Annotated in this window: 38 protein-coding genes, 1 pseudogene and 1 riboswitch; of the genes and pseudogenes, 34 read left to right on the top strand and 5 right to left on the bottom strand. The window is 38.3% G+C overall.

Annotated elements, in window-relative coordinates; translation table 11 throughout:
- Window positions 1–174, top strand: a 174-nt coding sequence (locus BMZ99_RS19530) for a transposase (RefSeq protein WP_139214803.1), incomplete at its 5' end; no start/stop codon positions are given.
- Window positions 175–453: 279 nt separating this feature from the next.
- A riboswitch (cyclic di-GMP riboswitch) is annotated at window positions 454–539 on the top strand.
- Window positions 540–641: 102 nt separating this feature from the next.
- Window positions 642–2,330, top strand: coding sequence for a methyl-accepting chemotaxis protein (locus tag BMZ99_RS19525; protein WP_090941451.1), 1,689 nt, complete (start codon window positions 642–644; stop codon window positions 2,328–2,330).
- A gap of 59 nt (window positions 2,331–2,389) precedes the next feature.
- On the opposite strand, the gene BMZ99_RS19520 is transcribed toward BMZ99_RS19525, so the two are convergent.
- Window positions 2,390–3,217 carry an AraC family transcriptional regulator gene (locus BMZ99_RS19520; RefSeq protein WP_090941448.1) on the bottom strand — a complete coding sequence of 276 codons (828 nt, stop codon included), beginning with the start codon at window positions 3,215–3,217 and terminating at the stop codon, window positions 2,390–2,392.
- A 333-nt stretch (window positions 3,218–3,550) separates the two neighbouring features.
- Here BMZ99_RS19520 and BMZ99_RS19515 point away from each other — a divergent pair, with 333 nt between their 5' ends.
- The 5 genes from BMZ99_RS19515 to BMZ99_RS25995 all read left to right on the top strand — a co-directional run bounded on the left by BMZ99_RS19515 (window position 3,551) and on the right by BMZ99_RS25995 (window position 9,867).
- Window positions 3,551–5,803, top strand: a complete 2,253-nt coding sequence (locus tag BMZ99_RS19515) for a TonB-dependent receptor (protein ID WP_090941445.1) — start codon at window positions 3,551–3,553, stop codon at window positions 5,801–5,803.
- Window positions 5,804–5,817: 14 nt separating this feature from the next.
- Window positions 5,818–6,144 carry a hypothetical protein gene (locus BMZ99_RS19510; RefSeq protein ID WP_090941440.1) on the top strand — a complete coding sequence of 109 codons (327 nt, stop codon included), beginning with the start codon at window positions 5,818–5,820 and terminating at the stop codon, window positions 6,142–6,144.
- A gap of 10 nt (window positions 6,145–6,154) precedes the next feature.
- On the top strand, window positions 6,155–7,708 hold the full coding sequence (locus BMZ99_RS19505; protein ID WP_090941438.1) for a PepSY-associated TM helix domain-containing protein: 1,554 nt from the start codon (window positions 6,155–6,157) through the stop codon (window positions 7,706–7,708).
- A gap of 199 nt (window positions 7,709–7,907) precedes the next feature.
- The gene (locus BMZ99_RS19500; protein WP_090941435.1) at window positions 7,908–9,479 is read left to right on the top strand and encodes a nitrite/sulfite reductase; all 1,572 of its coding nucleotides are present in this window, start codon (window positions 7,908–7,910) and stop codon (window positions 9,477–9,479) included.
- Window positions 9,480–9,744: 265 nt separating this feature from the next.
- The gene (locus BMZ99_RS25995) at window positions 9,745–9,867 is read left to right on the top strand and encodes a hypothetical protein (protein WP_139214802.1); all 123 of its coding nucleotides are present in this window, start codon (window positions 9,745–9,747) and stop codon (window positions 9,865–9,867) included.
- Window positions 9,868–9,921: 54 nt separating this feature from the next.
- Here the strand turns inward: BMZ99_RS25995 and BMZ99_RS19490 are convergent, their stop codons facing one another.
- A complete protein-coding gene (locus BMZ99_RS19490) occupies window positions 9,922–10,617 on the bottom strand; it encodes an LrgB family protein (protein ID WP_090941429.1) in 696 nt (231 codons plus the stop codon).
- Window position 10,618: 1 nt separating this feature from the next.
- Complete coding sequence (locus BMZ99_RS19485; protein WP_090941426.1) at window positions 10,619–10,996, bottom strand: CidA/LrgA family protein; 378 nt, start codon at window positions 10,994–10,996, stop codon at window positions 10,619–10,621.
- A gap of 167 nt (window positions 10,997–11,163) precedes the next feature.
- Between BMZ99_RS19485 and BMZ99_RS19480 the strand changes: the two genes are divergently transcribed.
- The 25 genes from BMZ99_RS19480 (at window position 11,164) to pfkA (BMZ99_RS19360) (ending at window position 39,545) form a co-directional block, all read left to right on the top strand.
- Window positions 11,164–11,739, top strand: a complete 576-nt coding sequence (locus BMZ99_RS19480) for a YqaA family protein (RefSeq protein ID WP_090941423.1) — start codon at window positions 11,164–11,166, stop codon at window positions 11,737–11,739.
- Window positions 11,740–11,895: 156 nt separating this feature from the next.
- A complete protein-coding gene (locus BMZ99_RS19475) occupies window positions 11,896–13,767 on the top strand; it encodes a hypothetical protein (RefSeq protein WP_090941420.1) in 1,872 nt (623 codons plus the stop codon).
- A gap of 404 nt (window positions 13,768–14,171) precedes the next feature.
- Window positions 14,172–14,960, top strand: a complete 789-nt coding sequence (locus tag BMZ99_RS19470) for an electron transfer flavoprotein subunit beta/FixA family protein (RefSeq protein WP_090941417.1) — start codon at window positions 14,172–14,174, stop codon at window positions 14,958–14,960.
- Between the two features lie 18 nt (window positions 14,961–14,978).
- Window positions 14,979–16,022 carry an electron transfer flavoprotein subunit alpha/FixB family protein gene (locus BMZ99_RS19465; RefSeq protein ID WP_090941414.1) on the top strand — a complete coding sequence of 348 codons (1,044 nt, stop codon included), beginning with the start codon at window positions 14,979–14,981 and terminating at the stop codon, window positions 16,020–16,022.
- A 16-nt stretch (window positions 16,023–16,038) separates the two neighbouring features.
- On the top strand, window positions 16,039–17,466 hold the full coding sequence (locus BMZ99_RS19460; RefSeq protein ID WP_090941410.1) for an FAD-binding oxidoreductase: 1,428 nt from the start codon (window positions 16,039–16,041) through the stop codon (window positions 17,464–17,466).
- Window positions 17,467–17,659: 193 nt separating this feature from the next.
- Complete coding sequence (locus BMZ99_RS19455; RefSeq protein ID WP_245755059.1) at window positions 17,660–18,709, top strand: nucleoid-associated protein; 1,050 nt, start codon at window positions 17,660–17,662, stop codon at window positions 18,707–18,709.
- Between the two features lie 26 nt (window positions 18,710–18,735).
- Complete coding sequence (locus BMZ99_RS19450) at window positions 18,736–19,017, top strand: hypothetical protein (protein WP_090941404.1); 282 nt, start codon at window positions 18,736–18,738, stop codon at window positions 19,015–19,017.
- A 336-nt stretch (window positions 19,018–19,353) separates the two neighbouring features.
- Window positions 19,354–19,770 (top strand): PTS sugar transporter subunit IIA, encoded by a 417-nt coding sequence (locus BMZ99_RS19445; RefSeq protein WP_090941401.1) that lies wholly within the window; start codon window positions 19,354–19,356, stop codon window positions 19,768–19,770.
- Window positions 19,771–20,247 carry a PTS system mannose/fructose/N-acetylgalactosamine-transporter subunit IIB gene (locus BMZ99_RS19440; RefSeq protein ID WP_090941398.1) on the top strand — a complete coding sequence of 159 codons (477 nt, stop codon included), beginning with the start codon at window positions 19,771–19,773 and terminating at the stop codon, window positions 20,245–20,247. It begins immediately after the preceding gene.
- Between the two features lie 63 nt (window positions 20,248–20,310).
- Complete coding sequence (locus tag BMZ99_RS19435; protein ID WP_090941396.1) at window positions 20,311–20,574, top strand: HPr family phosphocarrier protein; 264 nt, start codon at window positions 20,311–20,313, stop codon at window positions 20,572–20,574.
- Between the two features lie 4 nt (window positions 20,575–20,578).
- Window positions 20,579–22,291, top strand: a complete 1,713-nt coding sequence (ptsP, locus tag BMZ99_RS19430) for a phosphoenolpyruvate--protein phosphotransferase (protein ID WP_090941393.1) — start codon at window positions 20,579–20,581, stop codon at window positions 22,289–22,291.
- Between the two features lie 88 nt (window positions 22,292–22,379).
- Entirely contained in the window at window positions 22,380–23,342 is a 963-nt protein-coding gene (gene pfkA, locus BMZ99_RS19425; protein ID WP_090941390.1) for a 6-phosphofructokinase, read from the top strand.
- A gap of 442 nt (window positions 23,343–23,784) precedes the next feature.
- Window positions 23,785–26,730 (top strand): sigma 54-interacting transcriptional regulator, encoded by a 2,946-nt coding sequence (locus BMZ99_RS19420; RefSeq protein ID WP_090941387.1) that lies wholly within the window; start codon window positions 23,785–23,787, stop codon window positions 26,728–26,730.
- A gap of 362 nt (window positions 26,731–27,092) precedes the next feature.
- Entirely contained in the window at window positions 27,093–30,029 is a 2,937-nt protein-coding gene (locus tag BMZ99_RS19415; protein ID WP_090941384.1) for a sigma 54-interacting transcriptional regulator, read from the top strand.
- Complete coding sequence (locus tag BMZ99_RS19410) at window positions 30,016–30,501, top strand: PTS sugar transporter subunit IIA (protein WP_090941381.1); 486 nt, start codon at window positions 30,016–30,018, stop codon at window positions 30,499–30,501. The genes BMZ99_RS19415 and BMZ99_RS19410 overlap by 14 nt, the downstream gene beginning before the upstream one ends.
- Before the next feature lie 2 nt (window positions 30,502–30,503).
- A complete protein-coding gene (locus tag BMZ99_RS19405; RefSeq protein WP_090941378.1) occupies window positions 30,504–30,803 on the top strand; it encodes a PTS sugar transporter subunit IIB in 300 nt (99 codons plus the stop codon).
- 23 nt (window positions 30,804–30,826) lie between these two features.
- On the top strand, window positions 30,827–32,083 hold the full coding sequence (locus tag BMZ99_RS19400; RefSeq protein WP_090941375.1) for a PTS galactitol transporter subunit IIC: 1,257 nt from the start codon (window positions 30,827–30,829) through the stop codon (window positions 32,081–32,083).
- A gap of 116 nt (window positions 32,084–32,199) precedes the next feature.
- Entirely contained in the window at window positions 32,200–33,228 is a 1,029-nt protein-coding gene (locus tag BMZ99_RS19395) for a zinc-binding dehydrogenase (RefSeq protein WP_090941373.1), read from the top strand.
- Window positions 33,229–33,454: 226 nt separating this feature from the next.
- A complete protein-coding gene (gene deoC / locus BMZ99_RS19390) occupies window positions 33,455–34,126 on the top strand; it encodes a deoxyribose-phosphate aldolase (protein WP_090941371.1) in 672 nt (223 codons plus the stop codon).
- Window positions 34,127–34,181: 55 nt separating this feature from the next.
- On the top strand, window positions 34,182–34,850 hold the full coding sequence (rpe, locus tag BMZ99_RS19385; protein ID WP_090941368.1) for a ribulose-phosphate 3-epimerase: 669 nt from the start codon (window positions 34,182–34,184) through the stop codon (window positions 34,848–34,850).
- A complete protein-coding gene (locus tag BMZ99_RS19380; protein ID WP_090941365.1) occupies window positions 34,847–35,905 on the top strand; it encodes a galactitol-1-phosphate 5-dehydrogenase in 1,059 nt (352 codons plus the stop codon). The genes rpe and BMZ99_RS19380 overlap by 4 nt, the downstream gene beginning before the upstream one ends.
- Window positions 35,906–35,951: 46 nt before the next feature.
- On the top strand, window positions 35,952–36,410 hold the full coding sequence (gene rpiB / locus BMZ99_RS19375) for a ribose 5-phosphate isomerase B (protein ID WP_090941362.1): 459 nt from the start codon (window positions 35,952–35,954) through the stop codon (window positions 36,408–36,410).
- 156 nt (window positions 36,411–36,566) lie between these two features.
- On the top strand, window positions 36,567–37,379 hold the full coding sequence (locus tag BMZ99_RS19370) for a transketolase (RefSeq protein ID WP_090941359.1): 813 nt from the start codon (window positions 36,567–36,569) through the stop codon (window positions 37,377–37,379).
- Between the two features lie 57 nt (window positions 37,380–37,436).
- Entirely contained in the window at window positions 37,437–38,366 is a 930-nt protein-coding gene (locus BMZ99_RS19365) for a transketolase family protein (protein ID WP_090941356.1), read from the top strand.
- 219 nt (window positions 38,367–38,585) lie between these two features.
- A complete protein-coding gene (pfkA, locus tag BMZ99_RS19360; protein ID WP_090941353.1) occupies window positions 38,586–39,545 on the top strand; it encodes a 6-phosphofructokinase in 960 nt (319 codons plus the stop codon).
- 358 nt (window positions 39,546–39,903) lie between these two features.
- On the opposite strand, the gene BMZ99_RS19355 is transcribed toward pfkA (BMZ99_RS19360), so the two are convergent.
- Entirely contained in the window at window positions 39,904–40,674 is a 771-nt protein-coding gene (locus tag BMZ99_RS19355; RefSeq protein ID WP_090941350.1) for an IclR family transcriptional regulator, read from the bottom strand.
- Window positions 40,675–40,904: 230 nt separating this feature from the next.
- Here BMZ99_RS19355 and BMZ99_RS19350 point away from each other — a divergent pair, with 230 nt between their 5' ends.
- Together BMZ99_RS19350 and BMZ99_RS19345 are read left to right on the top strand one after the other, a co-directional pair.
- Window positions 40,905–42,149, top strand: a complete 1,245-nt coding sequence (locus tag BMZ99_RS19350; RefSeq protein WP_217645116.1) for a CaiB/BaiF CoA transferase family protein — start codon at window positions 40,905–40,907, stop codon at window positions 42,147–42,149.
- 2 nt (window positions 42,150–42,151) lie between these two features.
- Window positions 42,152–43,081, top strand: coding sequence for a hydroxymethylglutaryl-CoA lyase (locus tag BMZ99_RS19345; protein WP_090941454.1), 930 nt, complete (start codon window positions 42,152–42,154; stop codon window positions 43,079–43,081).
- Window positions 43,082–43,254: 173 nt separating this feature from the next.
- On the opposite strand, the pseudogene BMZ99_RS19340 reads toward BMZ99_RS19345, so the two are convergent.
- Window positions 43,255–43,485 (bottom strand): annotated as a pseudogene (locus BMZ99_RS19340) (IS110 family transposase); the annotation flags it as partial.

The following is a 43,485-nucleotide window of genomic DNA, read 5'->3' as shown; positions in this document are numbered from 1 at the left end:
GCTTTTGGGGTTCTTAAAGAGGACATGGGCTTTCGGCGATTTTTGATGCGTAGTCAAGTTAAAGTGCATACTGAATTTCTATTGCTGTGCATGGCATACAACCTAAAGAAACTCCACAACAAAATCCAAAACGGTCGTTGTGGAAGTTATTTGCATATTCCCAAAGCGTCCTGATAACGGTATATAATTTTTTTGAAGGGAAGTCGATTCCTCTGTTTTGTTATGCCCATAATCTAGCTACGACTTCTTTTTTTCTTCCGATCAACAAGAGATTTCTGCTTTTTTATTAAAAAAGAGGCGTACCGCAAAACGATTTCAATAAACGTTTTGCGACACGCCCTTCTTTATTTAAAAGATCAGATGTAAAGAATCGACTGTTCGTCGGTTTATTTGTCTTAGTTTAGAGGATTTTAGAGCTTTGAGGAGAATTACTAATATATAAATCCAATAATGTTTAATAGTCGGCAAACTTAGCGAAAGTTAAGGACGCAAAGCTATGGGACTAATGATTGTAGATCTATGTCTGCCAGGTTGCTATATGAATTATTGTTCATGTAACAATCTGGCTTTTCTTCTGAAAGGAGATGCAATAACGAGTTATTATAGTCGTCTCAATAATTAAAATGTAAAGGAGTTATTTTATGCGTAGAATACCTATTGTTGCACAATTAGGAGGCATGTTCCTCACTTCTATTTCCTTTCTGCTTATATTACTTGGATATACAGCATATCAGTATTCGACAGCAAGCGATACATATGAAAATTTAATTACACATACCTCTGCTAATATGCTCTTACTGACCAAGGCACAGGATGGTATGCATAGTGGAATTGCTGAGCTGCGAGGATTTATGGCTTACTCAATCAGCAGCTATGAACAAAATTCCAGAAAAAAATTCGATGATAGCGCAAAAGACTTAAAAGTATTTGTATCGGGTGTGAAGAATCCAGAAGTGAAAATAGAAGCTGTTAAACTAGAAAAGATGATGGATGATTATAGTCTTAAAATGGGACAGCTTATGGATGCTAAAAAGGCAAATAGCCCTTCTTTTGATACGTTGCTTACGGAAGGTAGAAATTTATCACAACAGATTGATCTGCAATTTAATACAACCTTTCAGTTAGAAGAAAAATATTTAAAACAATCAACGGATAAGCTCTTGCAGGAACAAAAGGATACTAAGAATTTGGTTGAAATTTTAAGCGTGCTTATTATACTATTTGTTTGTAGTTTAGCATACTGGTATAGCAAATATATGGCGAAACGTTTGCATCGAGTTCGTAATGAAATGGATGCAATCAGTAATTTTGATTTGACAACTACTGAACAGCATGTTGCTGTTAATGATGAGATCGGTGACATGATTATTTCAATGTCCCAAATGAAAACTGCATTACGTTCACTAGTAGGGCAAATACGCCAAAACTCTGAATCTCTGGCAGCATCAAGCCAGGAATTAAGTGCAACCGTAGAAGAGCAATTGCGTGCAGCAGAAATTGTTTCTAATACGATAGCGGAAGTTGCGAGTGGATCGTCCCAGAATACAACGAATATAACTGAAATGTCAGCTACGATTCAGGAACTTTCTGCAAGTACAGAGGAAATGAATTCTAATGCCTATGAAGTGAATACGAATACTCAAAATGCTGTTGAAGAAGCAAGTCAAGGGATGAATTTACTGGAGCAGATCGTTACACAGAATGATACGGTTGCAAAATCAATGGTTAGCATTACAGAAGCGGCAAATTCCTTAGCGAAGGGATCTGAAAATATTCGTGAAATTGTTACAGTTATACAAAGTATTGCAGGTCAAACGAATCTATTAGCGTTGAATGCTGCTATTGAAGCTGCTCGTGCTGGTGAAGCTGGAAGAGGTTTTGCAGTAGTAGCAGAAGAGGTCCGAAAATTGGCAGAACAAAGTGCTGAAGCAACACGCCATATCGGTGAAATTATACAAAAAATGACGCAAGACATTGATTATGCTGTTTTACATGTTAGTGAAGGTAACCATGAAGTAGAAGCTGGAAAACAAGTAACATTCAACACTCAAAAAGGGTTTAAAGTTATTATTGATAAGCTCGATAAAGTGAAAATAGTAGTTACGCAAATAACTCATGCGATTGAAGAAACAGCAAAGGGAACACAGACAATGGTAGGAAATGTTCAAAATATTAGTGGTGTTGCTGAAGAAACGGCAGCAAGTGCACAAACGGTAGCCGCTGCATCCGAAGAACAAAGTGCTAGCATGCATGAGATCAATAATAATGCGGAATCTTTAGCTAAAATGGCAGAAGAACTCAATGAAATCATCAGCAAGTTTAAGTTATAGGTAATAAAATAGGTAATGGCATCACGAGACAAACTTGTCTCGTGATGCCATTTTTTTTATCAGCCTGTGTTTTCTTTTAAGCAACTTTGCATCATACTTGGGCAGAAGCCTGTACGCTTCTTAAAAAGTTTACTGAAATAGTAAGGATCCGTATAGCCTACGCAAACTGAAATCTCTGCTATTGAGCAAGATGTAGTACATAAGAGCTCTTTGGCGCGGCGTATTCGGTATTCGATCAAATATTCATTAGGTCCCATGCCTGTATGTTTTTGAAATAAATAAGCAAATTGTTTGCTCTTTAAATTATACTGTCCGGCTATCATTGGCACAGTAAGGGATTCCATGTAATGGCTGTGAATGAATTCGATAGCCTGTTCTACGATTTCCTGCCCGCCTTCGTTGCGCCGGTTGCTAGCACTAGTTAGAATTTCATCCATAATACCAAAAAATAATGATTTAGCTCGCAGTTCTGGCAGCTTGCCTGAAGTTGTACAACTATTATACAAGCGATGCAATAGATCATTGATGCGTGTATTATAGCCAGATTCTAATTGGAAATGGGCTAAAGCATAAGGAAAGGAATCAGCTACTCTAGCATCAGTCTGATAATGTATCACCATAAAATCCCACTCGGAACGGCCTTGCACCTCTTTATCTAATGACATATTCGGACCGGCATGAAAAATTTTTCCGTATTCCATTTCATAGGGGACACCATTAAAGAACATCCGCGCCCGCCCGCGCAATGGAAAAACAATTCCTGAAAATGGAGGGGTATACCGACCGAAACATCTTCCGCCAGGGGGCACGATAGCTCTGGCAACATCAATAATACTAATATCTATTGTAGCATAATAGTGGGCCAGTTCATTGATATCTACGTTCATTTAAGGGTTGCCTCCCTTTTTCCTAGAAAGATAATTTGCTTTATGTTATAATTGATATCGATTATCAATTATAACTTTTTAAACCAACGATTGTCAATGGCTATTTAACTCTATTTATTGATAGAATTTTTATTAATATAATAAGGGTGTATTTATTTTATTAGGAAAAAATCCAGGATTTCTTGGGAATATATCCATTTACTCCTGCATTTGTACTTGCTATTCTATTAAATAAGCATTGAGATTAATCCTCATTTAGACTAAATGCTTAGCAATTATAACTAAAAGTATCATATCCACCTAGAGTAAAGTGCACGTAAAGGAGTCGAGAATATGAAAAAAATGTCCCGTACCAGAAAAAGATTGCTGTATGCCTTAATTGGCAGTAGTCTATTCTGGCATGCCCCTATAGTTTCACATGCAGCAGAAGAGACACAGGATCCTGCCCCTGCCACCGGACAAACTGTTGAGAAAGAGACTGCTTCCAGTAGTCAAATTACCGGACAGCGTGAATTTGTGTTGGAAGGAGTTGAAGTTACCGCCAATCGCAGTCAGGCTCTTCCTCCCGCCTACGCTGGCGGTCAGGTTGCCCGTGGAGCCAATCTTGGAGTTTTGGGCAATAAGGACTTTATGGACACACCCTTTAACGTTACCAGTTATACTGCCCAGACGATGGAAGATAAGCAGGCTGACACACTATACGATGTACTTATTAATGATCCGTCCGTTCGTTTCACTACCTCCACCGGTCATAACAATGAAAATTACATGATCCGCGGATTAGAAGTAAACTATCAGCATCTCTATTTTAATGGCATGCAGGGGCTGGCACCCCAATACCATGTTCCAGTTGAGTTTCTCGAACGAGTAGAAGTACTTAAAGGTCCCAGTTCCTTCCTTTACGGCGGCGTAAGCACCTCGGTGGGGGGGGCTATCAATCTAGTTCCTAAACGGGCCGGTGAGGAGGACGTGACTAATTTTACAACCAGCTATACCTCTTCGTCTCATTTGGGCGGTCATATTGATATTGGACGTCGGTTTGGCGAAAATAAAGAATGGGGCATTCGTTTCAATGGCCTCTATGCAGACGGTGATACAGAAGTCGATGGACAATCCAAAGAACGGCTGCTGGGATCTCTGGGAGTAGACTACCAAAAAGACAAATGGCGTCTGTCCATGGATGCATACGGCTCCCAGGAAAACTATGATAATGGAGCTACCTCTATGTATTACCTAGCCAATGGTTACGTCCAATCAGCTCCAGATGGATCAACCAATGCATATAAGGGGACATCAGGGACGACACGGAATAATGCTGTACTGTTCAAGGGTGAATATGACATTACGAATAATTTAACGGCTTATGCCGGTATCGGTAAATTATCAGCCAGCGCAACCGGCTTGATTAACGGCAATCATGTTTTGAATCTAAAGTCCGATGGAAGTGCAACGGCCCGAAATGTCTTTAAGCAATACTTTTGGACTGATACCACTTCATCGGATTTGGGACTGCGCGGTACTTACCAGACTGGTTCAGTAAAGCATCAGCTTGTTTTAGGTGCAAGCTTCCAGGATACAGATTATTCTAATGCTTATAACCAAGGAAGCGGTAATTATCCAACCAATATTTATAATCCTATCTCACTCGCTGACTACTTTAATAGCGTGACGTCACCAGGTAAGGGGAATAAGACACTCGTTACTGAACTTTCTAGTTATCTTCTGTCTGATACACTTTCCTTTAACGAAGATAAAGTTCAGTTAACTTTGGGGGCACGAAGGCAAAATATTAAACAGACAAGCTATAAATACTCAAATACTGCCGCTACTGGAACACCGACCTCAACCACCACTTATGATGCCGATGCCACTACACCAATGGTCGGCCTCATAGTTAAACCGTGGGGAGAATCAGTTTCACTCTATGCAAATTATATTGAAGCGCTTTCCCCTGGAACTGTGGTTGCTACAACATATGACAATGCAAATGAAGTACTGGCGCCGTATAAAACCAAACAACAAGAAGTCGGCGTCAAGTGGGACAAAGGAAATTTCGCCAATACACTGGCTTTTTTTCAAATCAAAATGCCAAGCTATATGACTACTGATAATATTTATTCCTATGACGGCGAACAGAAAAATCGCGGCATTGAATGGAATACCTTCGGCAGCATAGCGAAAAATCTTCGCATTTTAGGCGGAATTGCCTATACACATGGTGAATTGGTTCGTTCACGCACAACGGCAAATAACGGAAACATCCCATTTGGCGTACCCAAATGGACTATGAATGCTGGCGTTGAGTGGGATACACCGTGGAATAAAGATTTAACACTTTCTCTTCTAGGGGTATATACCAGTTCTCAATATATTAATAATGCGAATACCATAAAAATACCAAGCTGGGTCCGCTATGATGTGGGTGTGCGGTATAAAACCACAGTCAATAATGTTCCGGTTACGTATCGTGCCAGCGTTGAAAATGTATTTGATAAAAATTATTGGGCAGGTTGTTTTAGTAACGAAAATTATGTCACTTTGGGTGGACCTCGTACCTTTAAATTGTCGGCAACCTTCCAGATATAAATGGGTATATAATCATGAACACCGTCATACAGAAGCCTTTTAAACAGCTAAGAGAACTTCTAGCTGGTACAGATAAAACAACTCAAACCATATTGCGCATTCTAGCCGCCGTTTTCGGCGGCTATGCGCTTACCTCCAGTATAATGGCAGTTTTGGTAGTGCTGCTGCCTTGGGAAAAAGCCGATGTCTTGTTTTTTAGCGTGCTGTTTCCTCCAATCATTTATACAGCAGCATTGATCTGGGCCTTTGCTGCTCCTACTGCCCAGCGCGCTTGGCGAAATTTACTGGTTATTACGCTTTTTTGCGGGATATTGGCGCTAGCTGCTGTCTGGGTAAGATAAGGAGAGATATATGAATCAACTTAAAGAAAAGAAAAGCTTTACCCTAGGCATGAGTGAATTACATACTTGGGGTGGATTAGTATTTGGCTGGCTATTATTTGTCATCTTTTTTACGGGTACATTAGCGGTATTTGAACAAGAGTTGACTCACTGGATGCAGCCACATGTGAGAATCAATGAAGTGGAGCCGATACAAGCGTTAGCATCAGCTGAAAAACAACTACGAAAGCTTTCACCCAAGGCGGATACCTGGATGATCGCATTACCGCAACAACGCCATCAAGATTTAGAAATTACCTGGATAAAAGGCAAAAAATCAGTAGAGAAGCATGTGAATCCTCAAAGTGGGGCAATCATTAAACTACCGGAAACCGGAGGTGGCCATTTCTTTGCACATTTCCATTTTGAGCTGCACAGTGGTAAGGTCGGTTTATGGTTAGTTAGTTTAGCTTCTATGATGATGCTTGCTGCGCTTGTATCCGGTATTGCTATTCGCCGAAAGGTCTTCAAAGAGTTTTTTTGTCTGCACTGGCGAAAAAACTGGCTGAATGTTCATACTATGACAGGCGTTTTTACCCTTCCTTTTATTCTTTTGATTACCTATACGGGGCTGACTGTCACTTTTTTAATGCTGCTTCCAATAGCTCCTCAGATATTATATGGAGATTCATGGAAAGGACCGCAGTCCGTTGCTGCTAAGACTTTTGAACGCCCCCGATCCAATATGCCGGGAGAACTAGTGCCGCTCACTCGCCTTTTGCCGCTGGCTGAGGCAGAGCTGGGAGAAGGAAAAATCTCTTTTATTCGGATTCGTAATCCTGGTGATCAGAAGGCTGTAGTTACTTTCTTTAGAACTGTTGATGATACTATTGTTGCAATCAGCAATAGGGTTGTTTATGATGGAGTTACTGGTGAATTACTTGGAAGCCAGACAGCCTGGAGTAAATATGTTCATATTTTTCGTTCTCTCGTCGGTTTACATATTGCTAGATTTGGTGGATATCCGGTGTCCTGGCTGTATTTTGCATTTGGTTTGATCAGTTGTGTCATGATTGCTGCTGGGTTGATATTTTTTACTATTAAACGTCGAAGCCGTTATGCACGTGATAGTCAGATGGCTCAATGGATGTATCGTGCAATTGAGGCATTTAATACTACCGCCATAACGGGTCTTATCATTGCATGTATCGCTTATTTATGGGCTAATCGGTTACTGCCCTTTGGTATCAAGGAACGGGCTGACGCTGAAATAACAGCATTTTTCAGTATATGGCTGATCATGCTGCTCCACTCATTCTTGCGCCCTCCGTTACGTGCCTGGATCGAGCAGCTGCGTATCGCTGCAGGATTTTGTATCGGATTACCAGTGCTGAATGCACTCACAACGAATGTCGGTCTATTGCAATCAATTCCCCGAAATGACTGGATGACTGCTAGTGTCGATCTAACAGCTGCTTCACTAGGAATCATATTGGCATTGGTATCCTGGCGTGTTTCGTTACATCAAAGGAATAGTGAAAAAGAGCATGTAAAACTGGGTGAAGCAGAGCAGAGAATTAAGTAAAATTAAAATAGCGAGGTCACTGGATGAAAAAATCCAATGGCCTCGCTATTTTATATTTAAAGCTTGGTAAAGGCCATAGCTTAAATTAACTTGAATTGTCAATATGATGTTGTTATAATCATCTCATGCGATAATACGTATAGAAGAATCAAGAAGTCATTGCGGAATGAAATTATACTTAGGAAAGAGGTAACTAGATATGATAACAATCACGGAAGATATGTTAAGAAGTGTTGAATTTTTTAAAGAGAAATTGCAGCAATATCATGAAGGAAAATTAGAAAATTTGAAAGCCTTTAGTTCTATTATGGGAATTTATAAAGAAGGACCTAAGGATACATATATGGTAAGACCCAGAATTGCTGGTGGAGTAACAACTGCAAATCAATTGCAGGGATTGAGTAAGGTCGCTGAAAAATATGGTGTTACTATGCGTTTTACAACAAGGCAGGATATTCAGCTGCATTCCGTAAAAGTTGGGGATTTAGGCAATGTGTTAGATGATCTGCTAAAATGTGGACTCATTACGCGAGGAGCGGGTGGTGATGGTGTAAGAAATGTTGCCTGTTCACCACTTTCTGGAGTCGCACAAGATGAGATTTTTGATGTGACTCCGTATGTTAAAGCTGTTACGAATTTTATGATGACAGATCCTGTTAATCTTAATTTGCCCAGGAAATTTAAAATTGCATTTTCAAATAGTTTAGAAGACACTGCGAATGCAACCTTAGCTGATATTGGCTTTATTGCTAAAATAGTTGGCGGCAAAAGAGGATTTGAAGTATACGGGGCCGGTGGGCTTGGTGGAAATTCTAAAATTGCTTTAAAACTCGAAGATTTTGTAGCGGACGCAGAAGCTTTATATTATGTAGAAGCAATGAAAAAAGTTTTTGCTAGAGAAGGCGATAGAAAAAATAGGCATAAAGCTAGATTGCGATATGTTCTTCAGAGATTAGGAGAAGAAGAATTTGTTAAAATGTTTAGAAATGAATTGGATGAACTAAGAAAATCCGAGCAGGACTTAGCACTTCATATTGAGTCTTTTGAAAAAAATTCACAGACCACCCCAGAGAAGCTGTTTCCATGGGATCAGCAATATCAAAATCTAATATATCCACAACAACAAGCAGGATACTATTCTGTATATATTCACCCTAAAAAAGCAACAATCACTACCCATGATCTAAATGAACTTTTGACTTTCTTAGCAGACTTAGATTATGAGACCTCAATACGTATAACGTTAACACAAGGTCTTTTTGTAAGAGATGTGAAGGAAAAAGATGTGAAAAACTTGCTGATGATAGCATCTAACTATTCATCTAAATTTAACATAGAAAATTCGGTTGCATGCGTAGGGCCAACGATTTGTAATTTTGGACTTAATGATTCTCAAGAGTTGCTAGAAAGTATTTTGAAAACTTTTAAGGATGTATCAGAGGATGTTAAGGATGCCTTGCCAAGGGTGCTTATTTCGGGCTGTCATAATTCCTGTGGACAGCATCAAAAAGGATTAATTGGATTCACAGGAAAAAGAGGACGTACAGAAAATGGAGTAATTCCAACCTATGCGATTTCTTTTAATGGAAAGGTCGGTCCGGGTGTAGCAAGATTTGGTGATGTATATGGCGATATCCCTGCTGAAAAAATAGCAAATCTTTTAGTGGATTTGGCCAAGTTAAAAGTAAGTTCAAAATATATAGATTTTGATGAATTTATGAAAGAGAAACAAGCAGAAATAAAAACATTAGTTGCTAATTACTCTTTATAAGGATTGGTAGTAGAAGTCTGGAAATAAACAATCATAAATGACATAAGTCAGCCCTCATTCTAAAAGGAAGATTCCTTTGAATGAGGGCTTTTCTGTATTATTAAGAAATAAATATTTCTTTTATCAGTATCCTTTTTATGAAAATGTTGACTAAATAAATATAATGTATTTGCATAATGATTTTGTAAATGTTATTTTAATCATTATGACCAATCTGCTTAATAGATTGGCCAATGATATAAAAAGAATAGAGGAGGTTTTATTCATGGCGCAATTAGGTGAAGTATTTGTTTGTCCACTCTGTGGAAATGAAGTTACTGTAACTAAGGCTGGTGGTAATCCAGAAGTACACTGCTGTGGGCAGGCAATGAAGAAAAAAGAGCAGTAAGTAAAAGTAGGCAGCTAGAAGAAGCATAATGCTCACTAGCTGCTTCCTTTACTTTTATAAGTTAACTAACCAAGGAATATATAAAGGGGCAATAAAAGAAATGAAAATAGCAGCTACAGCCATGGCTATTCCTGCCATAGCACCTTGAAGTGCCCCTTCTTGGAGAATTGTAGCCGTACCTTGCCCATGAGAAGTAACTCCCATGGCTAGTCCTCTTGCAATGGGAGTTGTTATTTTACAGAAGGAAAGGAGACTAGGTCCGATGATAGAACCGAAGGTACCTGTAAAGACTACGAAGGCAACAGCAATAGCTGGATCGCCGCCAGTTAGGCGGGAAATCTCAATAGCAATAGGAGCTGTTATGGATTTAGGAGCTATGGATGTAACGATAAGAGCATCAAGTCCACTTAATTTTGCTAGCAGAATAGCTGTTGTCAGGGTTGCCAGAGCACCGAAACATATGCCAAATATGATTGGAAACAAGGCTTGTAGCAGTACCGTGCGATTTAAATAAAGAGGTAAAGCCAAGGCTACGGTAGCAGGCCCTAATAAAAAAGTCATAATATCTTTACCTGGTTTGTATTGTTCAAAGGTAATGCCTGTATAATGAAAAATAATTATAATGATTGTCGTACTTAATAATACTGGATTGAATATTGGGTTTTTAGTGCGTAAAAATATTTTACGGCTAATGAGATATAATAGAACAGTAAGAAAAATCGTAAGAAATATAAACATTGTAGTAGGCAAACTAGTTCGATCCTCCTTCTTGTTTACGAGATTTAATCAGAGATTGAACAACGATTCCAGTTGCGATCAAAGCGACTAAAGCACTAATGACTAAAGGCAGGAAGAGAAGATGTCCTTTTTCGGTAAATAACTTTCCCCATTCCATAAGACCCACGGCGATAGGAATGAAGAAAAAGGATAGATGTTTAAGTAATGGATTTGCGCCAAGAGCAAGCCATTCTTCTTTGATAATGCCCCCAGAGAGCAGTAAAAACAATAGCAGCATGCCCAGTACACTGCCCGGTATTGGCAGGTGAAAGAACTCTACGATCCACGTACTGATAAAATAAATCAGCCATAATAAGAATATTTGTCCGACTGTTTTTAGTAGATTGTGCAATCAGGATCACCTCTCCATGTATGATGTACAAGTAGTTTAAGTCTATAGTATAACGTAAATCTGAATAATGAGTAATAGAATTTAGGAAAATAATGCTCATTATATACATTTTAATTGAATTTAGTATATAATACTTTTATAACGTATATTTTTATTGAGGTGTAGTAGTGGAACAATTAATAGTATTCTTTCAAAATTTTGGGGTATTGGGACTCTTTATCATATCTTTTATCGAATCGATTTTTTCACCGATTTTACCTGACTTGCTATTGGTTCCTATGGCTTTGTCCGTTCCTGAAAAGGCCATTTATTATTCGGTTATCGCGACCGTCGGTTCAGTATTAGGTGGGATTGTTGGATACTTTATTGGCAATAAATATGGAATTATTGCCGTAAAAAAATATGTTCCAAATAAATACGTGGAGAAAATTAACGGTTGGCTGGAACAATATGGAGGATGGGCTATCTTTCTTGCTGCCCTTGCACCAATTCCATATAAATTTGTCAGCATTAGTTCCGGTGTCTTTCGCATTAATATGGTAGTCTTTTTAATTGCTTCAGTTTTTGGAAGAGGGAAACGATTTCTCTTGGAAGGAATCTTGATCTTTTATTACGGGCCGCAGGCGATTGAGCTAATTAAAACTTACTCCAATGTCTTTATGATTGGCATAACCATCTTTATCGTTCTTCTTATCGTGGGAATTGCAGTGATGAGGAAAGCTCCTCAAAGAAAACTAAGCTAAACATAGCGTGTATTAATTCTAGTTTAATGCCAGTCTGTATTCACATGCAGACTGGTTTTTTCTTGAATGCGAAGTATTTTCTTAATTTTAGACTAGGATTCTATAATCGTTTACCGTATACTGGTAGTATAATGGACGCTAAATAGAGGTGGATATATGGAAATTGGGAAGGCTCCTCAGATGCCTGGAAAAGTTACAGAAACTGCTCAAATAGGGAGCACTCAACAATCTCAAGAAGTAAGTGAAGTATCAAGCAGTAATCAATTGTTGCAAAAAGATTTTCAAGTTAACTTAGAAAATAGTATCCAAGCAAAGCTGGCGGACTTAGCAAAGTCACTGCAAAATCGGGAACAATTACTGCAATCATTGCCAGAAGATATAAAGAAGATTGTCCAGCAGCTTTTGCAGCAAATGTCGTCAACCAAGGATGTTTCTCAGGGGATGGATTACTTATTAAAAGCCCAGAAAAATATCGCAGAGCAGCTTCATAATTTAGGGAACATCTTAGAATTAGCTTTAACCTTGAAGCAGGATACGTATCAAGATGTAAAACTTTTTTTAAATAAAGTGGCAGAATTTTTAAAAGGGCAAGATGGAATCTCCCCTGAGCAATTGGCTAATCAGTTACTGTTATTAGCTAAAGAAGGGACAGTTTTAGTGCAAAGCAATCTTAAGCAGGCTGTAGAACAATTTTTACAGCAGCTCTCTTCAGAGAACTTGCAGCAATTTGACAGTGATAGCCACGAAACTATAATACTGCAGCTCGCCAAACAGCTTGCTGGTGGCAGCAGTTTATCCCAAGGTGATGTAAAACAGATCGCAAAACAATTATTGCAGCAAATTATGCCAGAGAATATGAGTCAGCTTACGGAAAATGACCAGAAAGCTGTTACCCAATTGATGAAGATATTGGAAAGTAAGATGCCGCTGACACCGCAGCAAGCAGCGGAAAGTGGCTTGCCCGATTTACCTGAAATCTGGTCAATTGCAAAAACGGTAGAGGCCCAGCAATTTAAAGATATTGCACCTAAGGTTCTCCAACAGGCTGCAGATGCATTAGATCATCTTCTACAGGAAATGAAAGCATCAACTGACAAAAGTGCGGTGGCTGCAAAGCTGGAAGCTTTTGGGCAAAGTCTTCCGCAGGAGATTGGTAAAACAGTGCAGCAGCTTATTAAGCAAGGCATAACAGAACAAAATCTAGTGAACTTAGGAAAAACGCTTGAAAATGCAGCACTATTAAATGGAAAACTATCGGAACAAGTCAAAAATCTTGTATCAAAACTGAGCGAGAATATGAATGCGAAATCTTTGGCAGCACCAGCATCGGATTTACTAGCTTTAGTTGCAAAGCAATTAGTAGGAACCACCACAACAATTGAGCAGTTAACAGCACTTATGAGAAAGGTTAATCAACAACTGTCTTTGCAGCAAGCCAAATTGTTGGAGAATGCCCAGTCTGGATTAGAACAGCTGACAAAGGCCGTGGAGCAGAATATACCCCAGGCATTACAGGAGATGGCAGCCAAAAGTAAATTGCCGGAACTATCGAAAATGTGGGTGCTGCTAAAAGCTGCAGGAGCACAGCCATGGCAAAATGCAGATTCGCAGAATTTGCAAAGGTCGGCAAATACTATAAAAGAATTAGCTCATTCGATGTATAAATCAATTGCCGGTGATACGGAAAGGCAAGTCGATCATAAAACGCTGTCCTTTTCGGTACCACTCTATTTCGCCGATGGAACATCTTATCCTACCCATATTCATATATATCACCAAGAAAAAGAAAACAGTAATCAGAGTGCAAAACGGCAATTTGAAACATGGATGAGAGTAAGTGTGGATACGAAAAATATTGGTATTGTGGATAGTGTATTTCGGCTATATGAAGAAAATAAATTAGATTTGCGAGTCTTTTTTCCTGATACAGAAGCAATCAGTGAATTTAAACAAAACTTGCCGGGCATTCGAAAAAGTATTGAGGATACGACTCTTGCACTTACAAATATTATGATAAATAAAATTTAATTTTCACATAATACGTTAAAAAATGGTTGTTTTCTGTTATTCAGAAAACAACCATTTTTAGATTGTGAAATGACCAACAAAGTTGATTTTTCTGAAAAGTAAGCAGCGATCAGCCTTCAGCAGTAGTAAAAAATCAAGATTAAGTAAGTTAAAAAAGTAACATTCTATACGAGAATTACTTCACAATTATGTATAGCTAAAACGCATGAGTGCGATTACTATAAAAGATTTTACCTCTTGTATATTCTGTTGTAAAATAAAAAACAAGAATTGTCCGATAAAATACTAAATTCGCTAAATACAGTTTATTTAGGCTTTTTGCAATATTTAGAAAATATTGTGAAAATATATATTAAGTTCTAAAGTCCCGTAATTTTGCAGAGTAAAATAGGAGGTGTATTTATTTGAAAATTATAGTTCTTGTAAAGCAGGTTCCCGGAACTGATTCGGTAAAATTAGATCCTGTAACCGGTGTCATGGTGCGTACTGGTAAAGATACGATTATTAATCCCTTAGATGAAAATGCATTGGCTGAGGCAATTCGAATTAAGAATACCTATCCTGATGTCAAAATCACTGCTGTTAGCATGGGTCCAATTTCAGCGATGAAAGCAATCAAAGAAGCAATTGCGATGGGGGCTGATGATGGAGTTTTAGTATCAGGCAGAGAGTTTGCTGGGTCTGATACGATTGCAACAGCGAAAGTGATTGCTGCAGCTATCAAGAAAACAGGCGATTTTGATATGATTCTCTGTGGAGAGCGGGCTACTGATGGCGAAACTGGTCAGACCGCAGCCATGATTGCTCACTATCTTGGAGTCCCTGCACAAACCTATGTTTCTGCCTTAGAAGTATTAGAAGACGGTGTTATTGTTAAACGTACAGTTGAAAGTGGTTTTGAAAGAGTTCAAGTTACTTTCCCAGTACTCGTTTCTGTAAATAAAGATATTAGTGATACAGGATTCCCTACGTTAGATGGCAAGTTAAAAGCAAAAAAAGTCGATGTTCCAATGCTTGGAAATGCAGAACTTGGCTTTGACAAAAGCGAACTTGGTTTAACTGGATCACCAACTCGTGTGGTTAAAATTTTTAGCCCTAAACTTTCTCGGGATACGATTATGGTTAAGGCCAATGCGACAATGCAGCCAATTGATGAATTGTTGTCGTTCTTAGTTCAAAAGGATGTTTTATAAAGGGAGGTAACAATAAAGATGTCAATGTATGTAAATTGCAGCATAGCGGAAGCTAAGAATCTTTCCGAGTTTAAAGGTGTATTTATACTAGGTGAACAACGGGATGGAAAAATTCAAGCCGTTACTTTTGAACTCTTAACTTGGGGACGTGGAATTGCCGATGACCTTGGCTGTGAACTTGCCTGTGTACTGTTAGGTGACGAAATTGAGAATTTGGACGAAGTCATTCTGCGTGGTGCAGATAAAGTCTTCTTTATCCAAGATCCTATATTTAAAAATTTCTTAACCCAGCCTTATAGCAATGCAATTACTCGCTTGGTAAATGAAGAAAAGCCAGAAGTTATCATCGCTGGTGCAACAACTACGGGTCGTACAGTAATGCCTTTAGTTGCAGCTAAAACCAATACTGGATTAACAGCTGATTGTACAGAACTTACTATCGATCCTGATACAAAGCTCTTACTGCAAACGCGTCCAGCAATTGGCGGCAATATTATGGCTACCATTAAGACGCCTGATACACGTCCACAGATGGCAACCGTACGTCCAAGATCCGCAAAACAATCTCCTGTAGATACCTCTAGAACGGGTCAAATCATTGTTAAGAATTATGCAGGCGCAACAACAATGACAGTTGAAAAGTTCTTAGAATTCATTATAGATACTACACAAGCAGTAAGCATTGAAGAAGCAGATGTAATTATTGCTGGTGGTAAAGGAATGAAAAATGCCGCAGGATTTAAATTAGTAGAAGAATTAGCCGACCTAATGGGGGCTGCTGTAGGCGCTACCCGTGATGCTGTTGAACTTGGCTGGTCCACGTATCCTCACCAAATCGGACTTTCTGGTAAAACCGTCTCTCCTAAATTAATTATTGCGATGGGGATTGCAGGTAAAATTCAATTTTTAGCAGGTATGCAGACCTCGGACGTTATTGTGGCAATCAATAAAGACCCTGAAGCACAAATCTTCAAAGTGGCCGACTTCGGTATTGTAGGCGATGTGTTTGAAGTGGTGCCTATGCTGATTGAAACAGTTAAAAAAATGAAAGCTAAAGCATAAGGAGGTAGGGGTAGTAATGCAATTTAACAAAGTAACAGAGAACATCATTAAACAATTAGAAGCAATTCTAGGTAAAGCCAACGTAGTTGTGGATGAAGAAAAAATGGAAATGTACTCTCGTGACGAAACATCTGATAAACTTTGGGAAAAAATGCCTGAAGTTGTTATAAAACCGGAAAATGCTCAGCAGATTGCGGAAGTTGTGAAGCTGGCAAATCGTGAATTGATTCCCATTACGCCTAGAGGCGGCGGTTCTGGACTTGCAGCAGGTGCTGTTCCACTTCATGGTGGTATGGTACTTTCGTTAGAAAAAATGAATAAAATTCTAGAAATCGACAAAGAAAATTTATTCATGGTCTTAGAGCCTGGCGTTACGACAGGAGATGTGCAAAAAGAAGCGAAAGAGTTAAATCTTTTTTATGCAGGTGATCCTTGTTCAGCAGAATCTTCCTTCATTGGGGGTAATGTTGCAACAAATGCTGGTGGCAACAAAGCCATTAAATACGGTGTAACAGGACGTCATGTATATGGCTTAGAAGTGGTTATGCCTGATGGAGAAATTGTTGTTTATGGTGGTAAGAACGTAAAAGATGTTACTTTCTATGACATGGTACATCTAATGGTTGGTTCAGAAGGTACATTGGGAATCATTACTAAAATTTGGTTGAAATTAATGCCATTGCCTCAATATGTCGCTGATTTGTTAGTTCCTTTTCCAGACATGCAATCTGCTATTAAAGTAGTACCTAAGATAATGACTGCTGGTATTATCCCGACTGCTGTTGAATTTATGGATAGTTTGTCAATTAAAGCAGCAGAATTGTATTTGAATAAAAAGCTGCCATTTAGTGATGCAGGCGCATACATTATCTGTGAAGTGGATGGCAATACGGAACTGCAAATACAAGAAGATTATGAAACCATCGGAAAGTTATGTAAAGAAAATGGTGCTCTTGAAGTATTCGTAGCAGATAATATTTCTACACAAGATCGCATCTGGAAATCGCGTAAAGCCTATGCGGAAGCACTTCGTATGCTGAGTCCAGTGTATTGTATGGAAGATATTGTAGTGCCAATCGCAAATATTCCCGCAGCTTTAGATGCGATTGAAAAAATTGCAGCAAAATTTGATTGCAAAATTCCTAGTGCTGGTCATGCGGGTGATGGAAATATTCATGCGACCATTTTACGCGAAGATCGCGATGAACACGCTTGGCATGATTTGAAAGATGTTGTGTTAGCTGAAATCTATGACGCTGTATATGCCCTTGACGGTAACTTATCTGGCGAGCATGGCATTGGCGCAAAAAGAATATCAGCTATGTATAAGCACATGACTGAAGGACAAAAGAAAGTGTTACGTACAGTGAAGGAAGCCTTTGATCCAAATAATATTATGAATCCTGGAAAAGTCGTTCTACTTGGTACAATTGCCGAATCATAAGCAAAAGCAGTCTAAGTCTCTTATCCCGAGATTTAGGCTGTTTTCTTACTTAATAGCATATAGCCACACAACAAGTCTTCTTTTCTTTATCAGTCATAAGGTAGATTGAAAATGTATAAAAATGTGATACAATAATAAAATACTAAGTTTGTCAGTAGTAGGAAGGATGAAATAGGTGTTTGATTTTTCAAGTATGAGTTTAGAACAGTTAGTAATACATAAAGTTGGAAATAAGCTGCGGGATGAAGGTGTTTTTCTTTCTCCAAGTTCTTATGATATGAAAGATGGCAATGTAGAAGAACTGTTGCTAAAATATTTTTTATCATCCTTTAAAGAAAAAGTATTGTATAAATTTTTTCATGAAACCGATATTCATTTAAACGAATTATATATGTATGTAAGTAGCATATTTATAGAACCTGAAACTTTTTATGAACAATCAATTAGCATTTTAAAACATTTATATGAAAAATCTTCTCATCCGCAAATTAAGGGTGGGGAATTTTATATGGCATATTTTAAAGATTGTATAATCAATGATCAAAAAGCTGATGGAATTGGTATTTTTAAGACAGAAAAAAAAGAAACGTACTTAAAAGTAACCAAATATGCAGATGAGTTTATGATTGGCAGTGATAAAGGGATTAACGTTAAAAAGTTGGATAAGGGATGTATTATTTTTAACGTAAACTCCGAAGATGGTTATCGAGTTGCGATTGTTGATGCAGTAAATAAGGGAGATAATCAAGCCTTATATTGGAAGGATGAATTCTTGCGCCTGACGAATGTACAGGATGAGTATTTTCATACAGAAAATTGTTTGCAGGTGTGCAGAGATTTTGCGGAAAATATTTATGGAGAAATATATCAAGCGGATAAAAAAGATCAGGTAGTATTTGTCAATGAGGCAGTTGCATATTTTGATAAGCATAATCAATTCCATTTGGATGATTTTGTACAATCTGTTGTGAAAGAACCGGAATTAATCGAGCAATTTATAGAGCATAAACAAAATTATGAAGTGAATCAAGGATTTGTACCTGCAGAAGGGTTTACGATTTCCACTCCTGCAGTAAAGAGTATCAAAAAGAAATTTAAAAATATGATTAAACTAGATACTGAAATCGAAATTAAAGTAAAAAGCCCTACAACGGAAACTGGTAATATGCAGTTTATTGAAAGAGGCTTTGACGACGAAAGAGGTATGCACTTTTATAAAGTCTATTTTAATGAAGAAGAATAAGCTAAGAGAAATGAGGAGAATATAAAATGAATTCGAAAACCGAGTTAGTTGAACTTATTCAGCAATTACCTGAAGAGAAGGTCGCTGCTGCCATTACTCTAATTAAAGGACTGCAGGAAAAGACAGATGGTAGTGAAACAAATACAGATCCTTTATTCGATTTAATGAAAGCAGTTATATATGCTATGAATAATAGTTTATATGATTTATCCATAGAAGCTGGGCGTAGGGAAGAAAAGGTACTGTCCAATCGTTTGGAATCGTATCGCAAGAGAGTTTCAGAAGCGTGGGAAGTTTATAAAAAATAGCATACCTAATTGTAAAAGGCTTTATCTTCAAGATAAGGCTTTTTATTAAATAAAGTATAAAATGTTATCCAATAAAACGATTATACTGTGCAATAGCATGAATTATTACACAAATCAAAATAAACACATAATTCCAACACGTTTAAAACACAAATAAAACAAGTTTGATTGTATTGTTTAGAATAAGAACAGCAGTAGCTCATTTTATAGGAATTAGCTAGGAATTGCTTATCTAATAACCGTGTTAGAACTTTTGTTTTGAATAATACAGGTTCTGGCATGATTATTGCAAGAATATTAAAAAGATAATATTAAAAAGATAAGTGAGGACACAAGATGGTTGGTGTGGTAATTGTTGCACATGGATGTTTCGCGAGTGCCTTACTTACTACTGCAGAACAGATTGCAGGCAAACAGGAGCAAGTTATATCTCTTGATTTTGCAATAGGAGAAAATACAGCTGATTTGCAGTTACGCATTAAAGAAGCTATAAGAGGAGTAGATACAGGTCAAGGTGCTATAATTCTTGTGGATTTACTAGGAGGAAGCCCTTATCATGCAGCAGCTATAGTAACTATGCAGCAGCCAGGGATTGAAATGATTTCTGGTGTTAATGTGTCCATGCTGCTAGAAATTTTACCTGTCAGAAATGATAAATTGATGAATGTAGCAAGTGCTGCTTTAAAAGGCGGTCATGATGGTATTCGTGATTTGGTGTTTAATGAAGTAACGATAGTAGAAGGAAGAGATTAGGTGGGAATTGAATTAGTAAGAATTGATGATCGCCTTATTCATGGACAGATTGTTATGGCATGGTGCAAGGCGATAACAATCGAACGAATTGTTGTGATTGATGACGAGGTTGCGCTAGACTCCATTCGCAAGATGCTCTTTGAAGCTGTAGCACCTCCTGGTATCGCTGTTTCAATCTTAAATGTACTGCAAGGGATCGAAAGTTTGAGAACAGATGCATTTGCAAAAGAAAAGTTGCTTATATTAGTTACCAGCCCTGCTGCTATATTGACATTAGTAGAAAATGGCTTAGTGATTAATAAGGTCAATATTGGTGGGATGAGTTTCAGCAAAGGAAAGACCGTAGTGACAAAAGCTGTATCGATATCAGCTACAGACAAACAAGCTTTCAAAGAACTTCATGAACAGGGCCTTAAGTTGCAAATCCAACAATTGCCTCATGATGTTCCATTAGATCTTATGGGAAAGATCAATTAAGGGGTATCCACTGCTATTGTAGTGTAATAATATACTTAACAAAAAGAAAGGTTGTGTAAAAACATGGAATTAAATTTACAAATTAAAAATCAGGCAGGGCTTCATGCTAGACCAGCAGCTATGTTCGCACAAAAAGCTTCCTCATTTAAATCTAATATTTTAATATTTAAAGAGGGAAAAAACGGTAATGCAAAAAGTATCATTAGTATCATGGGCTTAGGGGTAAAGAAAGGTGATACTTTACTTGTCAAAATTGATGGTCCAGATGCTGCTGAGGCAGGTGCAGCCTTGAAAAAATTAGTGGATGACAAATTTGGAGAAGAGTGATACTATGTGGAAAATTAAAGGAATTGCAGCTTCAGCAGGAATTGCTATTGGAGAAATTATGCATATGCAAGAGGCGGTACATGATTTCTGTCGCCAGGTAGATGCATCACAGACCCCAGCTGAAAAAGAACGTTTTTATTCAGCGCAGCAGGCTGCTGAAAAAGAATTAGAGATCTTACAAGAACGTACAGCAGCAACGATGGGAGAGCAGCAAGCAGAAGTTTTTGCTGCTCATAAGTTAATGGTTACAGATCCTTCTTTTGTCGAAGTTGTCTTAAATCATCTTGATAATCAGGCTAGTGCGGAAGCAGCAGTAGAAGATGCAGCAAATGAAATTGCTGCGATGTTTGCTGGTCTTGATAGTGAATATATGCAGGAGAGAGCAGCTGATATTAAGGATATTGGCAAACGCTTAGTGAGAATATTACAGGGGGGAACAGCGGAAGTCAACTATACAGGTATTCTGGCAGCTCAGGATTTACTGCCTTCTGATACCGCTGCTCTTGATTTAAATTGTGTATCAGGTTTCATTACTGCTTTAGGAGGAAAGACTTCTCACAGCTCCATTTTGGCTAGAGCAGCAGGAATTCCTGCTGTTGTAGGGGTTGGCAGCGCATTAGAGAAGCTGAAAAATGGAGATACAGTGGTTGTTGATGGGCACGTGGGAGAGGTCTTGGTGAATCCTGAGGAGGATGTATTAAGTGACTATCGCTTGCGTATTAAGAATGAGCAGGAAAGAGCTGCACTTTTAGCATCTGTAGGCCATTTACCCAGTGAAACAACAGATGGTCATCACATTGAGTTGGCTTGTAATATTGGAACACCTGGGGATATGGAAAAAGTAATTGCTGCGGGTGCAGAAGGCGTAGGTCTATTCCGTACTGAGTTTTTGTTTTTAGATAAAACCAGTGTACCAACAGAAGAAGAGCAAGTTGAATCTTATAAAGCCGTTCTTGCGGCAATGCCTGATAAGAAGATTGTAATTCGTACTCTGGATGCTGGCGGAGATAAACAGCTGCCTTTTATTGGCGGATTGCCAGAAGCAAATCCGGCTCTTGGATTACGAGCTATTCGCTTATGTATGGTGTACCAGGATGTATTTAAAACGCAATTACGTGCTTTGTTGCGCGCAAGTGTAGCAGGAAACTTGCATATAATGTTCCCAATGATTGCTACTGTAGATGAATTGTTAAATGCAAAAGCCTTATTAAAAGAAGCGGCTGAAGAATTAACACAAGAAGGAGTTCCCTTTAAAAGTGATGTGGCAGTAGGGATTATGGTTGAGGTTCCGGCAGCAGCTGCGATTGCAGATATTTTGGCAGAAGAAGTAGACTTTTTTAGCATTGGTACTAATGATCTTGTTCAATACACAATGGCAGCAGATCGTATGAATGAACATGTGGCATATCTGAGTGATTATTTTCAGCCGCCAGTAGTTCGCTTAATTGGCAATGTAGCTAAAGCGGCAAAAAAAGCTGGCAAATGGGTAGGCATGTGCGGTGAAATGGCGGGGGATCCTCTAGCGACTCCGTTATTAGTGGGACTTGGTTTAACTGAATTATCTATGAATGGCCGGGCGGTTCCAGTAGTCAAACATCGCATACGTCAACTTGACATTAAACAGACGGAAAAATGGGCTGATGATATATTAGGTCTGCGCACTGCGGCTGATATTAAGAAAAGGCTAGAGGAAATAGCCTCAGCATATGAAATCTAAGATTTCGTAGAATATCTTAATGAAAGTAGGGCGAAAGAGCATTCTTCGCCCTTTCTGGAGAAGTAGCAAGAAAAAGGTGGAATGTATGATGTTAAAGCGTATTGCTGTCATGACTAGTGGTGGCGATTCTCCTGGTATGAATGCAGCCATTCGTGCTGTTGTTCGTGTGGCTATCCATGAAGGGGTAGAAGTATGGGGAATTTACAATGGCTATGCAGGCATGTATGAAGATAACATGATAAAATTGGAATCTCGTTCAGTAGGAGATATTCTGCATCGTGGAGGAACATTTTTAGGAACTGCACGTTGTGAAGTCTTTAAAACATTGGAAGGCCGTCAAAAAGCTGCTGAAAATCTGAAACGCCGAGGAATTGAAGGTGTAATTATTATTGGTGGCGATGGATCTCTTACAGGTGCGCAGTTGTTATCAGAGCTAGGGATTGCTGTCGTTGGTTTGCCTGGTACGATTGACAATGATATTTGGGGAACTGATTATACTATCGGCTTTGATACTGCTATCAATACAGTCGTAGAAGCGATTAATAAGCTGCGGGATACAGCCTCTTCACATGGAAGGGTAATGGTTCTTGAAGTAATGGGACGAAACTCAGGATGGATTGCTATGACAGCCGGACTTGCTGGTGGTGCAGAGCAGATTTTGATTCCAGAAATGACTGTAAATTTAGATGAATTGTGCTCCAAGCTAAGCAAGTCTCGGGATACAGGGAAAAAATACAGCATTGTAGTTGTAGCAGAAGGTGTAGGCAGCGCCGTAACAATTGGTGACAAGATTGCTAAGGATACTGGTCTTGATACTCGAGTATCAGTATTAGGGCATATACAACGAGGAGGATCCCCGAGTGTTTTTGATCGCATTTTAGCTAGTACACTAGCAGAGCATGCTGTGATGGCACTGATTTCGGGCATCTCCAATGTATTATTTGGTTCGAAAAATGGTGCAGTCGTTGCAATCGATTTAGCCGATGCCATTGGACATAAACGGACTATTGATACCTCTACCTTTCGGCTGGCAACGTTATTGTCCAAGTAATATGAAATTACAGGTTAGAGTTTAGGCCTAATAACATAAAGCGACCTTCTGATAAGCGGTAAAAGCATTGGTATATAAAAAACCATGCTTTTATTTTTTTCGCATTTCTCTGCCGCGCCTTTGTACCTTTAAGAGTAAAAGTCCTTCATCAGTTCGTTCTATTTATAGGAAAAATATGGATAAATATCCGTAAATCTATAAAAAAATTGTATTACGGATTGTAACGTTTTATAATGTATTAGAAATGACTAGTAGTCCACCAAGCCTAAATCCATGGTGCTCTTGTCGCGAGATTTCCCGCCCAGCTTCGTTGTCGTCACCTTACATATGTCCGATATGCGCGGCTCCTCCGCCTTGCTGGACGAAAAATCTCGCGCCATTCATCCCATAGCTTTAGTCTTGGCGAACTACTAGCTTATGCTGTCTTAAAGGAGAGCGAAAAATGAAACGTCAATTAAAAATTTTAGAAATTTTAGATGAATTGTGCATGAAAAAGCTAGATAAGAATATGATGCAGCAGCATAAACCATTAGGTTTTACTGCAGAAGAAATGGCGGTTTTGGCGGGATTTTCTCGAAGTAATATTAGCAGCGATTTAAATGCTTTACATCGGGAGAAATTGGTAACAAAAATAGTAAGTCGATCTACCTATTATGTCACAGTGAAATGGGTAGAAGGCATCTATCCTGTCTTGAAAGGAAAGGTTCCCGAAATGGTACGGCACCAGCGGCAAATTGAAGAGTTAGCTGCGAATGAAAGTTCCCAATCAGAAAAGGGAAGAGAGATAACGGATGCCTCTCACTTTAAAAATGATAATGTCCTCTATAATAACGCTGAGAATTATGACTCTTTTGATGGTTTAATTGGTGCTCAAGATAGTTTAAAAGTCGCAGTTGAGCAAGCAAAGGCTTCAGTTCTTTACCCTCCAAAAGGCTTAGATACACTATTAGTTGGTTCTACTGGTGTCGGAAAAACCTTATTTGCTGAATATATGTATCGATTTGCTTGCAGTCAGGGAAAAATTGTCCATGGAAGACAGTTTATCGTATTTAACTGTGCAGACTATGCAAACAATCCTCAACTTTTAATGTCTCAGCTTTTTGGACATGTACGTGGCGCTTTTACTGGGGCGGATAAAGATAAAGCCGGCTTAGTAGAAAAAGCTGATGGCGGTATGTTATTCTTAGATGAAGTACATCGTTTGCCGCCAGAAGGGCAGGAAATGCTATTTTATCTACTGGATCGTGGAGATTTTCGTCGTATGGGGGATACTGATAAGATTCGTCATGTTACCATAAGAGTAGTAGCAGCTACTACCGAAAATCCAGATTCGGCTTTATTAAAAACCTTTTTGCGCCGTATACCTGTGGTCATTTCACTGCCTGATTTAGCCAGCAGACCATTACATGAACGATTTGAATTAATAAAATTTTTATTAGCACGGGAAGCCGTACATATTCAAGCCAAGTTAATTGTAAGCCAAGAAGCTTTGTGGGCATTGCTGTTATACCGCTGTCAAGGCAATATTGGGCAGCTGCGCAATGATTTGCAGCTAATATGTGCGAAAGCTTTTTTACATCGAGGAGATAAGAACGCGCCAGTTCGTCTGGCTTATGAAGAGTTGCCGCCTAAGATTAAACAAGCAATTGTATATGATCCTCAAGCTCGTTTGGAGACTAGTAAAATTTTATGTACATTAGGCAGTGAGTTGTTTATTCAGCCGAATGGAGTAGCGGCGGATGAAGAAGCAGATCGAAGTTTGCCAAAGAATTTCTATCAGACCATTAGCGAGCGCATGCAGTTTCTTAAGTCCCAAGGAATTGGACAGGCAGAGATTATTCAATGCATTGAGATGGATTTTGAAAACTATTTCCAGCGCCTAGGTCCTGAACAGCTGGAAATATCCCAGGAATATTTACAAAGTGTATTGCCACAAGAATTTCTCAGTGTTTTTGACCTAGCCTGCAGCCTAGCCGAAAAAATGGGAAAAGCACTGAGCCGTAGATTATATTATGCCTTAGCCATTCATATTGCTGCTACCGTAGAGCGCATTCGCAGCGGGCTGCCTATTGTAAATCCTAATGTCAGATCTGTAGCGGAACAGCACCCTAAGGAATATCTTGTTGCAGAAAAAATGGCACAATGCATTGGTGACCAGATGGGGATTTTAATTCCTTTGGACGAAATCGGTTTTATTGCTTTAATGCTGGCAACCTTTGACGACCGCCAAGGCAGAGAAGAGCGAAAAGTCGGAGTTTTAGTAATTACACATGGTAAATCCACTGCTACCAGTATGGTGGATTTTTCTAATAAGCTGCTAGGAGTTACTCATGCCAAGGCAATTGATATGCCGTTAGAGGCCAATGTAGATTGGGTGATTGAAAAAGCTGTCCAGGTGGCGAAAGAAATTGATCAGGGAAAAGGCATAGTTTTATTGGTTGATATGGGCTCTTTATCGGGTGTAGCGAAAGCTCTTACAAATCGCACGGGCATCATGGTAAAAAGTGTAGAAATGGTAAGTACTTTAATGGTACTGGATGTATTACATAAAGCAATATTACCGAAAAATGATATTACTATTGTGTATCGGTCTGCCTGGACAGCACGCAGTATGGTTCAAAGAGAAGTACAGGCAAATAATCCGACTGACTTTATGAATGGTAAGGATAAGGCTATTTTGACTACTTGTCTTACAGGCCAGGGAGCAGCCGCCAAAATTAAGGGCCTATTGGAAAAATTATTGAACCAGTGGCAGCTATTTAATATACGTGTAATTGCGGTAGAAGCTGGTAATTTGGAAACATTGCAAACTCGCCTGATATCTTTGCAGCATTCTTATAATATCGTAGCTAGCGTCGGCAGTATTGATCCTCAAATGGAGGATAGACCGCATATTGCCATCGAAGAGCTCATACAAGGAGGGGCTGGAAGTGAACTGCGCCGTTTACTTACGGAAGGGTTAAAAGCCTCCGATATTGCAGATCGCTATACAGACAGGGGGATGGATTGGGAGGTGATGCGTGGTATGGTTGCAGGAATGTTAGATGAATTTTTAACATTTGTTAATCCGCGTAAAGTGATGGATACGCTTATGATCTGCATTAGAAAACTAGAAGATGAACTGCAAGTGGAATTTTCTTCTTCTGGACTAGTACGTATGTTAGTACATTCTGCCTGCATGGTGGAACGCTTGCTTACACATGCTGAAATCAGTTATCCAGAAACCACTGCATTTATTGCTGAGCATCCTCTTGAATATTCAGTGTTAAAAAAAGTAAGCAATGCCTTAGAAGAACAATTTTCAGTGAATGTAAACGATGAAGAAATATGTCATCTGATTGAGATTATCAAAATGGAGCGACGAAAGAATAATGTAGAAGAAGAGTAAGACTGATACAGAGGACCATTCGAGAGGCTTTTAATACAAAAGCCTCTTTCCTTGTTACAGCAGTAACTAGTTTGCAGTTCGATTACGTTTTAGGACGTAAGCGTTTTTATTTTAATAGAAAGGAAATAATTATTAAAGTAAGTCATTTTTACGTATTTTTAAAAATAGTAAAAGTGTAAGCAACATGATGAAAAAACGTAAGTAAATTTTAAAAAAAGTAAAAAAAACATAAAAAGTGTGATTCGATTCAATTTTCAAAAATTTATTTAGTTCAATAATATCCAAGCATTTCTCTCATTAGTAACATAATTAGCCACTTGTTGGCACGGGTTTTGCAATAATAAGAGACAGGAGGGTTAGATGTGAAAAATAAACTCCGCAGTATCCTTTCAAAAGAAAATAAGAAAGAACCGCTAACGGATCTGCAATTAGGTGAAAGTTTATTAGTAAGCAGAGAATACATGACGTTGCTGCGTAAGGAATTAAAGATTGCAGATTCTCGAGAACGAAAGAAGATCTATATTTGTGAAGAAATATCCCAAATATTACAGGAAAACGAGAATATTTCCTATCGCGAACTGACTAAGATGCTGCAAAATAGCGGATATAAATTATCGCGTTACTTGGTAGTCAAATATTTAGAAGAAATTAAAGGAGCCCAAGGTAATAAACAGATCATAGATGAGGCTCCTCTGTTGAAAAATGGTGTAAAAAAGCAAGAAGAGATTCAAGAAATTCAAGCTTTTCAAAATTTAATCGGCGGGAATGGAAGTTTAGAAATACAGATACAGCAAGCGAAGGCTGCAGTATTATATCCTCCTAATGGTTTACATTGCTTGATTTTAGGAGAAACAGGTGTAGGAAAAAGTGAGTTAGCAGAGTCGATGTACAAGTTTTCTATCGAAAGCGGTAGATTAGCTAAAGAATCTCCGTTTATTGTTTTCAACTGTGCGGATTATGCTGAGAACTCACAATTATTGATATCACATCTGTTTGGAAGCGTAAAAGGTGCTTATACAGGAGCTACGCAGGATAAAAGAGGATTAATTGAGCAGGCAGACGGTGGAATCTTATTTTTGGATGAAGTGCATCGTCTTACATCTGAAGGACAGGAAATGCTGTTTCAACTCATTGACAAGGGATGTTTTCGCAGGCTAGGTGAGTCTGATTTTACTAGAAAAGCAACGGTACAGCTCATTGCCGCCACTACTGAAAATATTGAGACAACCTTATTAGCGACTTTTAAAAGACGAATCCCAATGATTATTGAAGTTCCGCCGTTAAGTAAACGTCCCTTAAATGAAAGATTGAAATTAATTAAGAATTTCTTTGGTTATGAATCAACGAGAATGAATGCACCAATTCATGTAGCCTTAGATGTCATGAAATCCTACTTGATGTATGAATGTTATGGAAATATTGGACAGCTAAAAAGTGATATACAAGTAGCTTGTGCCAAGAGCTTTCTAACTTATGTTATGGATAAAGAAGATTGTGTAAAAATTGATGTAAGAGATTTAAATCTTCATGTTAAAAAAGGTCTTCTGAAAATAAAGAGCATGCGAGATGAAATTGAAAACCTCGTCTGGCAAGATTTTAGATTCAGTCCTAAAAAATATAAAAAAATCGCTGAACTTGAAAACGATATTTATAGCTTTCCAAAAGATTTTTATAGCGATATTGAAAAAACTTATACGGAATATGTAAAACAAGGACTAAATACAGAAGAAATTAATCGAATTATCGGGATAGAGATTGAACGAAAATTACAAAATGTTATCAAACATGTTAAAGATAATTTGCATCCCTTATCTCCTGATGAGATTGCTAAAGTCGTGGGAGTTGAAATTATTTCCCTAGTAGAGGAGCTTCTTAAAATTGCTGAAATGACATTAGGGAAAATGGATCACTCTATATTTTACTGCTTAGCCATTCATTTGAATGCAACCTTTCAGCGTATTAAGCAAGGAAGGGAAATTATTAATCCCAACTTAGAAGACATCAAAAGAAAATACAGTCTTGAATATGCTGTAGCCCAAGAAATGATTGCGCATATTGAAAAATACTATAGAATTCATTTGCCGGAGGATGAGGTTGGTTTTATTGCACTCTATCTTAGAGGTAATAAACAAGAAAAGGAAGGCAAAGTTGGTATTCTGGTTGTTACTCATGGCAATGTAAGTGTTGGAATGCTGGAAATTGCAAATAAGCTTTTAAATATGAATCATGGAAAAGCGGTAGTTATGACCTTAGATGAGAGTCCTAGTGAAGTGTTAGAACGTTTGACTACGATCATACAGGCAACTGATGAAGGTAAAGGTGTTTTAATGCTGGTTGATATGGGGTCGTTGCTGACCTTTGGAGAGCTTATTTCAGAAAGGACAGGTATCCAGATCGAGACGATTGACCGAGTAGATACCGTAATGGTAATTGAAGCAATTCGCAGAAGTATATTACCTGGATCCCATATTAAAGATGTGGTGTATGCAGTAGAAAATTTAAATTACACCTTTAAGAAAACGCGAGTCGATCATAAAGTTTTGAAACGAAAGAAAGCAATTATTACAGTTTGCTTGACTGGAGAAGGTGTAGCACTTCAATGCGGAAGTCATTTAAAGAAAATATTTGGTGAAAAGCTAAATGACATTGAGTTAATTCATATGGGGGTCATTGGAAAACGTGATCTTCATAAGCAAATACAAGATACGATTAATACTTATGAGATCATTGCGATAATCGGCAGTATTGATCCTAAATATCACGGTATTCCTTTCTTACCCTTAGAGACTTTGTTTAACGAAACAGGAAAAAATCAAATCATGAATTTAATTGAGTGTAACAATCATTATCGTATGAAAAGTTACAGCAGCCTCATCCCTCACGTTGTGAGAGAGGCCAAATTTATCATGCTGCCGGAAGTGGGCGGGAAGGAAGAAGTACTGCAGCGTATTTGTAGTAGCTTGTTAGAAGAAGGCTATGTAAAAGAAGGATATTATGAAGCTGTTATGGAGCGAGAAAATATGGGAAGCTATGTGATTAATCAAGAGGTTGCTCTGCCCCATGCTGACAGCAGTTATGTAAATCATCCCGTAATTGTAATTGCCAAAGCTGCAGCGCCAATTTATTGGGATCATGAGAATACTGTATCATTAATTTGTTTGCTGGCCTTAGACATCGATGGTAAAGATGGGGTACGGTTTTTATATAACAAATTTAAAAGTGAAAAATTTATTGCGCAAATGCAGCAAGCTAAAACAGAAGATGAAATTAGGGAGGCTCTATTACATGAATCATGTTAATTTTGATGAAACATTAGTGATAAGAAATATAGAAGGTGAAACTAGTTCAGAGATTTTGAAGCATATGGCAGCTAACTTATATCAAAAAGGTTACGTAAAAGAAAGTTATGCTGAGGCAGTTATTGCAAGAGAGAAAAAATTTGCAACGGGCTTGCCAACTAATGGCTGTGGGGTTGCCATACCACATACCGATATTGAACATGTTAATCAATCCGCTATTAGTGTTGGCATATTAAAGAAGCCTGTAGAGTTTGGTATTATGGGTGAGGAAACAGAAAGAACTCCTGTAAAATTAGTTTTTATGCTGGCGATGCATGATAGTCACTCTCAGCTAACAATGCTGCAAAGTTTAATGGGAATCTTTCAAGATGAAGAGATTCTACTATATTTAGCAAAAGAAGAAAGTGAAGTGAAAATCAAGGAAGAAGTAAGTAAACGACTTAATTTAAACAATATGAAAGGAGGTGAATAAAAGTGAGTGAAGTAAGAAAAGGTAAAAAAACTGTATTAGTAGCTTGTGGAACCGGTATTGCAACGTCTACTGTTGTATCTGATGCCATTGAGAAAATGGCTAAAGAAAATAATATTCAAATTGAAATTGTTCAATGTAAAGTGACAGAAGTTCCTGCATATGAATCAAGGGCAAGTTTGCTTGTTACCACTACAATTGTTTCCAAAGAGTATCCCTTCCCAATCATCAATGCAAGAGCTTTCTTAACTGGAATAGGATTAGATAAATTGAAAGAGCAAATCTTAGAAGAACTTAAGAAATAATAAAAAGCTGAGGAGGTATTATTATGGATGTAGTTCAAATTTTCCAGGCCTTTCTAGGGCTAGGACCAACGGTTATTTTGCCAGTTGCAGTTTTTCTGCTGGGAGTAGCTTTTGGGCAGCCGGCAAGTAAAGCCTTTCGCTCCGGTTTGACGATTGGGGTAGGTTTTACAGGTATCTTTTTAGTGGTTGATTTACTGGTCTCAAATCTTGCGCCAGCAGCGCAAGGCATGGTAGCAAGATTTGGTGTTCAGCTAAACATCATTGATGTTGGCTGGCCAGGAGCCGCAAGTATAGCTTGGGCTTCTCCAATTGCAGCGTTTGTTCTTCCTTTAGGTTTATTGGTTAATGTTATTATGTTAGTTACCAAAACCACAAAAACAATGGATATCGATCTTTGGAATTATTGGCATTTCACTTTTATGGGAGCCTTTGTATATTCAGCAACTGGAAGTCTTGTACAAGGTTTAGTGGCAGCAGTTATTTTTGAAATTATTGTCTTAAAAATTGCTGACTGGACTGCACCAATGCTGGAAAAATATTTTGATTTGCCAGGTATTTCTGTCCCTACAGGCAGTACTGTGTCTTATGCAATTGGGATTCCCCTTGTGAAATTGGTACAGAAAATTCCTGTTATTAAAGATTTACATGCGGATCCTGAAACCATACAAAAAAGATTTGGGGTTTTTGGTGAACCGCTTTTCATGGGAGTATTTTTAGGGGTTGTGCTGGGTGCACTGGCTGGATATCCAGCAGGGCAGACCATAAAAGTTGGTATAGCAATGGGTGGCGTTATGGTGTTAATGCCTCGAATGGTTAAGATCCTAATGGAAGGCCTTATCCCGCTTGCTGAATCTGCCCGGGAGTTCCTAAGCAAAAGATTTGGTGATCGAGATATTTATATCGGATTAGATGCTGCAGTTGCAATTGGGCATCCTTCCGTAATCGCAACTGCCTTAATTTTAGTTCCAATTACAATCCTTTTAGCAGTTGTTCTACCAGGAAATAATGTATTACCCTTTGGTGATTTAGCAACAATTCCATTTATTGTCTGCTTTATTGTAGGAGCAGCTAGAGGTAACATCGTTCATTCGGTTCTTGTTGGGGCTGTTGTAATTGGGATGTCATTGTATATGGCGACTGATGTTGCAACATTCCATACGCAAATGGCAATCGATGCACATTTTAAAATGCCAGCAGGCGCAACTACAATTTCTAGTATTGACCAAGGCGGTAACGTAATTCACTATGTGATATACAAAATATTCACACTATTTCATTAATATAGGAATAATAAAAATATGATTCTTGTCTTGAGCTAACATTACTTGCTTGAATGAGAAGAAGTGTTAGCTCAAGATTTCATCAAAATTAATTTTTGGAATGAGGAGGAATAAGGATGCAGGCATTAGTCAAAACAGCATTAGGTCATGGGAATCTAGATATTGTTGATAAGGAAGAACCAAAAGCTGGTAAGGATGAAGTGAAAATCTTAGTCAAATATGCAGGTATTTGCGGCTCGGATTTACACACTTATGAAGGTAAATATAAGGTTAAGGTTCCTGTAACATTAGGCCATGAGTTTGCTGGTGAAGTAGTAGAAGTCGGAGCTAACGTAACAGAAGTTAAAGTTGGTGATCGTGTAACCTCAGAAACAACTTTTTATATTTGCGGAGAATGCAAGTATTGCAAATCAAAAGACTATAATTTATGCAGTACCCGTAAAGGACTGGGATCACAGCAGGATGGCGGATTTACAAAATATGTAGTGGCGCGTAAAGAAAGTATACATGTATTGCCTGAAAACGTAGATTATCTATCTGCATCCATTACAGAAGCATTAGCCTGCGCCCATCATGCAGTGGCTAAAAGCAGCATAAAGAAAAATGATGTTGTAGTAGTATTAGGACCTGGTCCAATTGGTTTACTGGTAGCACAAATTGCTAAAACTTTTGACACTAAGGTTATTATTACAGGGCTGGAAAAGGATAAAAGCCGCTTAGATAAGGCTAAGGAATTAGGAATTGATGTATCTGTTGACATTCAAAATGAAGATATCAAGCAGATTGTACAAGGGCTTACCGACGGGTATGGTGCAGATATTGTGTTTGAATGTACAGGAGCTCCACCCTCAGTTAATTTAGGTTTAGATATCCTTACTAAAAAGGGTGAATATGTACAAGTAGGGATTTTTCCAACAACAGAAATTCTTACTGATTTTGAAAAAATTATTCAAAAAGAACTTAAAGTAATGGGGTGCAGAAGCCAGAAGCCAAGTGATTGGGAACCATCTTTGCAACTTATGAATCAAAAACTTGTAAATGCCAAAGCATTGATTTCTCACCAATTTAATATTACGGAATGGGATAAAGCATATGCAGCGATAAAAAGTGGGGAAGCCATTAAGGTTGTATTAACTGTTGAATAAGAAAAAGTAAAAGTATGAAAGATTATAGTTTTCAAATAGAACTGACACAGTTAGGCCTAACTGTCCAGAATAAAGAAATAGATCTGTTACTGAGCTCAATAGCAATTTTTAGAATTAAAAATTATAAAATTTGAAAGAAATGATCCTTCTGCATGCGTGGAGTAAGATGGATCTTCAATAGAAAATAAAAGAATAATTACAATAAAATTAAAAGTAGGTGTTTGTAATGAATCGAGAAACATTGATCGAGATGATTGACTATACCTTATTGAATCCCACTGCGACTAAAGAACATATTCAGATATTTTGTCAAGAAACGATCACACATGGTTTTAAAACTGTATTTGTTAATCCTTATTATGTTTCCTTCGCCAATCAGTTACTGAAAGAGCATGATATTAAAGTAGGTGTACCCATTGGCTTTTCTTTGGGAGGCGCTACGACAAAAGTAAAAGTGGCAGAAACCATAGATGCCATAGGTAACGGTGCAAGAGAAATTGATATGCTGATTAATTTGGGCGCTTTAAAGTCCAAGGAATATGATGTTGTGAAATATGATATAGAAGAAGTTGTCAAAGCTTCTCAGGGCTTGGTTACCAAGGTGATTATAGAAACGGCACTTTTAACTCAGGAAGAGAAAAAAATTGCTTGTAATTTAATTAAAGAAGCTGGAGCAGACTTTGTCAAAACCGCTACCGGGTTTAATGGCGGTGGAGCAACTATAGAGGATGTTGTACTGCTGCGATCCGTAGTTGGCAAAGATTTTGGCGTAAAAGCAGCTGGAGGAATTAGAACGTACGATGATGCAATTAAGATTGTAGAAGCTGGTGCAAATCGGATTGGAACAAGCAATGCAATAGCGATTATAACAGGCAAGACTGGGTCTGGCGGATATTAATCAAAAAAATGATTTCAATAACAAGCAATAATGGATAGCTGAGATTGGAGGTCCTATGGACATTATCATTTCTCCCTCTTTATTAGCAGCAGACATGGGGAATTTAGAACAAGAATTAAAAACCGTAGAATTGTGTGGTATCGATTCATTGCATATTGACGTAATGGATGGAACGTTTGTCCCTAATATAGCTTTTGGCCCAGATCAGGTCAGTATGCTCCGCCCCCTAAGTAACATGCAGTTTGATGTTCATATGATGGTTCAAAATCCAGATCGCTTTATTTCTTCCTTTGTGGATGCAGGGGCTGATTGTATCACTGTTCATGCCGAAGCTTGTACTCATTTGCACAGATCGATACAAGTGATCAAAAGCTTTGGCATGAAGGCTGGCGTGGCATTAAATCCTGCTACTCCAATTGGAGTTCTTTCTCATGTATATGAGATGCTGGATTTAGTACTCATTATGACCGTAAATCCAGGTTACGGCGGTCAAAAGAATATTGCAGCAATGAATCAGAAAATAAAAGAACTTGCTGACATGAAACGAGCAGGCGATTATTCTTTTGCAATCCAAGTAGATGGCGGAATTAACTTGTCTACAATTCATGATGTCATAGATGCAGGTGCAACGAATATTGTCATTGGATCAGCTGCCTTTCAAAAAAATAAAACGAAGCAGAATCTAGAAACATTTTTAAAAATAGTAAATGAGGTGACACTGTGAAAGGTGCAAAAATATATGGAATTCGAGATATAAGAGTAGAAGAGTGCCCTATTCCAGAAATTAAGACTCCAGAAGATGTAATTGTTAAAGTAAAGGCTGTAGGATTTTGCGGCTCCGATATATCAAGATATGGGAAATTAGGACCGCATACAGTAGGAGCTATATTTGGGCATGAGCTTTCAGGTGAAATTGTGGAAATTGGCGAAAAGGTAACCAATGTAAAAGTAGGCGATGGCGTTGTTGTCTGCCCAACAATTCCATGTTTCCACTGCGAGTATTGCCAGTTGGGGAAATATTCAAAATGTGAAACCCTGCAAGTAATTGGAGCAAAAGAAGACGGAGGATTTGCCGAATATGTAAGGCTGCACTCCAGAAGTGTACTAAAAATGCCTGAAGGTCTAGATTTTGAGACAGCTTGCGGTATGGAACCAGCTTGTGTGGTAATGCATGGTTTTTATCGCACGAAGATTCAAGCCGGCGATACGGTAGCGGTTTTGGGGGTAGGTCCTATTGGGTTATTTGCCGTACAATGTGCCAAAATATTTGGTGCCACAAAAGTGATTGCCATTGACGTTTTTGATGAAAAGCTAGAAATTGCTAAAGAACTAGGTGCTGATTTGTGCATTAATGCAAAAGATGTTGATCCAATACAAGTTGTAAAAGAGATGACGGGCGGCAGTGGGGTTGACATTGCTGTAGAATCAGCAGGGAATCCATTTACGAGTGCACAGGTTTTATCTCTGCCTAAAAAGGGGGGCACTGTGGTATTTATGGGGATTCCTTATGGGGATGTGGCGATTCCTCGCGAACATTTTGAAAAAGTAGTGCGAAATGAACTGACAGTATTAGGCTCATGGAATGCCGTTTCTGGTCCATTTCCCGGGAAAGAATGGCCGACTACGCTGCATTTCATGAAAGAAGGAAAGATAAAGGTTAAGCCTATGGTAACTCATCGGATTTCTCTTGAACAAATCCCCGAAACTTTTGAAAAGATCTATAAGCGCGATAGTTTTTTTGGCAAAGTTGTCGTCTTCCCCGAGGGGAAAGAATGTTAAGTGTGGCATAAGTGATACTTCTTTAAAGAGAAGGGACGAGAATAAAATGGAAAACACAAAAATTATAATTGGCAGTGATCATGCAGGATTTACACTCAAAGAAAAGGTTGTTCGCCTTTTAAAAGAATTAAAAATAGAACTAGAAGATGTGGGTGCTTATTCTGCAGACAGTATTAACTACGGACCGATTGCAAGACGCGTAGCTGAGAAAGTAGCCGGTAATGATGAGTGGAAAGGAATTCTAATTTGTGGTACTGGCATAGGAATGTCAATTATGGCAAATAAGGTAAAAGGTATCCGGGCTGCTGTTGTGCACGATACTTTTTCTGCTAAAGCAACTAGAGCACATAATGACTCTAATATATTATGTATGGGGGAAAGAGTAATCGGCAGCGGCTTGGCACTGGAGATTACGAAAGAATGGCTTACAGCATCATTTGATGCGGGTAAACATGCACAGCGAATACAGTTTATTCTTGATTATGAAGTTGAAAAGCAGCAGTAGTAAGGATCTTGTGGAACGTCTTATTTGCAGCGGCGAAGGATGAGCATAGCAGCGTTTCAGGTTGCTTGCCTATGGTGTAATTCTGCTCATCCTTTGACCGCTACGGTTACATAGTAGTTTTTTGAGAGTGTACTCAATATGTAGGGAGGTTATTTTATGGAGCCAATGAAAATATATGCAAATCAATTAAGAATCCATATTATCAATATGTTAGCCGCAGCGGGATCTGGGCATCCGGGAGGAGCTTTATCGGCAGCCGATCTCTTAATCTACCTCTATTTTAAAGAAATGAAGATCGATAGTGAAGACAAAGAGAATCCAGATCGAGATCGCTTTATTTTAAGTAAAGGGCATGCAGCTCCTGTATTATATGGAACTCTTGCTATGAAAGGCTTTTTTAATACTAGCGAATTGACAAATTTGAGAAAGCTGGGAAGTTTTCTGCAGGGGCATCCAGATATGCTGAAAGTTCCAGGTGTAGAAATGTCAACAGGATCATTGGGGCAAGGTTTTTCTGCATCAGTAGGGGTAGCACTAGGGGGCAAAATTGATGAGAAATCATATCGAGTTTATACCTTGTTAGGAGATGGAGAGCTTCAGGAAGGAATCATTTGGGAAGCTGCCATGGCGGCTTCCCATTATAAATTGGATAATCTAGTGGCGATCATTGATCATAATGGCTTGCAAATCGATGGAACAAATGATGAGGTTATGAAAGTCAACCCATTAAAAGAGAAATGGGAAAGCTTTGGCTGGAATGTAATAGAGATTGATGGTCATTGCTTTACAGATATTGAAAAATCCTTTAAACAGGCAAAGGAAGTAAAAGGGAAGCCAACAGCAATTATTGCAAAGACCAGTAAGGGAAAAGGTGTTTCCTTCATGGAGAATCAAGTAGGCTGGCATGGGGTGACTCCGTCAGAGGCAGAGCGAGTTAAAGCCATTGAAGAACTGGAAAAGAATATTTGATAAGTAATATAGAGATATTCTTTGTGATATGAATACGAATACCTAGGAGGAAACAAAATGATTGCTACAAGGGAATCCTATGGAAATATTTTAATTGAATTGGGAAAAGAAAATAAGGACATTGTCGTTTTGGATGCAGATTTATCCAAATCTACTAAGACTGCAGGATTTGCAAAGCAGTTTCCAAAACGTTTTATTAATGCAGGTATCGCCGAGCAGAATTTGATGGGAATGGCGGCAGGACTTGCCACTACTGGAAAAATTCCTTTTGCTAGTACCTTTGCTGTTTTTGCTACAGGCAGAGCCTTTGAAATCATTAGAAATTCCATTTGTTATCCCAAATTGAATGTCAAAATTGCTGCAACTCATGCAGGAATTACGGTGGGAGAAGATGGGGGGTCTCATCAGTCCATTGAAGATATTGCCATTATGAGATCCTTACCTAACATGAAAATCATAGTACCGGCAGATGATGTGGAAACAAGGCAGGCAGTTAGAGCAGCAGCTCTCATTGATGGGCCGGTGTATCTGCGTTTAGGGCGTTTGGGAGTGCCGCCGATTTTTGATGAAAATCACACATTTACCTTTGGTAAAGGAAATGTCCTAAAGGATGGTAAGGATATTACTATTATCGGAATGGGACTTATGATTAGTAAGTGTTTACAAGCTGCGGAACTTTTAAAGCAAGAGGGAATTTCTGCTAGAGTCATTAATATTTCAACGATTAAACCTATTGATGAAGAATTAATTATTAAAGCAGCGAAAGAAACAAAGAGAATTCTAACAGTAGAAGAGCACTCCGTCATTGGTGGCCTGGGGAGCGCCGTTTGTGACGTACTATCGGAGCATTATCCGGTACAAGTGGTGAAAATGGGGATGAATGATACATTCGGTGAATCGGGTAAACCAGAAGAGCTATTACAAAAATATGGACTAACTGCTGAAAATATTTATGCTACAGCAGAAAAAATAGTGAAAAACAAATAGTAAAAACTTTTACTATTACAACCAATGTACTAAAAAATGATATGTATTTTTCAAACACTATGCAAAGCTGTTTATGCAGATACAGAGAACACAAAGAGGTACACATCTTTGTGTTCTCTGTGAATTTCTGTGTTCTTATGTAACATCTTTTTAGTGTACTTGGTTAGTCTGCAGAATAAAATATTGATTTTAGTATAGATGGAGAAGGAGATCTGACTCGTGAAAAAAATAGGAGTATTAACCAGTGGAGGGGATGCCCCGGGTATGAATGCCGCTATTCGAGCTGTTGTGAGAACCTCCATATATCACAATCTTAAGGTTGTTGGTATCCAAAGAGGTTATACGGGGCTCTTAGATGGTGAGATGAAAGAAATGGATATCGCGTCTGTAGGAGATATTATTCACAGGGGCGGAACCGTTCTTAAAACTTCCAGATGTGAAAAAATGAGAGCAGACGCGGGTATTAATGAAGCAATTCGTGTATTAGAAAGAAATCAAATTGATGGTTTGATTGTAATTGGCGGAGACGGTTCTTTTCAGGGAGCCAATAAAATTAGTTGTGCCGGTATAAAAGTAGCGGGAATTCCAGGTACGATTGATAATGATTTAGCATACACCGACTATACCATTGGTTTTGATACAGCCATTAATACAGTACTAGATTCTATCAGTAAAATAAGGGATACATCCATGTCTCATGAGAAGGTAACCATTATTGAAGTGATGGGAAGATGCTGCGGGGATATTGCGCTTTATGCGGGTCTTGCAGGTGGAGCAGAAAGTATTTTAGTCCCTGAAGAGAAATATGAGGTAACTAAGATTTGTGAGAAAATCTTACAGGGAAAAAAACGGGGAAAAGCTCATAATATTATTATATTAGCTGAAGGCAGGGAAGCTGCAGTAGAACTGCAAAAAGAGATTTTTGCTATTACAGGGATTGAATCACGGGTTACGGTACTTGGATATTTACAGCGGGGCGGGGTTCCAACAGCTTTTGACCGAATCCTGGCAAGTAAAATGGGTGCTAAGGCTGTTAACCTATTAATCGAAGGAAAATCCAATCGTGCAATTGGCATAAAAGATAATCGTTTAATAGATATTGATATGATGGAGGCACTTACCAAAAGAAAAGTATTTGATCACGAAATGTATAATTTATCTCAAATCTTATCAATATAAAAATTCTTTTTACTAAGTGCAATAAAGGGGCTGCCTCGTTTCGATTATTAAAAAATCGTGGCGAGGAAGTCCCTTTATTGCATTTAATTCGATGTACCTAATTTGGCTGTACTTATTTTTTTGACTGGCATAGTTCTTACCAAGTTTCTGGCAAGGTTCATTTATGTGTTAGTAGATAAAAAACAATTCGTAAGATTTCATCAACAAATTTGCGGTACCGACTTCATGGACAGGGGAGTCTTCATGGTTCATAAATTCTTGCATAACAATAAGGTTATCTCATCGCAATTTTAAAAATCATGAGATAACCTTTAGATTGGTACTAACTTTAATATTACTTAGAAATGTAACACAAGACTTATTGAGGTGTAAACTTGTTTTTATAACCAAGATCTAACGATATGTCGTTTGCAGTTTTTATGACTAGAGGAATCATTTTTCCGATAACCTCTTGTGTAAATCGTACTGTTGGCCCAGACATAGATAAAGCAGCAATTATCTCCTCATTAGCGTTAAATATGGGTGCAGCAATAGCTGCAACTCCTTCTTCACGCTCGGCAAGACTAGAAGAAAATCCTTTTTGTTTAATTATATCCAATTCATTTGGGGATAATGATGAGTCGGTAATTCCATATTTTTGTCGTTGATTTTCTGTCATCCAAGCTAATAATACTTTTCCGCCAGCACCTTTTGTAAGTGAAAGACGATCGCCTACATGGATAACTCGCCTCAAAGGATGGGTTGTTTCAATTCTATCAAGACAAACACGGTGATTATCCAGGACAACATACAAACAGACACTTTCATTAGAAAGAGAAAAAAGGTGTTGAAGATGCGGTGCAGCTATAGTTCGTAAATCTAAAGAATCTAATGACGGAGAAAATAAACAATAAAATTGAGAGCCTAGCTGGTATTTCTTTGTTTCTGGATTTCTGTTAATATAGTTACGTTTTTCTAAAGTGGCAAGGATTCTAAATGCAGTACTTGGATTAAGTCCTGTAGTAGCGGCAAGTTCGGACAATGATAATTTTGTGTTACTGTGACAAAAACAATCTAAGATATCAAGCCCGCGTTCAAGTGTTCGAAGCGAGGTTGTACCTTGTTTATCATCAATTATATTATCTTTCAAAAAAAATCACCATTCCCCTATATTAAATTTAAAATTTGTAATGTATATATAGAATCTTAATACGACTTGGCAATAAAACATCCCTGCTTTTAACAGGGATGTTTTTGATTTTGTAGAGATTTATCATTGCCTTTCTTACTAGTAATAAGTTACATGATAGCCAAAATTTTAAAAATATATGTAAAAATTAAAAGAAAATTACAAAAACATCTTGCAAAAAGATTTAAAATATGTTATTTTCATTAGGTGAAAACCGTTTCCATCAGATGAAAGGTGTGAAAATTATGTCTTTATTATCAGGTATTCGAGTATTAGATGTTTCGACTGTAATTGCTGCTCCCTTTGCAGCGGGGTTAATGGCTGATTTTGGAGCAGATGTTATTAAAGTTGAAATGCCAGAAGGCGGTGATCCTTTTCGTAGATTAGGCCCATATCACAATAATGAGGCAATGCGCTGGGCATCTATGGGAAGAAATAAGCGCTGTGTAACGTTGGACTTGCGTAAAGAAAAAGGAAAAGAACTGTTTTTATCCTTAGTAGCGAAAAGTGATGTAGTTATTGAAAATTTTCGAACGGGAACGATGGATAAATGGGGACTTGGCTATGAAACATTAAAAAAAGTTAATCCCCAAATTATCGTGTGTCATGTTACAGGCTATGGGCAAACTGGTCCCAATGCTAAAATGGCTGGCTTTGGAACTCCTGCTACTGCTTTTTCTGGAATGACATATATAACTGGTCATAAAGACCGACCGCCAGTTAGTCCTTCTTTTTCGCTGACGGACTATGTTAGTGGTCTATATGCAGCTATGTCAACAATGATGGCGCTATATAGTCGAGATGTATTGAATGGTGAGCCACAGCAAATTGATGTGAGTTTATATGAAAGTATTTTCCGTATGATGGAGATTCCTATTGCAGATTATCATAAAAATGGAATCATTAGAGAACGGAGTCCTAAACTCAGTGGTACTTCTAGTCCTGGGGGAACTTATGAAACCCGAGATCATAAATGGGTAGTACTAGTCTGTAGCACAGATCGGACTTATGAATACTTAACAAAAGCTATGAATCGTCCAGATTTATTAACGAATTCTTTATATGCCACAATGAAAGACCGATTAGCCAATGATGTTTCTTTAAATCAGATTATATGTGATTGGATTGGCATGCTAAATTATAAGGAATTAAAAGATATTGTAGATGCTGCAGGCGTTCCAGTTAATTTGATTTATAGTATCGAGGATATTTGTAATGATCCGCATTATAAAGCTCGTAATAACATTGTGGAAATGGATCACCCAACTCTCGGTACGATAAAGATGCCAGGCGTTGTTCCTGTTTTTAGTGCTACTCCAGGTGAAATTAAATGGGTTGGTCCTGAACTTGGTGCTCATAATACAGAGATATATCAAGGATTGCTTGGTCTTAGTGAACAAGACCTGCAGGAGCTTACAAGTGAGGGGGTAATATGACAATGCAAAACAAGTTAGCTTGGCCTAAAAAGATAACGGTCTGTGAGGTTGGACCTCGGGATGGACTGCAAAATGAAAAAGTATTGTTAACTGTTGAGCAAAAGATAGAATTAATTGAACGTTCGGTGCAAGCTGGAGCTAAAATTATCGAAATTGGATCGTTTGTCCATCCTAAAGCCGTACCGCAAATGGCGGATACGGATGAGGTAGTGAAAAAAATGAAACGAGTAGATGGAGTAGAGTATCGTGCTTTGGTTATGAATTTACGTGGATTAGAACGTGCAGAAGCAGTTGGTATCAAAAAAGCAAAGTTAACTGTTTCAGCCAGCCCAACCCATTCTTTAAAGAATCTTAATAAAACACCAGAAGAAGCGGTACGTGGTTTTGCTGAATGTGCTAAGTATGCTGCTGCTCACGGAATTGAACTTTCTGGTGCCATATCCACAGCCTTTGGCTGTTGTTTTGAGGGACGTGTACCCTTAGAACAGGTCATATCAGTAGTAAAATGCTTTAAGGAAATTGGTGTTAGTGAATTGTCATTATCCGATACGACAGGCATGGCTAATCCTCAGCAGGTGTATGAATATAGTGTGAAAGTAAGAGAACAGTTTACGGATATAGATTGGGTGCTGCACTTTCACAATACCAGAGGAATGGGGCTGTCCAATGTAATGGCAGGCATGTTAGCTGGAATCGAACGCTATGATTCTTGCTTTGCGGGTTTAGGAGGCTGTCCTTTTGCTCCAGGAGCATCTGGTAATATTGCCACAGAAGATTTAGTTCATATGTTGAGCGAAATGGGAATTGACACGGGTTATGATCTAGCTGAAGGCATTGCCATCGGCCGTCGCGTTCGTGAATTTATTGGTCATGATACCGACAGTTCGGTGCTTCGTGCTGGACGTTGCAGTGATATAGTGATTGAGCAATAAAAAAAGTCTGTACCATTTTCAGTGGGTTTATAAATTAATCATAGATAAACAAATAGCAATCTGGTAATATGTCAAGCCCATAAAAAATAAGTTTTGTAAGTAATCCGCAAAAAATGGGTGCACTAAACAAGCCTCTTCTTCAAGCCGAAGAAAAAGTAAATAAATGGGATCTATTAACTTTGGCTTACTCTACTTGGAGAGTAAAGCTGATGGTTGGCCAGCAATCCAAAAATCAGCCGGATGAATTTACGAGCAGTAAGTGCGAGTGCGCGTTTGTGCTGATGAGTTTTAACTTCATCATACTTCTTCTGGTAAAAAGCTGCATATTCAGATAAATGATTCTTTACATGGCTAGTAGCTTCAATTAAATAGTATCTGAGATAAGTATTGCCAGCTTTTGAAAG

The organism is Pelosinus propionicus DSM 13327 (assembly GCF_900114615.1).
Classification (GTDB): Bacteria; Bacillota; Negativicutes; order DSM-13327; family DSM-13327; genus Pelosinus; species Pelosinus propionicus.
The sequence above is the reverse complement of the archived record's forward strand: the minus strand, read 5'-3'. Positions and strand labels throughout refer to the sequence as shown.

Bases quoted from the DNA above. Each gene is read 5' to 3' on its own strand.
- BMZ99_RS19465 (WP_090941414.1), top strand. From the start codon at position 14,979: ATGTCAATGTATGTAAATTGCAGCATAGCGGAAGCTAAGAATCTTTCC.
- BMZ99_RS19500 (WP_090941435.1), top strand. From the start codon at position 7,908: ATGATAACAATCACGGAAGATATGTTAAGAAGTGTTGAATTTTTTAAA.
- BMZ99_RS19520 (WP_090941448.1), bottom strand. From the start codon at position 3,217: ATGAACGTAGATATCAATGAACTGGCCCACTATTATGCTACAATAGAT.
- BMZ99_RS19510 (WP_090941440.1), top strand. From the start codon at position 5,818: ATGAACACCGTCATACAGAAGCCTTTTAAACAGCTAAGAGAACTTCTA.
- BMZ99_RS19525 (WP_090941451.1), top strand. From the start codon at position 642: ATGCGTAGAATACCTATTGTTGCACAATTAGGAGGCATGTTCCTCACT.
- BMZ99_RS19400 (WP_090941375.1), top strand. From the start codon at position 30,827: ATGGATGTAGTTCAAATTTTCCAGGCCTTTCTAGGGCTAGGACCAACG.
- BMZ99_RS19395 (WP_090941373.1), top strand. From the start codon at position 32,200: ATGCAGGCATTAGTCAAAACAGCATTAGGTCATGGGAATCTAGATATT.
- BMZ99_RS19420 (WP_090941387.1), top strand. From the start codon at position 23,785: ATGAAACGTCAATTAAAAATTTTAGAAATTTTAGATGAATTGTGCATG.
- BMZ99_RS19455 (WP_245755059.1), top strand. From the start codon at position 17,660: ATGAGTTTAGAACAGTTAGTAATACATAAAGTTGGAAATAAGCTGCGG.
- BMZ99_RS19445 (WP_090941401.1), top strand. From the start codon at position 19,354: ATGGTTGGTGTGGTAATTGTTGCACATGGATGTTTCGCGAGTGCCTTA.
- BMZ99_RS19515 (WP_090941445.1), top strand. From the start codon at position 3,551: ATGAAAAAAATGTCCCGTACCAGAAAAAGATTGCTGTATGCCTTAATT.
- BMZ99_RS19460 (WP_090941410.1), top strand. From the start codon at position 16,039: ATGCAATTTAACAAAGTAACAGAGAACATCATTAAACAATTAGAAGCA.
- BMZ99_RS19450 (WP_090941404.1), top strand. From the start codon at position 18,736: ATGAATTCGAAAACCGAGTTAGTTGAACTTATTCAGCAATTACCTGAA.
- deoC (WP_090941371.1), top strand. From the start codon at position 33,455: ATGAATCGAGAAACATTGATCGAGATGATTGACTATACCTTATTGAAT.
- BMZ99_RS19410 (WP_090941381.1), top strand. From the start codon at position 30,016: ATGAATCATGTTAATTTTGATGAAACATTAGTGATAAGAAATATAGAA.
- BMZ99_RS19345 (WP_090941454.1), top strand. From the start codon at position 42,152: ATGCAAAACAAGTTAGCTTGGCCTAAAAAGATAACGGTCTGTGAGGTT.
- BMZ99_RS19350 (WP_217645116.1), top strand. From the start codon at position 40,905: ATGTTATTTTCATTAGGTGAAAACCGTTTCCATCAGATGAAAGGTGTG.
- BMZ99_RS19505 (WP_090941438.1), top strand. From the start codon at position 6,155: ATGAATCAACTTAAAGAAAAGAAAAGCTTTACCCTAGGCATGAGTGAA.
- BMZ99_RS19365 (WP_090941356.1), top strand. From the start codon at position 37,437: ATGATTGCTACAAGGGAATCCTATGGAAATATTTTAATTGAATTGGGA.
- rpe (WP_090941368.1), top strand. From the start codon at position 34,182: ATGGACATTATCATTTCTCCCTCTTTATTAGCAGCAGACATGGGGAAT.
- BMZ99_RS19370 (WP_090941359.1), top strand. From the start codon at position 36,567: ATGGAGCCAATGAAAATATATGCAAATCAATTAAGAATCCATATTATC.
- BMZ99_RS19435 (WP_090941396.1), top strand. From the start codon at position 20,311: ATGGAATTAAATTTACAAATTAAAAATCAGGCAGGGCTTCATGCTAGA.
- pfkA (WP_090941390.1), top strand. From the start codon at position 22,380: ATGTTAAAGCGTATTGCTGTCATGACTAGTGGTGGCGATTCTCCTGGT.
- BMZ99_RS19475 (WP_090941420.1), top strand. From the start codon at position 11,896: ATGGAAATTGGGAAGGCTCCTCAGATGCCTGGAAAAGTTACAGAAACT.
- BMZ99_RS25995 (WP_139214802.1), top strand. From the start codon at position 9,745: ATGGCGCAATTAGGTGAAGTATTTGTTTGTCCACTCTGTGGAAATGAA.
- ptsP (WP_090941393.1), top strand. From the start codon at position 20,579: ATGTGGAAAATTAAAGGAATTGCAGCTTCAGCAGGAATTGCTATTGGA.
- rpiB (WP_090941362.1), top strand. From the start codon at position 35,952: ATGGAAAACACAAAAATTATAATTGGCAGTGATCATGCAGGATTTACA.